We start from the raw sequence: 56,204 nt of genomic DNA, 5'->3' as shown, positions 1-56,204 counted from the left end.
GCGGGTCCCTCCGGTCCGGCCGGCAGCGGCCCCGGCAAGGGCAAGAAGAAGGCCAAGCGCAAGAAGCCGCTCTGGTTGCGCCTGCTGCTCACCTTCCTGGTCGCCACCGGGCTGATGGTCATCCTCGCGGGCGGTGCCTTCGCGTTCTTCTACACCACCGTCGAGGTCCCCGACGCGGCCAAGGCCGACGCCGTGGAGCAGGGCTCGACCTTCTTCTTCGGCGACGGGGAGACCGAGTTCGCCTACCGCGGCACCGACCGCGACCCGGTCAGCTACGACGAGATGACCGAGGGCGGCCCCCACGTCGTGGAGGCCGTCATCTCCGCTGAGGACCGCGGCTTCTGGACCGAGCCGGGCGTCTCCGTGCGGGGCACGACCCGCGCGGTGTGGTCCACGGTCACCGGCCAGCAGGTCCAGGGCGGTTCCACCATCACCCAGCAGATGGTCCGCAACTACTACGAGGGCGTGTCCTTCGAGCAGACGGTCTCGCGGAAGATCCAGGAGATCATCATCTCCATCAAGGTCGACCAGAGCGAGTCCAAAGAGTGGGTGATGGAGCAGTACCTCAACACCATCTACTTCGGCCGCCAGGCCTACGGCGTGCAGGCCGCCGCGCAGGCCTACTACGACAAGGACGTCAACGAGCTGACCGCGGAGGAGGCCGCCTTCCTGGCCGCCGCCATCCAGCAGCCGACGCCGTTCGGCGAGGCCGACGTCAACACCACGCCGGAGATGGAGCAGCGCTGGCGCTACGTCGTCGACGGCATGGTCACCACGGAGGCGATCACGCAGGCCGAGGCCGACGCGATGGAGTTCCCCGCGCCGGTCGAGTACGAGCCCGGCTCGGACAACGACCTGAGCGGCTACCGCGGGTACATGTACGAGGCCGCGATGCGCGAGCTGGAGGAGCTGGGCTACACCGAGGACCAGATCAACCGGCAGGGCTACACGGTCGTCACCACCTTCGACCGGGACATGATGGACGCCGCCTACGAGGTGGTGGAGGCGGCCGTCCCGCAGGAGGCCATCCCCGAGGGCGTCAACATCGGCCTGGCCACCGTGGACCCCGCCACCGGTGAGGTGATGGCGTTCTACGGCGGCCACGACTACACCGAGAACCAGTACGACAGCGCGCTCCTGGGCGGCGCCCAGGCCGGGTCGGCGTTCAAGCCGTACGTCCTGGCGACCGCCCTGGAGGAGGGCTACAGCCTGCGCAGCTTCGTCAACGGCAGCGGGCCGCGGGACGTCGAGGGCTCGCGGATCCAGAACGCGGGCAACGCCCCGGGCGGTCCGATGGACCTGATCCAGGCCACCCGGGTCTCCAACAACCTCGGCTTCGTCGATCTCAACATGGAGGTCGGCTACGAGAACGTGCGCGACACCGCGTACGCGATCGGCCTGCGCGAGGGCAGCATCGAGGACCACCAGCTGGTGCCCACGCTGGCGCTGGGCGTCTCCACGGTGACGCCGCTGGACCAGGCGGGCGGCTACGCCACCTTCGCCAACGGCGGCCGCCACGTGGACACGCACGTGATCAAGTCGATCCTCAACGCCGAGGGCGAGGAGGTCCGGCCCGAGGTCGAGTCCCGCCAGGCCATCGAGGAGTCGACGGCGGCGGACGTCACGTACGCGCTGGAGCAGGTCGTCCAGGGCGGCACGGGATCGGCGGCGAACTTCTGGACGCACCCGGCGGCGGGCAAGACGGGTACCACCTCGGACAGCGTCGCGGCCTGGTTCGTCGGGTACACCCCGCAGCTGTCGACGGCGGTGGGCGTCTACAACGAGAACAACCAGAGCTTCGGCATCCCCGGGTACGACATCTCCGGCGGCGGTGTGGCGGCGCCGATCTGGCGCGACTACATGCAGCGGGTGATGGAGGGGTACGAGCGCGAGGAGTTCCCCGAGCCGGCGTTCGGCGGGTCCGTCCAGTACTGGGCGCCGGACCCCTCCACGCAGGAGCCGGAGGAGCCGGTGGAGGAGGTCCCCGAGGACACCCCGCAGGACCCCGGTACGCCGGAGGTGCCCGAGAGCCCCGAGGTGCCCGAGGTTCCGGAGGTGCCCGAGGTCCCGGAGATCCCCGAGTTCCCGGGTCCGGGCGATCCCGGTGACGGCGGGGAGATCACACCGCCGGGCCGGGAGGAGGGCCGGTCCTTCCCGGGGGACTGAGCGCGCGGGTCCGTCCCGCCGACGGGGGAGTGTGAGGAGAGGGGGCCGCGGGAGCGGCCCCCTCTCCTGTCGTGCGGGGTCAGCCGTCCCAGGTGTGCAGGAACACGCGGGAGCCCGGGGTGGTCGCGGTGAGGGCGTCCACGGCCAGGATCACGGCGGCGGTCGTCCAGGTGCTGCGCTCCACGGGCCAGCGCACCTGCTCGGCGAACTGGTAGCCGGTCCAGTAGACGCCGTCGTCGCCGTCGCGCAGGTGCTGCACCTCGCGCAGGATGCGCACGCCCTCCTCGGTCCTGCCCAGGGCCGCCAGGGCCAGGACCAGCTCGGAGGTCTCGGCGGCGGTCACCCAGGGCTGGTCGTCGACGCAGCGCACGCCCAGGCCCGGGACCACGAACCTGTCCCAGCGCTCGGCAAGCCGGGCGTGGGCGGCCTCGCCGCGGACGGCGCCGCCCAGTACGGGGTAGAACCAGTCCATCGAGAACCGGGAGCGGTCGGCGAACAGGTCCTCGTCGTCGTTGACGAGGTCCGCCAGCCGGTCGGCCGCCCCGGTCCACGCCGGCCGGGGGCGGCCCAGGCGCTCGCCCAGGGCGGCGCCGCAGCGCAGCGCGTGGTGCACGCTCGCGCACACGGTGAGCAGGGCGTGGTCGCCGGGGGAGCCGTCCTCCCCGCGTGCCCACAGGATCTCGCCGCGGGGGCCGCGCAGGGCCAGGACGAACTCCAGCCCCTCCTCGACGACGGGCCACAGCTCCCCGGCGAAGGCGGTGTCCCCGGTGACGAGGAGGTGGTGGAAAAGCCCCACCGCCGGGTAGGCGGCGTGGTTGGCCTCGCGCAGCCCGGTGGCGGGGACGCCCTGGCGGAACTTGGCGGGCCAGCCGCCGTCCGGGTGGCGGGACTCCGCCAGCCACCGGTAGGCGCGGCGGGCGGCGGCGGCGTGCGCGGGCCTCCACAGCCCGGTGACGGTGAGCGCCATGGCGCACTCGACGTGGTCCCACACGTCGGTGTGGCCGCCGGGGAACCAGGGGACGGCCCCGGTGTCCTCCTGGCTGCGGGCCAGGTAGTCGGCGGACCGCAGCAGCTGCCCGGCGTCCAGGACTCCGGGCAGGCGCAGGGCGAGCTCGTCCGGTGCGCTGACGACCGGCATCAGGCGGCGTCGAGCGGCTTGCGCACGTACACGACCACGCTCTTGCCGATGACCGGGTTGAGCAGGCGCTCGGCCGCGCGGGTCACCGCGGGGGCCTGGAACATGTCCCAGACGAGCAGCTCGTGGTAGGCCTTGACGAGCGGGTGGTCGTCGTTGCCGGTGCCCACGGCGCACTTGATCCACCAGTAGGGGGCGTGCAGGGCGTGCGCGTGGTGGTGCGGGCCGATGTGGAAGCCGGTGGCCTTGAGCTTGGCCTCCAGCTCGGCGCGGGTGTAGATGCGGATGTGGCCGCCCTCGTTGGTGTGGTACTCCTCCGAGAGGGCCCAGCAGATGCGCTCGGGCAGGAACCCGGGCACGGTCACCGCGGCGATGCCGCCGGGCCGCAGGACCCGGTACAGCTCCTTCATGGCGGCGGTGTCGTGCGGGATGTGCTCGAAGATCTCCGCGGCGATGACGCGGTCGAAGCTCGCGTCGTCGAAGGGCATGTCGAGGGCGTCGCCCTTGACGGCCTCCGCGGCGGCGGAGGCGGGCGCCTCACCCTCGTCCTTCATGGCGGCGAACATGGCCTCGACGGAGGCCAGGTCCTCGACGTTCTGGTCGAAGGCGACGATGTCGGCGCCGCGGCGGTAGACCTCGAACGCGTGGCGGCCCCCGCCGCAGCCCAGGTCGAGCACGCGGTCGCCCGGACCGACGGGGAACAGGGTGAAGTCGACGGTGATCAGTGGAGGCTCCCTCGTGTTCTGCGGTAAAGGTGCTCAGGCGCCGTCGGCCCGGGCGGGGGCTCGGCGCCGGTCCGCGGCGGACGCGATGGTGGACGCGTAGCGCTGGGCGGTCAGCTCGGCCACCGCGCGCCAGGTGAAGCGCTCCTGGACGCGCTTCCAGGCGGCGGCGCCCATGCGCTCGCGCTCGGCGCCGTCGTCGAGGAGGCGGGCGAGTTCGGCGGCCAGCAGTTCGGGGTCGCCGGGGGCGATGAGGCGGCCGGCGTCGCCGTCGGTGCCGACGACCTCGGGCAGTGCCCCGGCGCGGCTGGCGACGAGGGGGGTGGCGCAGGCCATGGCCTCGACGGCGGGCAGGGAGAAGCCCTCGTAGAAGGACGGGACGACGGCGACCTGCGCGGTGCGGATCAGCCCGGCGAGGGCGGTGTCGTCGATGCCGCTGACGAACTCGACCCGGTCGCGCAGGCTGAGCTCGTCGACCAGCCGGTCGGTGGGTCCGCCGGGGCGGGGCCTGCTGACGATGGTCAGGGTGATGTCGCGTTCGGTGGCGAGCTTGGCGGCGGCGCGCAGCAGGGTGGCGACGCCCTTGAGGGGGCTGTCGGCGCTGGCGGTGCACACGATGCGGCCCGGGACGCGCGCCGTGTCCGGGCGCGGGTGGAAGTAGCGGGTGTCGACGCCCAGGGGGGTGACCTCCATGGTCCCGGGGTCGACGCCGAACTCGCGGGCGATGTCGTCGGCGGAGGAGCGGGAGGGCACCAGGATGGGGTCGAGCCGGCGGGCGACCCTGGCCTGCATTTTGACGAACCCGTACCAGCGGCGCTTGGAGAGCCGCTGCCAGCCGCGGGCCTCGCCGATCTCGATGCGGCGGTCGACGCTGATGGGGTGGTGGATGGTGGTGACCAGGGGGAGCCCGGCGGACTTGATGCGGAGCAGGCCCCAGCCCAGGGTCTGGTTGTCGTGGACGACGTCGAACTCCCCCAGGCGGCGGCGGAGTTCGCGGTCGGCGCGCAGGGAGAAGGTGAGGGGCTCGGGGAACCCGGCGGTCCACATGGTGGCGACCTCCAGGGCGTCGATCCAGTCGCGCCACTCGCGCAGGGGCGGGGCGACGAAGGGGTCGGCGTCGTTGTACAGGTCCAGGGAGGGGATCTTCTCCAGGGTGACGCCCTCGTCCAGGACGGGGTAGGGCTGGCCGGAGAAGACGGTGACCCGGTGGCCCAGCGCGGCCAGTTCCCGGGAGAGGTGGCGGACGTAGACCCCCTGGCCGCCGACGTGCTGCTTGCTCCGGTAGGAGAGCAGGGCGACGCGCAGGGGGCGCTCGGGTCTGGGTCCCGTGCTCGTGCCCGGCTGGGTCAAGGGTCCACCTCTTCGTTGGATCGCGGGGCCCGGCCGCCGCGGTGGCGGGGCGGTGCCGCCGGGACGTCGCGCGGGTCGGCGGCGCGGGCGCCCCATATGTTACTCGTCGGTTGTTCCGGGGTCGGCTCCCGGGCCTGTTGCCAGAGATCCTATGCGTGGGGCGTTCGGAGCGGTGACCGCGACCCAGCGGGGGAGGCCGCGGGTTCCGGTGCGTGCGGCCAGGCCGCGCCGCTCGGCCAGGCGCAGGTGGGCCGCGGTCTCGGCGGCGGCCATGTGGTGCGAGCGCACGCCCATGCCGGTCCAGGGGCGGCGCCAGGCCAGGCCGGAGGAGACCTCCCACAGGGTGGCGGGGCCGTGGCCGCGGAGCAGCGTGATGATTTCGCCGAGGCGGTCCTCGTGGTGCCGGGCGATCTCCGCGGCCCGGGCGGCCGGGCCGGTGAACCGGTGTTCGTGGGCGGGGAGGCAGAGCAGGGCGTCGGCGCCGGGCAGGGCTCCGACGGCGCGCTGGGAGGAGAGGTAGTCGCCCAGGGGGTCGCCCTCGCCGTCGGCCGGGGGGAACAGGCCGATGTGCGGGGTGATGCGGGGCAGGACGTGGTCGCCGGTGAAGAGGCGTCCGCCGTCGGCCAGGTGCAGGCACAGGTGGCCGGGGGTGTGCCCCGGGGTCCAGACGGCGCGCAGGTCGCGGCCGGGCAGGTCCACGCGGGCTCCGTCGGGCAGGGCCAGGTCGGGGACGACCGGGGGCGGGGCGTGGCGGGGGCCGGCCAGGAGTTCGGCGATGTCGTCCTCGGGGAATCCGGCGGCCCGTGTCCGGTCGGCCAGTTCCCGCAGGCGCGTGTCCTCGTCGCGGGCGAGGAGGTGTTCGGTGACGGCGATGTCGGCGGGGTGCATGGCCAGCCAGGCGTCGGAGGAGGCGCGCAGCCGTCCGGTGAGCCCGGTGTGGTCGGGGTGGAAGTGGGTGAGGACGGCGCCGCGGACCTCCTCCACGCGGTGGCCGATGCGGGCCAGGCCGGCGACCAGGGCGTCCCAGGAGTCGTCGTGGTCCCAGCCGGTGTCGATGAGGACGGGGCCGTCGCCGCCGGTCAGGGCGTAGACGTAGGTGAAGCCGAGGGGGTTGCCGGGGATGGGCACCGGCAGGCTCCACACGCCGTCTCCGAGGTCCTCGACGGGGGGTGTCCCGGGCATGGGCGGCCTCTCGCTGGAAACAGAACCGGATTCGATTCTAGGTCGGGGCCGGGTGCCGGGTGCGGGCCGGGTCGGCGCGCCGGAGGGGCGGTGTGCACACAGGGTGACCACCGGGGGCGGGCTGTCCGCCCAGAGTGAAATAGAACATATTCTATAAATCCCGTACCAGCGTTCCCAAAAGCCGCAGACCGATTCCGTAAGGATGCTGCCATGCCGGTCAATGAGGCGTGAATCATGGAAGGGAACCCCTGCGCGAACGGGAAGCGGTTGGATAACGTGTTCTCATGAGGTCGGTGCTCCAGGAGGACCGTCGGCCACACCTGGTAGCCCTCTCGGTGCCGCGGCCGGTGGTCGGCGCACGGAGCCGATGACGAAGGGGAGAGATCCTGTGGCGGTGCAGGCGCCGATCGGAACCATGTCACGAAGCCAGACCCAGCGCCGCAAGCGCATCGTGCAGACCGCGGCGGCCCTGGCCGTGCGCGGCGGCGTCGAGGCGATGCAGATGCGCTCGGTGGCCGAGCGGGCGGGGGTCGCCCTGGGCACCCTCTACCGCTACTTCCCCTCCAAGATGGACCTCGTGGTGGCCGTGGTCACCGAGGAGCTGGACCTGCTGGAGGGCGGCATCGTCCGCCGCCCGCCCACCGCCGACACCCCGGCCGGCCGGGCCGTGGACGTGCTGCTGCGCGCCACCCGCGGCCTGATGCGCGAGCCGGAGCTGGCCGACGCGCTGGTGCGCTCGCTCATCATGGCCGAGGTCAAGATCGAGCTGGACACCCGCATCACGGACCTGGTCTGGCGGGTGGCCTCGGGGTCGCTGGCGCCGGAGTCCTCCGGGGAGGAGGACATCGACCGCGCGGACGTCGGCTACGTACTGGCCGGATCGCTCACCAGCGTGTGGATCTTCGAGCTGGTGGAGGTCCTCAAGGGCCGCCGCGACGTCGACGGGGTCGAGCGGCGGCTGCACATCGCCGCCGAGCGCCTCCTCACCGCCTTCTAGACGGCGCCCCGCGGGCCCCGCCCGCGCCGGGGGTGTCAGCCACCGCCCAGGAGCAGCCCCAGCAGACCGCCGAGCAGACCGCCTCCGCGCCCGGACCCGCCGTCGTCGGGATCCTCGCCGGAGGCGTCGTCGTCCCCGGGGTCGGGCGAGGGCGCCTGCGGCGGCGCCTCCTCACCGGGCGCCCCGTCCTGAGGGGGCTCCGCGGGCTCGTGCGGGGCGGCCGGCGGGGTGCCCGGGTCCCCGGGGCCCTCGTCCGCCGCGCCGCCCTGCCCGCTCCGCTCCTGCCCGGTCCCTGACGGGGCCGGACCGGCGGGGGCCGTGGGGGCCGGTTCGGTGGGGCCGGCCTCGGGCCGGGTGTCGGCGGCGGTGGAGGCGGACTCCACCCCGGTGAGCGCCGATCCGGGGGGCGGCGGGTCGTCGGGTCCGGCGCCGATGACGGTGCGAGGGTCCTCGACGGTGCCCGCCCAGCCCCACAGCGCCACGGCCAGGGCGGCGGTGGCCAGCCCGGCGAGCACGGGCAGCGCCCGCCGGGAGCGGCGGGGCGCGGCCTCCTCCCCGTCCTCGGCGACGCCCCCGGGCGCGGGCAGCGGTGCCCGGTGCTCCTCGTGGACGGGGTGGTCGGCGGTGGTCAGGCGGTCGCCGGGCAGGACGCGGGCGGGGCGCGGCGCACGCGCCTCGGCGCCCGCACCGCCCCCGGGGCCGGAGCCCGCCCCGGCGCCCGCGGCGTCCTCCGCGGCGCGGGAGCGGTGCAGCGGGTAGCCCTGGGAGGTGAGCGGGTGCATCTCCCGGGCGATGCGGCGGCGCTCGCCCTCCAGGGCGGGGTCGGAGCAGGTGGCCGCCACCCGGTCGCGCAGGCCCGGGGGCGGGCCCGGCGGGCGCAGCAGGGCCAGGGCGGTGGAGACCTCCTCCGTGCGGGCGCGCCAGGCGGCCGGGGACGGCGGCCCCTCGTCGGCGGGGACGCGGACGCGGGCCCGGGCGGCGCGCTCGGGGTCGCGGGCCTCGGCCAGGGCGTCGGCGGCGCGGCGCACCGCGGAGCGGGCCAGGCCGGCGCACAGGTCGGGGTCCAGCCCCAGGACGCGGGCGATCGCCGAGGCGGGCAGCGCGTGGCGCAGGTGGAGTTCGACGAGTTCGCGGTGGCTGGCCGGGAGCCGGGAGAACATGCGCGCCACCGGCTCCTCGGCGGGCACGGTGGCCAGCCGGGCGTAGGGGCACACGGGGGCGAAGCCGCGCCGGCGGGCGGCGGCCCGGACCAGGGCGTACAGCCAGGGGGCGCGCTCGGCCGGGTCGGCGGGGCGCCCGGTCAGGGTGCGCGCGGCCACCAGCCCGTCGTGCACGGCGTCGGCGGCCCCGGGGCCCTCGCCCAGCAGGGACCAGGCGTACCGGTACAGGGCCGGGGCGAAGGCGTCGTAGAGCCCCTCGACCGTCTCCCGAACCGGTTCGTCTCTTTCGTTGCCTCTGGTCACGATTCTCCCCCCACACCGCAGACGGTAGTGGGGGGAGTCGGGTCCCGCGGGGGATTCCGGGGACTGTGGCGTGAAGGTGAGGTTTCTGTTACCTCACGCCGGGTCGCCGGAATCTCGCCGCTGGTGAAACGCCCCGGTCACTCGCCTCCGCGCGAGGGGGAGCCGATGGCGATCATCCGCTCGACGGAGCGGCGCGCGCTGGCGGCGGTGGCGGCGTCCACGGTGATCTCGGTGGTGCCGAACCGCAGCGAGTTCAGCAGCTTGTCGGCGTCGATCATCTTCATGTAGTGGCACTCGGCGCGCGAGTTGACCGCCTCGAACTCGGTCGCCGGGTTGGCGTTGCGCAGCTGGTGCAGCATGCCGGTCTCGGTGGCGATGAGGACCTTCTTGGCGGTGGTGTTCTCGGCCGCGGTGAGCATGCCGCCGGTGGACAGGACCTTGACCCGCTCCTTGGGGACGGCCCCGCTGCCGACCAGGTACAGGGCGGAGGTGGCGCAGCCGCACTCGGGGTGCACGTAGACCTCGGCGTCGGGCTCGGACTCCACGCGCTCGCGCAGGGTGTGGCCGTCGATCCCGGCGTGGACGTGGCACTCGCCCATCCAGACGTGGATGTTGTCGCGGCCGGTGACGCGCTTGACGTGGGCGCCCAGGAACTGGTCCGGCAGGAAGAGGATCTCGCGGTCCTCGGGGATGGACCGGATGACGTCGGCGGCGTTGGAGGAGGTGCAGCAGATGTCGGTCTCGGCCTTGACCGCCGCGGTGGTGTTGACGTAGGCGACGACGACCGCGCCGGGGTGCTCGGCCTTCCAGTCGCGCACCTGCTGCGCGGTGATGGTGTCGGCCAGGGAGCAGCCCGCCTCGGGGTCGGGCAGCAGGATCGTCTTCTCCGGGGCCAGGATCTTGGCGGTCTCGGCCATGAAGTGCACGCCGCAGAAGACGATGGTGCCCGCGTCGACGGTGGCGGCCAGGCGGGACAGGGCCAGGGAGTCGCCGGTGTGGTGGGCGACGTCCTGGATTTCCGGGCGCTGGTAGTTGTGCGCGAGGATGACCGCATCGCGCTCCTGCGCCAGGCGGCGGACCTCGGCGGCCCACTCCTGCCTGGTCATGGTGTCCGCCGGGGCGGTGACCGGTGCCATGTCCGTACTACTTCCTTGAGGCTGTGGGCGGGCGTGGACGCCGCGCCGTGGCTGGCCGGTGCCGGGAGACCGAGTTTTTGTCTGTCAGGCACAAACCTGTGGCAGCTTAACATGTCGGGGAACGGAAGGGACAGGGTGGATATCCCGGAAGCAAACGGACAGGTGGTGGGGGCCGTGGTCGGGGACAGCGGCCTCTCGGCGCACGAGGCGCTCGCCGTCGTCCTCCAGATCCGCGCCGGGGAGCTGTGCGTCCTGCTGTGGCGCCGCGCGCTGCCGCCCTGCGAGGGGGAGTGGGCGCTGCCCGGCGGCAGGCTGCGGGCCGACGAGAGCCTGGGCGCCTCCATCCGCCGCCAGCTGGCCCAGAAGGTCGACGTGCGCGACCTGTCGCACCTGGAACAGCTGGAGACGCGCAGCGACCCCGGCCGCACCCCCGAGCGCCGGACCCTGGCCACGGCCTACCTGGGCCTGGTCCCGGCCGACACCGACCCCGTGGTGCCCGCCGACACGCGCTGGCACCCGGCCGCGGACCTGCCGCCGATGGCCTTCGACCACGCCTCCATCGTCCGCTCGGGACGGCAGCGGCTGCGCGCCAAGCTCAGCTACACCAACGTCGGCTTCGCCCTGGCCCCGCCCGAGTTCACCATGTCGGAGCTGTCGGGCTACTACCGGGCCGCGCTGGGGCACGACGTGGCCGCCACCAACCTGCGCCGGGTGCTGCTGCGCCGGGGGCAGATCGAGGAGACCGGCCGCTCGGTGCCCTCGGGGAGGTCGGGCGGGCGGCCCGCCGCGCTCTTCCGGTTCCGGTCGCTGAGCCTGCAGATCACCGACGCCTTCGCGGTACTGCGGCCGCCCGGACAGGGGACGGGCGGCTTGTAGACTCCCTCGGCGTGACTATTCGTACTGTGGTGTTCGACGTCGGCGAGACGCTGGTCGACGAGACGCGCATCTTCGCGCGCTGGGCGGACCGCTTCGGCATCCCGCACATGGCGTTCTTCGGCACCATCGGCGGTGTCCTGGCCTCGGGGGGCACCCTCACCGACGGGTTCCGCCTGATGGTGCCCGGTTTCGACCTGGCGGCCGAGAGCGAGCGCTGGCGGGCGCAGGACCCCGGCGGCGAGCGCGAGCACTTCGGCGAGAGGGACCTGTACCCGGACGTGCGGTCGGCGTTCGCGGACATGCGCAGGGGCGGCCTGTCCCTGGTCGTGGCCGGGAACCAGCCGCCCGAGGCCGGGCCCGCGCTGGAGGCGATGGCGCTGGGCGTGGACGGGATCGGTATCTCCGACGTCTGGGGCGTGAAGAAGCCGCTGCCGGAGTTCTTCGACCGGGTGCTGGACCTGGCCGCCCTGACCCGGCCCGGGATCACCGCCGGGGAGATCCTCTACGTGGGCGACCGGGTCGACAACGACGTGCTGCCCGCCCGCGCGGCGGGCATGGCCACGGCGCTGCTGCGCCGGGGGATCTACGGGTACCGCCACGCCGCCCGGCCCGAGGCGGCGCGGGCCGACGTCGTCGCCGACGACCTGCACGCCGTCGCGGAGTGGGCCCTGGCGCACGCCTGACCGGCGGCCCCGGCGGCGCTCCCCGCCCCGGACGCGCGGACGGGCGGTGCGTCCTCCCCGCCGCCCCTCCCTGCTGTTAGGCTACGGGCCCATATCCCATCCATCTGATGGGAAAAGTAGACAAATGGCGATCCGATCACGGTGTGCGTCCCTGCCGTTTGGCGGACTCGAACAGGGGTACCGTCGAACGGTCCGCCCCGGGGTCCCCCCTCCCGCCAGGGGCCGCACCCGTACCATCAGCCCCGCCCCGGACTGGAGACCCCGATGATCACCTTCGAGGGCGCCGCCAAGCACTACCCCGACGGCACCGTCGCCGTCGCCGACCTTGACCTCACCGTGGAGACCGGGCAGACCACGGTCTTCGTCGGACCCTCGGGAAGCGGCAAGACCACGTCGCTGCGGATGATCAACCGCATGGTCGAGCCCACCCGCGGGACCGTGCGCATCGACGGCGTCGACATCCGCGACCGCGATCCCGCCCTGCTGCGCCGCGGCATCGGCTACGTGATCCAGCAGGCCGGCCTGTTCCCGCACCGCACCGTCCTGGACAACATCGCGACGGTGCCCCTGCTGCTGGGAACGCCCCGCAGGGCCGCCCGCGCCCGCGCCGCAGAGCTCATGGAGCTGGTCGGCCTCGACCCCGCCATGGGCCGCCGCTGGCCGCACCAGCTCTCCGGCGGCCAGCAGCAGCGCGTGGGCGTCGCCCGCGCCCTGGCCGCCGACCCGCCCGTCCTGCTCATGGACGAGCCCTTCAGCGCCGTCGACCCGGTGGTGCGCACCGGCCTGCAGGACGAGCTGCTGCGCCTGCAGCAGGAACTGCGCAAGACCATCGTGTTCGTCACCCACGACATCGACGAGGCCGTGCGCCTGGGCGACCGCATCGCGGTCTTCCGCCCCGGCGGCGAACTCGCCCAGTACGACAGCCCCGAGCGGCTGCTCACCGACCCCGCCGACGACTTCGTGGAGGGGTTCGTCGGCCACGACCGCGGCGTGCGCCGCCTGTCGTTCTTCCCGGCCCGGGTCCTGTCCCTGCGCGACGACGTCGTGTTCGAGGACGACCTCAAGGTGGAGGACGTGCGCCACATCGCCGCCGAGCACCCGTGGCTGCTGGTCGTCGACACCGAGCGGTCCCCCGTCGGCTGGCTCTCGGACCGCTCCCTGGTCGACGTCCCCTCCGGCATCCGGCTGAGCGAGCTGGACACCGTCCCCTTCGGTCACACCTTCACGGTCGAGACGGACTCCCTGCGCGCCGCGCTGGACTCCGCCGTGCTCTCGCCCGCCGGCCGCGCCGTCGGGGTGGACGTCGACGGCCGGGTCCTGGGCGTGGTCACCCAGGACGACCTCGGCGCCGCCCTGTGGTCGGTGACCGAGTGAGCGCCCCCGCCGCCGCCCTGGACTGGGCCCAGGGCGTCTGGGACTGGGCCGCGGCCAACTGGTACTACCCCGACGAGCCCGGGCGGGGCATCCGCCCGCGGCTCATCGAGCACATCCGCCTGTCGTACGCGTCCATCGCCATCGGACTGCTCCTGGCCGTCCCGCTGGGGCTGGCCTGCGTGCGCTGGAAGCCGCTGTACCCGCCGCTGCTCACCGGCGTGAACGTGCTCTACGCCGTGCCCTCCATCGCCCTGTTCTTCCTCCTGCTGCCCTACACCGGGTTCAGCGACTGGACGGCGATCGTCCCGCTGGCCGTGTACACCCTGGTCATCCTGCTGCCCAACGTGGTGGACGGCCTCCACCAGGTGCCCGACCACGTGCGCCAGGCGGCCGTGGCGATGGGCTTCGGCCCGCTGCGCCGCCTGGTGCGGGTGGAGACGCCGGTGGCCCTCCCGGTCATCATCGCCGGGCTGCGGGTGGCGTCGGTGGCCACCATCAGCATGGTCAGCGTGGCCTCCCTGGTGGGCCTGGGCGGCCTGGGGCGGCTCATCCTCAGCGACGGGTTCCGCCGCCAGTTCGACGCGCCCATCGTCGTGGGCGTGGTCCTCGTGGTGCTGCTGGCCTTCGCCACCGACGCCCTGCTGGTCCTGGCCCAGCGCCTGCTCACGCCGTGGGCGCGGCGCGACCGGCCGCGCACCGGGTCCGTCCGCCGCCGCCGGGCCGCGGCGACCGCGGCCGCGGACGCCCCGGCGCTCGCATCGACGGCGGTCGCACCGCCGGGGAAGGGGTGACCGTGGAGATCCTCGACGGCCTCACCGCCTGGTTCGCCGACCCCGCCCAGTGGAGCGGCAGCGCGGGAATCCCCGCCCGGCTCGGCGAGCACGTGTACTACTCGCTGCTGGCCCTGGTGCTGTCGGCGCTCATCGCCGTCCCCGTGGGCCTGTTCACCGGCCACACCGGGGTGGGCGGCTTCCTGACCGCCAGCCTGGCCAACTTCGCACGGGCGCTGCCCACCATCGGCGTGCTGTTCCTCGTCGTGATGGCCGCCGGGATCGGCCTGGTCCCGGTGATCGCCGCCCTGGTGGCGCTGGCCGTGCCGCCGATCCTGGTCAACACCCACGAGGGGGTGCGCTCGGTGGACCCGGGGCTGCGCGACGCCGCCACGGGCATGGGCATGCGCGGCCGCGAGGTCCTGCTGCGCCTGGAGCTGCCGGTGGCGCTGCCGCTGGTCCTCATCGGGCTGCGCACCGCCGCCGTCCAGGTCGTGGCGACCGCGACCATCGCGGCCTACGTGGGCGTCGGCGGCCTGGGCCGCTACATCTTCGACGGCCAGGCCCAGCAGAACCTGTCGATGATCCTGGGCGGGTCCGTCCTGGTGGTGGCGCTGGCCGTCGTCACCACCCTCCTGTTCGCCGGGGCGCGGCGCCTTCTGGTCGCCCCCGGGCTGCGCGCGCAGGCCGCGCCCGCGCGGTGAAGGGTCCGCCGCGGCGGCGGGCCGAGAGAGAGAAGGTTTGCGAGATGAAGACACGGATCGCCCTCGCCGGGCTCCCCCTGGTGCTGCTGCTGAGCGCCTGCGGCGCCAGCGACCCCTTCGAGGAGGAGAACGGCGGGGGAGGAGGCGGAGAGGGAGGCGGCTCCGGGGCCATCGTGGTGGGCTCGGCCGACTTCCCCGAGAGCGCGCTGCTCGCCGAGATCTACGGCCGCGCCCTGGCGGCCGAGGGGTTCGAGGTGGAGTACCAGCTCAACATCGGCAGCCGGGAGGTGTACTACTCCCAGGTCGAGTCCGGGCGGCTGTCGGTGTTCCCGGAGTACAACGGCGGCATCCTGGCCTACCTCGACAACCAGGCCCCGGTGGGCACGGTGGAGGAGACCAACGCGGCCATCGCCGAGGCGCTGCCCGAGGGCCTGGAGATCCTGGAGTCGTCCGAGGCGGAGAACAAGGACTCCATCACGGTCACCCCTGAGACCGCCGAGGAGTACGACCTGGCGGGCATCGCCGACCTGGCCGAGGCGGCGGGCGACCTGGCGCTGGGCGCGCCGCCGGAGTTCGAGACCCGCCCGCAGGGCGTCCCGGGCCTGGCGGACACCTACGGCGTGGAGTTCGGCGAGTTCCGCGCCCTGGACCCGGCGCTGATCCCGCAGGCGCTCCAGGACGGGGACGTGCAGGCCGCCAACCTGTTCACCACCGACCCGCAGATCGCGGCGCAGGGCTTCGTGGTCCTGGAGGACCCCGAGAACCTGTTCGGCGCCCAGAACGTCACCCCGCTCATCAACTCCGAGCAGGTGGACGAGGGTGCCCGGGCCGCGCTGAACGCGGTGTCGGCGGCGCTGACCACCGAGGAGCTGACCGCCCTCAACGAGCGCATCATCATCGACAACGAGGAGGCGGCCGACGTCGCCCAGGAGTGGCTCCAGGAGCAGGGCCTGGCCTGAGCACCCTCCGGGCGGGCGGTCACACCGCCCGGCCGGAGGAGCGGTCGTCGCACCGCCGGCTCCCACCGGCCGGGCGCGCCCTCCGGCCGGATCGTCGCGAGCCCGGCCCCGGCTTCGAAAGCGGGGGCCGGGCGTTCGTCACCGGGTGCCGGGCGGCGGTCGCGCACCGACCGTCGCGGCCGTACCCCGGCGCCCCTGCTCCGTGTCCGGCTCCCTCCGCGGTGGCCGCGGCGCGGGCCGGGGCCGTCCGGTACCGGCCCGCGCTCGGTCAGTCGACCGGGCGGTACCGCCCGGCCCGGCGGACCAGGGCCGGGCCGCCGCCCCGTACCCCGGGCAGGCCGACCACGTCGGCGAAGAACACGGTGTGGTCGCCCACCTCCACCCGGTGGCGCACCCGGCACTCGAACGCGGCCAGCGCCTCGTCCAGCACGATCGCCCCGGTGCGCTCCCCGCGGTGGTGGGCCTGCCCGGACACCAGCAGCCGGGCGCTGGGCCGCCCCTCGGCGGAGAACCGGCCCGCCAGCACCGTCTGGCCGCCGCCGAGCACGCTGACCGCGAACGCGCCGGCCTCCCCGATCACCTCGGCCATGTACCCGTCGGAGTCCACGCTGACCGAGACCACCGGCGGGTCGGCCGACACCGAGCCGAAGGCGCTCACCGTCGCCCCGACGTCGTCCCTGCCGTCGGCCACGGTCACCACCGTGACCCCGGCCGGCAGCAGCCCCATCGCGTTCAGGTACGGACCGGTCGCCACCGTGTCGCCCACCGCCTCATCCCCCGCTTCCCTCGTCGAAGACCGTCGCCCGATCATGCCCCACCCGGGCCCGCCCGCCGCCGCGGGCCTTCCCGCCGGCGCCGCGGGCGCGACGGACCGCGCCCGGCCCGCCGCCGCGGGCACGCCCCCGCGGGACGGGGTGCCCGCGCCGGTCCGGGCTCCGGCTAGCGGAGGCGGCCGAGGTCGGGCATGGTGAGCGCGCCCGCCTCCGGCAGGCCCAGGGCCGCGGCGACGCCCCGCAGCGAACCCCAGGCGTCCAGGGCGCTCTGCGGCTGGGCGGCGGCCGGGTCCTCGCTCGACTCGTGCGGGCGCAGCCGGTCCAGCGGGTGCCGGTGCGGGAACGGGCGCAGCGGCAGGGCACGGCCGCCCGCCAGCTCCCGGGCGCGGCGCACGGCCGTCTCCAGTCCGCCCAGGGCGTCGACCAGGCCGCGCTCGTGCGCGTCCCGGCCGGTCCACACCCGGCCCCGGGCCACCTCGTGCACCTCGTCGCGGGTCATCCCGCGCGCGGTCGCCACCTTGCCGGTGAAGTCCTCGTACACCTGGTCCAGCAGGGCGTTGACCCGCTCCCACTCCGACTCGCTGAAGGGCCGGTCGGTGTCGAACATCCCCGCGTGGTCGCCCACGGCCACCGCGTCGCTGGTGATCCCGTACCGCTCCAGCAGCGGCCCCAGCACCGGCTTGCCGACGATGACGCCGATGGACCCGGTCAGGGTGCCCGGCTGCGCCACGATCGCGTCCGCGCCCAGTGTCACGTAGTAGCCGCCCGACCCGGCGACGTCCCCCATGGTCGCCACCACGGGGATGCCCGCCTCGCGGGTCAGCTGCGACTCGCGGCGGATGGCGTCGGAGGCCGTGGGCGACCCGCCCCGGCTGTCCACCCGGAAGACCACCGCCTTGACGTGCGGGTCCCGGCGGGCGGCCCGGAACGCGGCCGCGACGGTGTCCGACCCCATGACCGTGCCGCCGCCCAGCGGGGAGCGGCGGGTGCGCCCCAGGCTGATGGTGCCGGTGGCCGTGATCAGCGCGATGTGGTCGGCGCCCCCGGCCACCCGCGGGCGCGGCGCCGGGGTGTGGCGGCGGTGGTAGCGGGTGACGAAGCTCAGCCGCGGCTCGGGGCCGTCCTCACCGGCGACCCGGGACAGCAGGCCGGCGTAGATCTCGTCGCGGTAGGCCAGGCGGTCCACCAGGCCCTCGTCGACCGCCTCGGCGCCCACGAAGGGCCCGCGCGAGACGAGGGAGCGCACCGCGTCGACGGTCAGGGAGCGGGCCCGGGCCACGCCCTCGGCCAGCTGGTCGCCGAGCGAGGCGGCGATCCGCCCGACGGCCTCGCGGTGGGCGTCGGTGAACCCGGTCTCGGTCACCCCGTTGAGCGCGTTCTTGTACTCGTGCCGCCGGCCGACCTCGTAGCCCAGGCCCAGCTTGTCCAGGGCGCCCTTGACGAAGGTGCTGCGGAGCTGGAGGCCGGTCAGCCCCAGCACGCCGGTGGGCGCCATGGCGATCTCGGAGAACGCGCAGGCCAGGTAGTAGGGGAGGTTGCCGTCGCCCGCCTCCCCGAAGGAGTCCGCCCAGGCCACGGCGGGCTTGCCCGCGGCGCGGAAGTCGGCGACGCACGCGCGCAGCTCCTGCACCTTGGCGAACCCCAGGGAGCGGGTGTCGACCCGGACCAGCAGCGCCGCCACCCCCGGGTCGCGGGCGCCGCGGCGGATCCCCTCCACCACGTCCAGGTACTGCTGGCGGCGCCGGTTGACGAGCTGGCCGATCGGGTCTCCGGGGGCCTCGTCGGCGACCCCCTCGGTCAGGTCCAGTTCCAGTACCAGGGGCCCGTCCCGGCGGGGCCCGAACCGGTCGAGGGACAAGGGTTGCGTGATCTTCGCGAGGTCCACCATGGCCCCAGGGTAGTCGGCGGGGGCCCGCGGGGCGGGGCGTCCGCGGCGGCCTGTGGACAACGGGGGGAAAGGGCGACTCGTACCCGTGCGGCCCGGGTTGTCGGGGCTTTCGCAACATGCCCTAAGGTCGACTGTGTTCTGACCGGCGGAACGCACGGCGTGAGAGGGACGAGGCGATGGCGGGCATCCACGGGCGAGGGGTTCGGACGCGCGGGGCGCGCGCCGCGGGGGCTGCGGCCGCCCTGCTGCTGCTCACGGCCTGTTCCGGGGGCTCCGGCGACGGGGGCGGTGAGGAGGCCGGCCTGGAGATGGGCGCCAGCGGTGTCATGCCCGCCGTCGAGCCGCCCGGCCCCGAGGGGTTCACCACGCAGACCGTCGAGGGCATCACGATCGACGTCCCCGAGGGCTGGGGGGTGCAGAACGAGGGCGGCACCATGTGCGCGAGCCCGCCCGGGCAGGACGCCTGCTCCTACGGGTCGATCCAGCTCACCCCGCGGGCCGCGCAGGGCAACCCCGACGACTGGCCCAAGAAGGGCGACGCCCACACCAAGGACGACGGCTGGGCCCACGACACGGGCAGCTGCCGCAGCCTCAACACCGCGGCCTCCGGCGGCATCGGCGTCTCGGGGGCGGAGCTGAAGGTCTCCGACTTCACCACGCACGCCAACGAACTCAAGTCCCACCACTCCGTGTGGCAGGTGACGTGCGCCAACGACGACACCTTCGAGGTGCGCATGTGGTTCCTGCCCATCAGCGACGTGCTGCTCTACGTGTGGTCGGCCGACTCCCAGTACAGCTCGGTCTACGACCAGGTCGCGGCGTCGATGAACACGGACGGCTACAGCGGCTGAACCCGGCCGGGTACGCCCGTTCGGGTGTCCACGGGGTGTCCGGAGGCCGTAGGGTCGTAGTCGTCGCCGCTTCGACGCGGCGACGGTGTGTTCAGGCGACGCGTGATTCGGGGTGCATGCACTGGTGACCGGCATCGGAGCTGCGGGACAGTTGGTTCAGTACAGGCTGGAGAACGGGATGCGCCTGGTGACCGCGCCCGCCTCCACCGGTCAGGTGGCCGCCGTGAACCTGTGGTACGGGGTCGGGTCCCGTCACGAGGTGCCCGGCCGCACCGGCTTCGCCCACCTCTTCGAGCACCTGATGTTCCAGGGCAGCGGCAACGTCACCAAGGGCGAGCACTTCGAGGAGGTCGAGCGGCTGGGCGGCGACATCAACGCCTCCACCTCGACCGACCGCACCAACTACTACGAGACGGTCCCCGCCCACGCCCTGGACCGCGTCCTGTGGCTGGAGGCCGACCGGCTGGCGACCCTGCGCGACGGGATGACCCAGGAGGTGCTGGACAACCAGCGCGACGTGGTCAAGAACGAGCGCCGCCAGCGCTACGACAACCAGCCCTACGGGACCGCGCTGGAGCGCATCCTGCGCCTGGCCTTCCCCGAGGGCCACCCCTACCACCACCCCACGATCGGCTCCATGGCCGACCTGGACGCGGCGGACCTGGACTACGTCAAGTCGTTCCACAAGGCCCACTACGGCCCGGACAACTGCGTCATCACCGTGGTCAGCGAGCTGGACCCGGAGGACGTGCGGGCCCGGGTGGAGAAGTACTTCGGCGCCGTCCCGGCCCGCGAGGAAATCCCGCAGGCACCCGACCCCGTGCTGCGCGCCCCGCTGGGCGGCCCGCTGCGCGACGAGGTCGTGGAGGGCGTCCCGGCCGCCGGCGTGTTCCTGTGCTACCGGGTGCCCGCCTACGGCGAGCGCGGGTTCGACGTCGCCCACCTGCTCTCGGCCGTGCTCGGCCAGGGACAGGGCAGCCGCCTGTACCGGTCCCTGGTCGTGGACCGCCCCATCGCCGCGGACGACGGCGGCGCCGCCGCCGACGTGCTGCCGTTCCGCTACACCGACAGCCTGCTGCTCGTGAACATGCTCGCCCGCGAGAACGTGGACGGCGACACCCTGGAGGCCGAGATCCTCGCCGAGGTCGCCAAGGCCGCGCAGGGGGTCACCGAGGAGGAGCTGGACCGGGCGCGCGCCGTCCTGGAGCGGGACCACCTGCAGTCCATCTCCGGTCCCGCGGGGCTGGCCGACTCCATCAGCTCCTGCACCCAGCTGTTCGACGACCCGGAGCTGGCGCTGACCTGGCCGACCCGGTGGCAGGACATCACGGCCGAGGAGGTGCGGGCCGCCGCCGAGCGGCTGCTCGTCGACGAGAACCTGCTCGTCGTCCGGTTCGACCCCGAGCCCGCGGCCGACGCCGCCGACGCCTGAGTCCCGCCGAGCCACCACAGAAAGAGTCGCTGAGCATGTCGCAGAACCGCCCGGACCTCGGTACTCCGGCGTCCTACACCTTTCCCCGGCCTGAGCGGACCACCGTCGGCGGCGGCACGGTCGTCGCCGTCCACGTGCCCGGCCAGTACCTGGTCTCCGTGCGCCTGGTGCACCCCTACGGCGGCGCGGTCGAGCCGCTCGACGCCATGGGCGTGGGCGCGCTGACCAGCGAGGTGCTGGAGGACGGCCCCGACGGCAACAGCTCCCTGGCCCCCGCCCTGGAGCGGCACGGGGCCGAGTGGGTGTCCCGGATCAACTGGGACGGCTTCATCACCGGTGTGGACGTGCCGGTGGGCCGCCTGGGCGAGGCCGTCCGGCTCTTCGCCGACGCGGTGCGCCGCCCCGCGCTGGACCACGACGACATCGTCCGCCGCCGCGACCAGCTGCTGGAGCGCTTCTGGCTGGAGGCCGCCACCTCCAGCACCCTGGCCATGCGCAGCCTCGGCGCGCAGCTGTTCACCGGCCGCTACGCCACCCCGCTGGCCGGGGGCCCGGTCAGGCTGGCCGACATCGCCCCCGAGACCGTCGCGTCCTACCACGCGGACACCCTGGCCTCCACGGCGGGCACCCTCGTGGTGGTCGGCGACCTGAGCGGGGTCGACCCGGTCGAGCTGGGCAAGACCGTGTTCGGGGACACCGTGCCCGCGCCCGCGCGGGTGATCGACACCCCCGCCCCGCCGCCGGGGGAGCTGCCCCGCGTCCTCATCGTCGACCGGCCCGGCTCGGTGCAGTCGGCCCTGGTCATCGCCCACCGGGCGCCCTCGCGCTCGCAGGTGGACCTGCCCCGCGCCGAGGGCGTGGGCGAGGTCCTGGGCGGCATGTTCACCTCCCGGCTCAACATGGAGCTGCGCGAGCGCTTGGGCTACACCTACGGGGCCGGCGCGCGGTTCGACCTGCGCCGCGACAGCGGGGTGTTCTTCATGTCCGCGCAGGTCGAGGCGGACACCACCGCCCACTCCATCACCTCCTCCCTGGAGCAGGTGGCCCGGCTGCGCGAGGGCGGGGTCACGGCGGAGGAGCTGTCCGCGGTCCGCGACTCCAACACGGTCGGCCTGCCGGTCGCCTACTCCACCGCCCGTTCCATGGCCGGGGCCCTGGTGGACATGGTCGTCCACGACCTGCCCGACGACCACGTGGACACGGTGCGGGCCGGGTACGAGCGGCTCACCAAGGAGGACCTGGACTCGGCCGCGGTCGAGTACCTGCACCCGGAGGAGGCCGTGGTGGTCGTCGTCGGCGACGCCGGGCGCCTGCTCTCCCCGCTCACCGACACCGGGGTCGGCCCGGTCGAGGTGCGCACCCCCGACGAGCTCTGGGCGTGAAACCCCGGGCCGGCGAGAACCGACGCGCCCGCGGGCGCGTCCCATCCGGACGTGGGCCCCTCCTGAGGAATCGGGTAAAGGACGGGGCCCGGGATGCATGTGTTCGCTTTCCCCGGACATAACGAAAGCGAACCTATGTGCCGGTGTTATGGCAACGCCCGGCAGGGCCCCGACGTCCTGCTGGTATAACGAGTGATCCGTGCACCTACGTGGTGACAGCGACCGCAATGCTCCGCAGGAGGCCACCATGGCCGGTGAATGGACCCGTGGATAACCGTGTCCTCCCTAGACAATCCCCACACACAGCGCCCCGGGTCGGCGCCCGACTCCGCGAGCCCGGAGGAGGCGCCGGTGGCCGCCGCGCCTGAGGGGCGCCTGCTGAAGGGGCGCTACCAGCTGGTCTCGGAGGTCGCCCGGGGAGGCGTGGGCACCGTCTGGCGCGCCGTCGACCTGGTGATCGACCGCGAGGTCGCCGTCAAGGAACTCCGCCTCCCGGAGTCCCTGAGCCGGTCCGAGCGCGAGTCGCTGCTGCTGCGCACCACCCGCGAGGCCCGCGTGGCGGGGCGGCTGAGCCACCCCAGCCTCATCACGGTGCTCGACGTGGTCGACGAGGACGGCCGCCCGTGGATCGTCATGGAGTTGCTGGAGGCCTCCACCCTGGAGGAGATCATCGACGTGGGCGGCCCGCTGCCCTACCAGCGGGTGGCCGAGATCGGGCTCCAGCTCATCGACGCCCTGAAGGTCGCGCACAACGAGGGCATCGTGCACCGCGACGTCAAGCCGGGCAACGTGATGATCACCCGCAGCGGACGCGTGGTGCTGACCGACTTCGGCCTGGCGGCGTGGAACGGCGAGTCGGCCCTGAGCGAGTCCGGGCGCATCGTGGGCTCCCCGGCGTACCTGTCGCCGGAGCGGGCCAAGGCGGGCCCGGTCGGGCCGGAGTCGGACCTGTGGTCGCTGGGCGCCACCCTGTACTCCGCGGTCGAGGGGCACACGCCCTACGACCGCAAGGGCTACATCAAGATCCTGCGCCAGGAGCCGCTGGAGGAGCCCGCCGCGGCGAGCCAGGCGGGTCCGCTGGCGCCGGCGCTGGCCGGGCTGCTCAAGGTGGAGCCGGGCGAGCGGCTGACCGCGGACAACGCCGCGAAGATGCTGCGCATCGCCGCCCTCGCGCCGTGGAGCGGCGAGGAGGACGAGGGTGCGGAGCGGCTCGCCGGTGCCACCGCGGAGCCGGCGGCCGCCGCCGGGCCGCAGGCCGCCGCGGAGTCCGGGGACGGGGCGGAGGAGGGCGCCGCGGTCCCCGAGCCGCGCGAGTCGGCCCGCGAGCACTTCAAGGCGGGCGGCCGGATGCTGGCGGAGAACATCAGCGACCGGCTGCGCAACAGCCCGGAGGCGATGAGCGCCTTCGTGGCCTCGCTGCGCGAGTCCACCGACACCCTGGGCCTGACCAATCCGGGGCGGCACGCGGGGAAGGCCGGTACGGGCGCGCCCGCGCGGGTCGCCGCGGTGGCGGTGGGGGTACTGCTGCTGCTGGCCGTCGTCCTGTGGGCCCTGCTGGGCCGCTGAGGCGCCCGGACGGACCCGGCCCCGTGCGGGGCTCTCCGGCGGGCGCGGTGCGGCGCCGCCCGCGGGGCCCGCAGCTGTTCGAGTGTGGGGCCGGCGGGACTCGAACCCGCACTGTACAGCACCTAAAGCTGGCGTCTCCTGCCAATTGGACTACGGCCCCCCGGGCGTTCCCGTGGGGACAACTGTACCGGGGCCGGGGCGGGTCCCGGCCGCCGGGCCGCGGGGGGCGGCCCGGGAGCCGGGGGCGGGGTCACACGCCCAGCTCCCTCTTGACGCGGTCGACGTGGCCGGTGGCCTTCACGTTGTAGAAGGCCTTGGCGACCTTGCCGTCGGCACCGACGATCACGGTCGAGCGGATGACGCCCTGGACGAGGCGGCCGTAGTTCTTCTTCTCGCCGAAGGCGCCGTAGGCCCGGAGGGTGTCCTTGCCGGGGTCGCCGACGAGGGTGAAGGTCAGGCCCTCCTTGTCGCGGAACTTCGCCAGCTTGTCCGTGGTGTCGGGGGACACACCGATGACGGTGAAGCCCGCGGCGTCGAAGTCGCGGAGGTTGTCGCGGAAGTCGCAGGCCTCGGTGGTGCAGCCGGGGGTCATCGCGGCCGGGTAGAAGTAGAGTACGACGCTCTTGCCGGTCCGGTTCAGGACCTCGCTGAGCGTCACGGGGGCGCCGTCGGCGTCCTCCAGGGTGAAGTCGGGCGCCTTGTCGCCGGTCTCCAGCCGGATGGGGTCGCTCACGTGGGTTCCTCTCTGCCACAGGGCGCCGGGGTCGGCCCCGGTCGTTCTCGCCGTCCACACTAACGACCCGGTGGCGGCGGGGGCGGGCGCGTCCCGTGGTTCGGTTGCGATTCCGGTTCGGTTCGTACGCTTTGGGATCGGGCGGCGGTTCGATCACCTATTGTTGACGCACTTCACGATTGGTCGGTTGGGAGTCTCGGCACCGATGCCTGCATTCACGCTCGACGAGGTCAGGGACCGTACGCTCAAGGAGCGCGATTCCTGGTGGACGGTGTACCTCGTGGACCCCGTCGCGGTCCGCCTGGTGCGCCCGGTCGCCAACCGCACGTCGGTGACGCCCAACCAGCTGACGGTGCTGGCGCTGTTCCTGGGCCTGGGGGCGGCGGTGTGCTTCGCCCTGGGCTACCGGCACTTCCTGCTGCTCGGCGCGCTCCTGTACTACCTGTCGTTCCTGGTGGACTGCATGGACGGCAAGCTGGCCCGGCTGACGGGCACCGAGACGGTGTTCGGCGCCTGGGTGGACTACGTGACGGACCGCTTCCGCGTCCTGGTGTGCGTGGTGGCGCTGATGGGCGGCCAGTACGTGGTGGCCGAGGAGGCCGACCCGGGCGCGGACCCGGTGTGGTTCGTGTGGCTGGCCCTGGCCGTGGTGTTCCTGGACATGCTGCGCTACCTCAACGCCCTCCAGGTGTACAAGGTGCGCAGGGAGATGCGCTCGCACCTGGCGGCCGCGCTGGAGCGGGCGCGGGCGACCCTGTCCATGCTGGGCCCGGACGAGGACGACACCTCCGCGGCGACCGGCGCGGGCGGGCGCACCATGAGCGACGGCGGCGAGCAGGCGGTGCTGCGGCACGGGATCTCCGTGCTGGAGGGCATCCTGCGCACCCAGACCGAGCGGGAGAACCGCCACCGCCGCGCGGCGGGCAAGCAGCCCGACCTGACGCTGCCCAAGGTGGACCTGCACCAGGAGTTCCGCTCGCGCTTCCCCTGGTACCAGCGGTTCTGGGCGGCGCTGAGCGCGCGGCGGGTGCGCACCCACCTGGTCGGCGGCATCGAGTTCCAGATGGCGGTGTTCGTCGTGGCCCCGGTCGTGGCCGCGCTGGCGGGCGCGCCGTCCGCCATCGGTTGGATCACCGCGGTTGCGGGTGTTTTGCTCCTCGCCTTCGAGATCGCCATCATCTATAAACTGTGGTTGTCCACGCGGGACTTCTTCCGCGTGGTCGACGGAATCGACGGCGCGCTGAGATTCTCCGGTCCGTCCGACGGCGCGGAGGACGAGGGCCGGGACACCGGCTCGGACACGGGGTCTCACCCGACTCTGCGTTAACGAGAGAGGCACCCCAGATGGCGGCAGGCGATACCGAACCGCGCCGGACCCCGGCCGAGATCGAGGCGGAGATCAACCGCGAGCAGCGGCGACTCGCCGAGACGCTCGACGAACTGGTGGTCTCGGCCAAGCCCGCGAACATCGCGCGGCGCCAGGTCGACAGGGTCAAGGAGACGGGCGGCCGGCTTCTGGACGAGGCCCGCGCCCTGGTCGTCGGCGGCGGCGCCGTGCGGGTGGAGAGCCACCTGGTCGAGCCGGAGGAGGGGAGCATCCTCCTCAAGGGCGACGACGAGGTCGTCACCACCTACCAGTCGCGCGGGCAGCTCCCCCCGGAGGCCGTGATCCTGGCGGTGGGCGTCGGCGCGGTCGTCGTGGTCGGCGTGGTCGCCCTGATCGCGCGGCGCCGGCGCAAGTAGTCCCCGGCGCGGCACCGGTCCCTCACCCGGCACCGGTCCGCGCGGCGGTCCCGGGGGCCCGCGTCCGACACGGACGCGGGCCCCCGGTGCGTCCGGCCGCTACAGGAAGGCGCGGCCCTCGCCGCGGTAGGTGGGCACGGCGCGCACGTACGCGCCCGTGTCGGAGTCGATGAGGTGCAGGGTGTCGAACCGCTCGCACAGCTCGCCCGCCTTGGTGTGGCGCATCCACACGCGGTCGCCGATCTCCAGGGTGTCGGCGGCGGCCCCCAGCAGGGGGGTCTGGACCTCGCCCGCGCCCTCGTTGGCGCTGTAGGACAGCCCGGCGGGCAGGTGGGGAACGGGCAGGCGCAGGGCGTCGGCGGGCCCGGAGGCGAGGTAGCCGCCGCCCAGGACGGTGACCGCGCCGCGGGCGGGGCGGCGCACGACGGGCAGCGCGAACAGGGCGGCCGGGCGGCCCCGGAAGGACCGGTAGTGGTCGAACAGGTGCGGGTGGTACAGGCCGGACCCGGCGCCCAGCTCGGTGACGGCCCGCTCCCTGCCGGTGGTGTGCAGGCTGCCGGTGCCGCCGCCGTTGACGAACCGGAGCGGTGCGACCTCGCGGACGGCGCCCACGATGGCGGCCCGGCGCCTGGCCAGTTCCACGGCGGACCTGCGCTGGACGGCGCGCAGCACGCGGCCGTAGAGGGGGCGGCCGGGCGGGGCGTCGCCCAGGCCCGCGATCTGGGCCTCGTAGGCCATGATCCCGTCGAGGCGCAGCTCGGGGCGGCGCAGGACGGCGCGGGCCAGGGCGGTCGCCTGGGCGGGGGTGCGCACGGGGGAGCGCAGGCTGCCGATGCGGACCCGCGGGCCGAGCGGCTGCCAGCTGGTGTCGATGTCCAGGCAGACGCGGACGGGGGGAGCGTCGCCGGGGCGGGTGCCGGCGCGCTCGGCGGCGGCCACCGCCCGGGAGACCAGGTCCAGGTGGGCGGTGTCGTCGACCATGAGGGTGACGGCGCCCAGGGCCGCGGTGTCGGCCGCCAGGGCTTCCAGGGCGTCGGTGTCGGCGGTGGGGTAGGCGACCAGGATGTCGCGGCCGACGGGTCCGCCGGGGTCGCCCTGGGCGAGCCAGAGCGCCTCGGGCAGGGTGAAGGCCATGACGCCCTCGTATCCGGGGTCCTCCAGCACGGTCCCCAGCAGTGCGCGGCAGCGCACCGACTTGCTGGCGACCCGGATGGGCCTGCCGTGCGCGCGGCGGGTGAGGTCGGCCGCGTTGGCGCGGAAGGCGGCCAGGTCGACCACGGCGAAGGGGGCCTGGAGTTCGCGCGTCGCGGCCTCGTACTTCTCACGCAGGCTTGTCATGCCTCCGAGGATGCCAGAACATGAATCCTTTTCATATTCATCGAGCGTAAATCGGACGATCCTCCGGAAACGCCCGCGGGGCCGGGCGGCGGGCCCGACGCCCGGCCCCGCGGCGGGTGTGAACCGCGCCCCGTCCCGGCCGCGCGCCCCCGCGGTCGCCGCACCGCGGATATCCTGGTACGTCACGGCCGGTCCGACCCCAGAAACGGTTCTGTTCCCATGAGCGAGCGCGAGTACATCCTGACCCTGTCGTGCCCCGACAGCCGCGGCATCGTCGCCGCGGTGGCCAACCTGCTGTCCGACCACGGTTGCAACATCACCGAGAGCCAGCAGTACGGCGACCACTACACCGGCCGCTTCTTCCTGCGCATGCAGTTCGTGGCGGAGGAGGGCGGGCGGGGCGCCGTCGGCGAGGACGTGCTGCGCGGTGCCTTCGCGGCGCTGGCCGGTGACTTCGGCGGCGCGGGCGCCGCCTCCGTGGAGTGGGCGCTCAGCCCCCGCGACGTGCGCCCCCGCATGATCGTGATGGTGTCCAAGTTCGGGCACTGCCTCAACGACCTGCTCTACCGCCACCGCAGCGGATTGCTGGACGTCGACATCGCCGCGGTCGTCTCCAACCACCCCGACCTGGAGTTCCTGGCCGACTCCTACGGAGTGGACTTCCACCACCTGCCGGTGACCCCGCAGACCAAGGGCGAGCAGGAGGCGCGGCTGCTGGAGCTGGTCGGCTCCTACGACGTCGACCTGGTGGTGCTGGCCCGCTACATGCAGGTGCTGTCCGAGAAGCTGTGCACCAAGATGTCGGGCCGGATCATCAACATCCACCACTCGTTCCTGCCGAGCTTCAAGGGCGCCCGGCCCTACCACCAGGCGCACGCCCGCGGCGTCAAGCTCATCGGCGCCACCGCCCACTACGTCACCGCCGACCTGGACGAGGGGCCGATCATCGAGCAGGAGGCGGCGCGGGTCGACCACACCCACAGCCCCGAGAAGCTGACCGAGATCGGCCGCGACCTGGAGTCGCTGGCGCTGGCCCGCGCCGTCAACCGGCACGCCCAGCGGCGGATCATCCTCAACGGGGACAAGACCGTCGTCTTCGGGTGATCCACCCGAAGCCGTTTTCGGACGTTCCAGGGGCGCCTTCGGGCGCCCCTTCGTTTTCCGGGGCGGGGCAGGGTTCCCGAGCGGTTTTTGGGGCAGGGTTGGGGATGGCGTTACCTCTTCTGTGCTGCAAAACGTTACTCCAAGTGTCTTGTTGGCTACGCAGAGTGTGTATATGGTGTGATCTAGTTCGAAACTCGTTCGGTCCCTCGGGGGCCGTGGAACACGGGTTTCGGTCCGAGCCCCGGGACGCACGTCCCGGGCGAGGGGGCGTGGACACACATGGACAAGCACTTCGACGACCTGGGCGGCAAGGCCAAGGAGGCCTACGGCAAGGCCGCCGGCGACCGGTCCACGGAGGCCGAGGGCAAGGTCGACCAGGCCAAGGCGAGCGCCAAGGACACCGCCGACAAGGCCAAGGACAAGGCCGAAGAGGCCGTCGAGAACATCGGCGAGAAGATCAAGAACGTCTTCAAGCGCTGACACCGCCGTTCACACGACCGGAGCCCGCGAGGGCTCGTCTGCACACTGCGTAGGGGGACCAGTGTCGGATACCAGGACCGAGGCCGCGGTGCCGGGCGCCCGCGAGGCGGACCGCCGCGGCGGAGCCCAGAGCACCGGAGCCCAGAGCGCCAGCACCCGCGGCGACGGCGACCAGGGCGCCACCGGGGGCGGCAGCACCCACATCGCCGACGGGGTCGTCGCCAAGATCGCGGGCATGGCCGCCCGTGAGATCGGCGGCGTGCACACCATGGGCGGCGGGGCCGCACGCGCCATGGGCGCCGTGAAGGACGCCGTCACCGGCGGCGGCGACAGGGGATCGGTGGCGCGCGGCGTCTCCGTGGAGGTCGGGGAGCGGCAGGCCGCCGTCGACATCGACCTCGTCGTCGAGTACGGCACCGCCATCCAAGACCTCGCCGCGGCCGTGCGCCGCAACGTCGCCGGTGCCATCGAGAAGATGACCGGCCTGGAGGTCACCGAGATCAACGTCCGGGTGGACGACATCCACCTGCCGGACGAGGACGACGGCGACGACGGCGACGCGGACGCCGCACCCCGGGTCCGGTGACGGTGGACGGCGTCGACGAGCCGGGGGACATCGCCCGGCGGGTGGCCGGGGCGGCACTGCGCTCCCGGGACGTGGCCGACCTGTCCGCGGGGGCGTTCGGGACACTGTCCACCCCCGTTCCGGGCGGCCGGGTCCGGGGGGTGGCGGTGCGGGCGGACTCCGTCGAGGTCGGCGTCGTGGTCCACTTCGGGCGACCGCTGCCCGAGATCGCGGGCGGGCTCCGCAGGGAGCTCGCCCCGCTCGCCGGCGGCCGCGCCGTCCACATCTCCGTGGAGGACGTGGTCGCCGGGGCGGCGGGCACCGGAACAGGACCGCGATCGTGATGAGCGCTGGACAGAAGGGGGAGGCCATGTGGCCCATAGTCGGACTGTCCTACGGGACGGTGCTGGGGTTGGCGGGTGCGTTCGGCGGCTTCACGGCCTTCGCGCTCGTGCTGGTCCTCGGCCTGGTCGGATTCGTCGCGGGCCGGGCCATGGAGGGCGACATCGACCTGAGCGAGATGTTCTCGCGGCGTTCGGCCTGACGGGCGCGGCCGTGACCGGAACACGTACCCACGACGTCCCCCGGCAGCGGGAGAGCACCTCCGCTCCGGGGGAACGGACCGGACCCGGGCACCCGCGCGATCCCGGCGGGCGCACGGACATCGACAGCGGGGTCATCGAGAAGACCGCCGTCCGCGCCGCGGGCGAGGTCGCCGGCGCGCGGGTGCCGGGCCGGGGCCGGGCGGCACGCGCCCGGATCAGCGGGGAGGTCGTCCTGCTGAGTCTGCGGATCTGCGTGGACTACCCCGAGCCCGTGCGGCGGATCGCCGGGCTCGTCCGCTCCCGGGTCCGGGAGCGGGTGGAGCACACCACCGGCAAGCAGGTCCACCACATCGACATCGAGATCGCCGAAACGGTGCGCTGAACGCACCGTTCCACCGCTCCGCGACGGCGGGCCGGGGAGGTCCGCCTCCCCGGCCCGGTCGGGGGCCGCCGTGCTAGGAGTTGTGATGACCACCGTGGAAGAGGTGCTCGGCCGTCCCGACCAGGGGGTCGACCGGGAGGCCAGGAGAGTGGCCGTCCACACGTTCCGCCCGCGCCGGTCATGGCCCGCGGTGATCACCGGGTTCGTGATCCTCATCGTCGCGGTCGTCGCCGCGGCCGAGGTCATCGCCGCGCTGGCGGGCAGTCCGCTGGGGCTGTTCCCCGTGGGCTCCGCCGCGGAGTACGCCCAGGCCACCACCTGGTCGCAGCCGTCCGTGCAGATCGCCTCGGCGCTGCTGGCCCTGATCGGGCTCGTCCTGATCGCGGCCGCGCTGGCGCCCGGGCGCGGGCACTGGACCGCGCTGCGCACCGACGACCCGGCGCTGGTCGTGGGCATGACCCGCAGCGCCCTGCGCCGCGCGGTGGCCGCCGCGGCCCAGGACGTCGACGGCGTCGACCACGTCGGTGTGCACGTGCGGGGCAGCCGCATCAGGGTGCAGGTGCGCACCGGGATGCGCGAGGCGCCGGAGCTGCCGTCGGAGGTGACCGCCGCCGTGGAGCGGCGGCTGGAGGAGTTGGCGCCGCTGCGCAGTCTGCGGATCGCCACCCACGTCCGTTACGCGGAGGGGTGACCATGGCAAGGAACAGGGCCCGCAGGTCGGCGCGGGGCAACCGGCAGGGACTGCTGCTGGTGGGGATCCTCCTGCTGGCGGCGGGAGCCGCGGCGTTCGCGGCCGGGCGGGGGCTGTTCGGCCCGCGCGTGGCGGGGGGCGCCCTGATGAACGGTGCCGTCCGCGACCTCCTGGCGGCGCCCTGGGTACCGTACGCGGTGGTCGCCCTGGCGTTCGTCGCCGCGTTCCTGGCGCTGCGCTGGCTGCTGGCCCAGGGGCTCAACGACACCGTGGGGCGCCTGGTGCTGGAGCGCGGGCCCGAGGGCCGGGTCGAGATGTCCGAGAACGCCGCGCGCGGCGCCCTGGAGCAGGAGGTCTCCGACTACCCGGGCGTGCGCCGGGCGCGGGCCCGGCTCACGGAGTCCGCCGAGGAGCCGCACCTGCGGCTGGCGCTGACGCTGGAGGACGACGCCGACGTCGCCGGGGTGTGGCGGCGGGTGCGCTCGGAGGCCCTGGCCAACCTGCGCCGCTCGCTGGAGCTGGAGAGCGTGCCCGCCGTGGTGCGCATGTCCATGACCGCCCCGGCCAAGAACCCCCGCCGCAGCCTCGCCTGACGGACACGGGAGCGCCCCGCCCTCCGAGGGGCGGGGCGCTCCCGCGTCCGCCACGCCGGGCGGGTCGGGGTCCGAAGGTCGTAGCCGGTTGTTACCTTCGCCACATGACCAAACAGCTGATCGTGAACCTGCCCGTGGCCTCCATCGAGGCCTCCCGAGCGTTCTTCGGCGGACTGGGCTTCGAGTTCGACCCGGACTTCTCCGACGAGAACGGCACCTCGATGCTCGTCAACGAGAACGCGTTCGTCCTGCTGCTGGCCCGCCCCTTCTTCGAGGGCTTCTCGCCCCGGGGGGTGGCCGACCCCGCCCAGGGCGCGGAGGCGATCGTGAGCGTGGGCGTGGAGTCCCGCGAGGAGGTCGACCGGCTGGTGGACGGGGCGCTGGCCGCGGGCGCCCGGGCCCATGACAAGGGGTCGGTCGACGACGGCTTCATGTATTCGCGCAGCTTCGCCGACCTCGACGACCACCTCTGGGAGGTCATCCACATGAGCGCGCCCCCGGCCTGATGCGGACGGGGCGCCCGGCACCGCACCGGGCGCCCGGGGAGACCGCTGACATCTCCAGGGCGCTGGTCGCTCCCATCGGTTCGGCGATGGGCGGCACCGCTTTCGGGTACTAGGGCGCTTCGGCGGATACGGACACTCGACCGGAGAACAGCACGGGAGCGAGAGCGTCGTGCAGTTCGCTCGCGGTCCGGCTGATCTCGGCGTGCAGTCCGGCCTTGTCGTCCAGGGCCCGCAGCGAGCTTCCGATCGCTCGCTGGTCTTCGAGGGGCGGCACCACAGTGGGGAGCGACCGCAGCGTGTTCACCGTGATCGAACGGACCGTGCTTCCGGAGGAGTGTCTGTCGATCCAATCCCCGACCACCGGTAGTCCCAGGTAATGCACCAGGTATTCGGCATCGATGCGAGAGGACGGGCGCAGGCGAAAGAGCTGGGTGCTGTACAGCCAGTGGTGCTGCTCCCGGTCGATGCGGGCGAACTTACCGAGTGTTCCGGTCCTCGTGCCTACGATGTCGCCCTCGCGGAGCCGGTAGCGATGCAACCGCTCGGCCACGGTGTCGGTGACGCGGACCAGGTCGGTGTCCGACACCCGGCGGTCGGCGATATCCCCCGGTCTGACCAGCGGTGTCCCCTGTGTGCTGAACTCCCGGGAGGGTGCACTCGCACCGGAGGGACCCGGCTGGATCTGGCACACCTCATCCAACCGGAGCTCACTCCAGCCGGCGGCCAGGTGTCCGGTCAGGGAATCCATCTCTGTGCCTCCCTGATCACCTGGTCGGTCCTGGCCTCGACCAGAGGGATCTGCCCGCACAGCGAGTCCAGGCGCTGGATGAGCGATGTGATGTGAGCCTTCTGCTCAGCCATGTCGGTGTGCGGCTTGCTGCCGGACACGTACATCGACGGGCGGAGTGAATACCGCTTGTCGCGGATCTCATGGATCGTCGCGACGCGACTGATGTTCGCCGCCTTCTTCGCGAAGTCGTGTCGCTTTCCGGTACGCCATCCGTCGTAGGTGCTCCGGATGAGCTCTGTGTCCTCCTTCCGAAGGGTGCGGGTCGTTCGAGAGGTCATGCTCCCGAGCCCATGGGCGTCAATGAAAAGGATCTCCCCGCATCTGCCCGTCGGAGCCTTGAGTATCCACAGGGTCACGGGGATGGCGGTGTGCTGGAAGAGGCGATCGGGCAGGGTTATGAGACACTCCACAGCGCCGTCCTCGACCATGTTCGCCCTGATCGCGGCCTCCTTGGCGTTGGCCGAGCTCGATGCACCGTTGGCCATCACCACCCCCGCCCTGCCGTTCGGGGACAGTCGGTCGATCACATATTGGAGCCAGCGGAAGTTCGCGTTCTCTTTGGGCGGTTCGCCGTAGCGAAAACTCTCCCGGGTGGGATTCCCCGCAGGGAGGTGGCTCATGTTGAACGGCGGATTGGCAAGGATGAGATCTGCGGCTCCGTCCGCACGGCCGTCGTCCCAGGGGAGTCCAGGGCCGCGCCCGAGGTCGGCCTCGATGCCGTGCATCTGCATGTTCATAGAGGCGACGGCGAACACCCGCTCGTTGAGAACGGCACCGCTGACCCTGGGATCCTTTTTCGGATCGGTTCCCCGCCGCGCTTGCACGGCCTCGCTGAGGAAGCCGCCCGTCCGACAGAAAGGGTCGTACACGCTCTCGAAGGAGCGGTCGGATGCGAGAAGGTTCACCAGCGTGCGCACCACTGGTTCCGGGGTACTCAGATCCGTATGACGCGATACCGCGTCTTTCTCGAGGAAGGCGAGGGCACGGTTGAAAGCAGTCAGCAGTGTCTCTTGTCCCCGGTGCTGAACGTCGATCTCATCGACTCCGTGAACAACCCTGCGGAGTGTGCCGGCTCCCAGCCCGCGAAAAGCCTCGGAGGTGAAGGGCGGAAGGATGTCGGCGAAGTCCGTGGCGAACACGGATCCGTCTGCGGTGCCGTGATGGATCCGTTCGCGCAGGACATCCCAGTGGTCGGGGTGCGCAGAGCGAAGGAAGACCATTATCGAGAGAAGAAACGCGGCCTCGCCGGGCGCGGATACTCCCCGGAGGTCGTCCAGCAGGCGGAGGAGGGCACTGTCGATGGCAGCCACGTCGCTTCGGGACGAGTGTGGTGGCTTTTCCGCCGCACGATCTCCTGCGTGGGCGCGCACGCGGTCGGCGTATGTGGTGCCTGCGGGCTCGTGGGGCCGGCGGGCATTGGCGGGGACGGCGCGTGAGGACAGCCAGGCGGTGACCTGGTCGAGGTCGAACAGCTCCCGTTCGGTGTCCGCCGGTTCGGGGAAGTCGGGACCTCGCTTGTGCCAGTTGGTGACCGCGGCGCGGCTGACCCCGGCGTACCTGGCGAGCTGCGCGCGTGACACGAGGCTCGGAGCGTTTCCGGCCACGGTGCTCCTTTCTCAGAAGCTCGGTGGAAGGTCTCCCCGGCACATCTGGTCCTTGACCAGGAGCACTTCGGGGACACGGTCAAAGGGCTTGATGCCCGAGGCGATCTCGGGGCTGATGTACGAGAGTACGAGGTAGAGCTTGGCGTGGTCCGCCTCCAGGTGGCGGTGGTGGATCGGCTCGTGGTGCATGATGCGGTTGCGCAGCAACCGCAGGGAGTAGAGCCGGTCCTGGAGGACCCGGCGCGGTCCTCGGTAACCGGGGAACGCCCGGTGGAGGACGGGAACCCAGAGGTCGCGGTCGTACCTGCGAGCGACCAGGGAGGACCAGAAGCCCAAAGACAGCTCGGTGACGATGTCGTCCGTCCCGGCAGAACGGTGGCAGCGGGCCTTCGCCTGGCGCACGAGGCGTTGGCCCTCGCTGTCCAGCGGTGCCCGGTCCCACCAGTCCCCCTGCTCGAAGTGCGTGCTCAAGTGACTGTGGAGAGAGTTGCGCAAGGCCAGTTCGAACGTGTGGAGCGGGCCGTAGAAGGCGGCCGAGACCATGACATTCCAGTGGTACAGATTGACCGCCCGAACCGCGTCGCCGCCGCTGTGCCGGAGATAGGGCGCGAGGCGGGGGGAGGAGTAGGCGGAGACCATCCACGCCGGGATGCCGGTGCTCACGATGACCTTCGTTCTATCTCGGCCGGGGGCGCGAGAGGACATGGGACGGAGACGTTTGATATCGTTGCCTGTGTAAGCCCCGGGTTCGCCTCTGCTCAGCACGCCACCCGGGGCACGGCTTTGCCCGGGGTGGTACCGCCAGGACCCCGACGACCGGCTCATCGCGAACGCGGCCGGATGCACCGTCTTTCAAGAACAACGGTACACACGGCTCTCGTATCCCGCAAGCGCACTCCAGTGCGCGCTTTTGTTAACGCCTTCTCTCCCGGGCCGTCAGCACTCGATGACGTTGACGGCCAGGCCGCCGCGCGAGGTCTCCTTGTACTTGTCGTGCATGTCGCGGCCGGTGTCGCGCATGGTCTTGATGACCTTGTCCAGCGACACGAAGTGGCTGCCGTCGCCGCGCAGCGCGATCCGGGCCGCGCTGATGGCCTTGACCGACGCCAGCGCGTTGCGCTCGATGCAGGGGACCTGGACCAGGCCGCCGATCGGGTCGCAGGTCAGGCCCAGGTTGTGCTCCATGGCGATCTCCGCGGCGTTCTCCACCTGCGCCGGGGTGCCGCCCAGGACCTCGGCCAGCCCCGCGGCGGCCATGGACGACGCCGAGCCGACCTCGCCCTGGCAGCCCACCTCCGCGCCGGAGATCGACGCGTTCTGCTTGAACAGGATGCCGATCGCCGCCGCGGTCAGCAGGAACCGGACCACGCCCTCGTCGCCCGCGCCCGGGCTGAAGTGCGCGTAGTAGTGCAGCACCGCCGGGACGATCCCCGCCGCGCCGTTGGTGGGGGCGGTCACCACCCGCCCGCCGGCCGCGTTCTCCTCGTTGACCGCCAGCGCGTACAGGGTGATCCAGTCGCTGCCGCGCATCGGGTCGGGGTCCGCGGCGGTGGGGGCGAGCAGCCCCGAGTCGTCGCAGTTGCCGCCGAGCTGGCGGTACAGGCGGTGTGCCCGGCGCGGCACCCGCAGGCCCCCGGGCAGGGTGCCCTCGGTGGTCACCCCGCGCCGTACGCACTGGCGCATCACCGCCCACAGCTCCAGGAGCCCGGCGGTGATCTGCGCGTCCGTGCGGCCGAAGGCGCGCTCGTTGGCGCGCATGACCGCGCTGATCGACATGCCCGTCTCCGCGCACAGAGCCAGCAGCTCCTCCGCGGTGGAGAACGGGTGGGGCAGCACCGTGTCGTCGGCCTTGATGCGGTCGGCGCCCGCCGCCCGCTCGTCCACGACGAACCCGCCGCCCACGGAGTAGTACACCTTGGCGGCCAGCTCGGCGCCGGTGGCGTCCCGGGCGACGAACCTCATCCCGTTGGGGTGGTCGGGCAGGGTCTCCTTGCGGCGGAAGTCCACGTCCACGGCCGGGTCGAACCCCACCGCCGGCCCCTCCGGGCCGCCCAGCGCCAGCGAGCGCTCCTCGCGCACCCGCTCCACCAGGGCGGGCACCGCGTCCACGTCCACCCCCTCGGGGGTGTGGCCCAGCAGGCCCAGGACGACGGCGGTGTCGCTGCCGTGCCCCCTGCCGGTGAGGGCGAGCGACCCGTACAGCTCGGCGCGCACGTGCGCCACACCGTCCAGCAGCCCGTCCTCGCGCAGCCGCGCGACGAACGTGCGCGCGGCCTTCATCGGCCCCACGGTATGCGAACTGGACGGTCCGATACCGGTCTTGAACAGGTCGAACACGCTGATGGCCAAGGGTCTGTCCTCCTCGTCGAGCACAGGGCCGCCACTGCCGGACGGACGCCGTGCGGGGCGCGGCGGCCCCGCACGGCGGGGTCCTACAGGTTGGGGTAGAGCGGGTACTTCTCGGTCAGCGTCCGCACCCGGGTGCTCAGCGCCTGCGCGTCGAACTCGGGCTTGAGCGCCTCGGCGATGACGTCCGCGACCTCGGCGAAGTCCTCGTCGCCGAACCCGCGGGTGGCCAGCGCCGGGGTGCCGATCCGCAGGCCCGAGGTGACCATGGGCGGCCGCGGGTCGTTGGGCACCGCGTTGCGGTTGACCGTGATGCCGATGGAGTGCAGCCGGTCCTCGGCCTCCTGGCCGTTGAGCGCGGAGTCCACCAGGTCGACCAGCACCAGGTGCACGTCCGTCCCCCCGGTGGCGACCTTGACGCCGGCCTCGGCGGCGTCCGGACGGGTCAGCCGCTCGGCGAGCAGCCGCGCGCCGGAGACGGTGCGCCGCTGGCGGTCGGCGAACTCCTCGCCCGCCGCGACCTTGAGCGCCACGGCCTTGGCCGCGATCACGTGCTCCAGCGGGCCGCCCTGCATGCCCGGGAACACCGCGGAGTTGATCTTCTTGGCCAGCTCGGCCCGGGTGAGGATCAGACCGCCGCGCGGGCCGCCCAGGGTCTTGTGCGTGGTGGTGGTGACCACGTCGGCGAACGGCACCGGGTTGGGGTGCAGGCCCGCCGCGACCAGGCCGGCGAAGTGCGCCATGTCGACCATGAGCAGGGCGTCCACGGAGTCCGCGATCTCCCGGAACCGGGCGAAGTCCAGCCGGCGCGGGTAGGCGGACCAGCCCGCGACGATCATCTTGGGCCGGTGCTCCTTGGCCAGGGCGGCGACCTCGTCGTAGTCGACGGTGCCGTCCTCGTCGCGCACGTGGTAGGCCACGGCGTTGAGGACCTTGCCGGAGTAGTTGATCCGCATCCCGTGGGTCAGGTGGCCGCCGTGGGCCAGGTCCAGGCCGAGGATGGTGTCGCCCGGCTTGAGCAGGGCGAAGTACACGGCCGTGTTGGCCTGGGCGCCCGAGTGCGGCTGCACGTTGGCATGGTCGGCGCCGAACAGGGCCTTGGCCCGGTCGATGGCGAGCTGCTCGACGACGTCGACGTGCTCGCAGCCGCCGTAGTAGCGGCGGCCGGGGTAGCCCTCCGCGTACTTGTTGGTCAGGACGGTGCCCTGCGCCTCGATGACGGCCTGCGGGGCGAAGTTCTCCGAGGCGATCATCTCCAGGGTGTCGCGCTGGCGGGCCAGCTCCGCGTCTACCGCGGCCGACACCTCCGGGTCGAGCTCGCTCAGGCTCTGGTTGAGCGTGTTGTCGGTGGCCATCGGGGGTCAGTCCTCGCCTTCGGTCAGCTTGGTGTACTCCTGCGCGGAGAGCAGTTCGCCGGGTTCCCCGGACAGGCGCACCCGGAACAGCCAGGCGCCGTAGGGGTCGGAGTTGACGGACTCCGGCTCCCCTTCGAGGTCCGCGTTGACCTCGACGACCTCGCCGTCGACGGGGGAGTAGATGTCGCTGACGGACTTGGTGGACTCCACCTCGCCGCAGGTCTGCCCCGCGGTCACCGCGGTCCCCACGGCGGGGGCCTCGACGTAGACGATGTCGCCCAGCGACTCGGCGGCGAACGCCGTGATGCCGACCGTGGCCACCCCGTCCCGGACCGAGACCCACTCGTGTTCGGCGGTGTAACCCAGCTCCTTGGGAACGCTCACTTCAACTCTCCTTGGAGGTGCTCTTCATTCCTGCCGCGCCGCCGGGTGACGGCCGCCCGGCCCGGCCCGTGTCCGGACGCGCCCCGTCCGTGCCGATCCCGGTCCTGGGTTCAGCCGCGCGGGGCGCGTGGGGTCCCGAGGGTGCGGGACCCACGTTCTCAGGCCTGCCGCTTGTAGAACGGCAGCTCGACCACGTCGACGTCCTCGCCCCGGCCGCGCACGTCCACGGTGAACGCGCCGGTCGCGGTGTCGAGTTCGCCGTCCACGTAGGCCATGGCGATGGGGCGGCCCAGGGTGGGGGAGGGCGCGCCGCTGGTGATGGTGCCGACGACCGCGCCGTCGCGCAGGACGTCCTGGCCGCGGCGCAGCGGACGGCGTCCGCGCGCGGCGAGGCCGATGAGGCGCCGGGGGCGGGAGGTGCGGGAGGCCCGCTCCAGCGCGGCCCGGCCGACGAAGTCGCCCTCCTTGTCGAACTTGACCACGCGGCCCAGCCCGGCGTCGAAGGGGGTGAGGTCGGTGCTCAGCTCCTGGCCGTACAGCGGCATGCCCGCCTCCAGGCGCAGGGTGTCGCGGGCCGAGAGCCCGGCGGGGACCAGGCCCCGGCCGGCACCGGCGGAGACGAGGGCCTCCCACACCCCGACGGCGCGCTCGGCGGGCCGGATGAAGATCTCGAAGCCGTCCTCGCCGGTGTAGCCGGTGCGGGCCAGTAGGGCGGGGACCCCGGCGACGGTGTGCGCGTGGCCGGCGTAGTAGCCGAGGGAGCCGAGGTCGGCGTCGGTGAGCGGTGCCAGGATCTCCACGGCGCGGGGGCCCTGGATCGCGATGAGCGAGTACTCGGCGGACTCGTCGGCGACCTGCGCGTCGAACCCGGCGGCGCGTTCGGCCAGGGCGGCGGCGACGGTGTCGGAGTTGGCGGCGTTGGCCACGACGAGGTACTCCTCCTCGCCGAGCCGGTAGACGATGAGGTCGTCCAGGACGCCGCCGTCGGCGTCGGTGATCATCGTGTAGCGGGCCCGGCCGACCTTGACCCGGGACAGGTGTCCGACCAGCGCGTGGTCCAGTGCCCGTGCGGCGTCCGGTCCGGTGAGGCGGATCTCGCCCATGTGGGAGAGGTCGAACAGGCCGGCGGCCTCGCGGACCGCCCGGTGCTCGGCGGTCTCGCTGCCGTAGCGCAGCGGCATGAGCCATCCGGCGAAGTCGACGAGCGAGGCGCCGGCCTTCTCGTGGACCGCGCGCAGGGCGGTGGGGCGCGGCGCGGACGCGGGCTCTGACATGGGCACTCCCGAGAGGATGGGCGTCGTGTCGTGATAGGCGTTGCCATCCTCCCCCTCTGTCATCTGTGCCTGAGAGCTTCACCGCGCGCTCGGCGCGGCTTGCACCTTCGGCGAGGGACGGCGGTCCCTGCTTTCCAGAGTGGTCTCGCCCGTACGGTCCACTGTGCCTGAGAGGTTGTTTCGGGGAGGGATTGCTCCTTCGGCGGCCCGCGCCGGCTGCGCGGGCACTCTCCCGTACGGGGTCAGCAACACGTTCACCCTAGCAGCGGACGTGGCCGCCTCCGAGAGCGGCACCGGGCGCGCGACGTGCGCGCACCGGGCGCGCGTGAATACCGGACGGAGGGGGTGCCCCCGGGCTACCGTGTCCCGTGGACGGGACGTGGCGGTTCGTGTACCGAGGGAGACCGAGTGCTGGTGGACACGCGGGGGATGAGACGGATCGGATGCGCGTCGGTGGCCGGCGCGACGGTGGCGGCGCTGCTGGGCTGCGCCGCGCCGCGGGAGGAGGCCGCCCCGGTGCAGGGGGCGGGGAACGCCGCCGCGGTGGGCGGCGACGTGGCCGCCGTGGAGCGGGCGGACCTGGCCGGGGTGTTCGCGCGGGCCGGGGCGGCGGGCACGTTCGTGCTCTACGACTCCCGGGACCGCACCTCGGTGCTGGTGGACCCGGAACGGGCGCGCGAGCGCGCGGTGCCGGGGGAGACCTTCGAGCTGGTGACGGCGCTGGCCGCGCTCCAGACGGGGGCGGTGTCCGACGCCGGCGCGGTGGTGGGCGCGGGCCGGGACGCCCACCGCGGGGCGGTGGAGCGGGTGGGCCGGGAGCGGCTGGCCGCGTGGGTGGACCGGTTCGACTACGGCGACCGCGACCTCGGCACCGGCGGGGACGACTTCTGGGCGCGGGGGCCGCTGGGGGTCTCCGCGGTGGAGCAGACGGAGTTCCTGGCCGGGCTCGCCCGCGGCGAGCTGCCGGTCGAGGCCGCCCACCAGGAGGCGCTGCACGCGGCCACCCTGGTGGAGGAGACCGCGGAGTACGGGCTGCACGCCCGGTCCGCCTGCGAGGGCGGCGGGGCGCCGGGCTGGTGGGTGGGCTGGGTGGCCGGCGGGGAGGGCGCGCACACGTTCGCCCTGCGCCTGGAGGCCGGGCCGGGGGAGGACGCGTACGGCACCGGGGACTGCGAGGCGCTGGGGCGCGAGCTGCTGGCCGCCCTGGACGTCCTGCCCGAGGACGCCGGCACCCGCTGAGGCGCACGGCCGACGGCGGCGCCCCGCCCCCGGGGCCGGGGACGGGGCGCGGATGAGTGCGCTCAGGCGGCCTTGCGGCGCGACCGGACGGCCTCGGCCAGGGTGGACAGCACCTCGCCGGTGGTGTCCCAGCCCATGCACTTGTCGGTGATCGACTGGCCGTACACCAGGTCCTGCGGGTCGCCCAGCTTCTGGGCGCCGGGGACCAGGAAGCTCTCCAGCATGACGCCGATGATGCCGTGCTGGCCCTCGGCTACCTGGGCGGCGATCTCCGCGGCCACGCCCGGCTGGCGCTCGTGGTCCTTGCCGCTGTTGGCGTGGCTGGCGTCGATCATCAGGCGGCGGGGCAGCCCGGCCGCCTCGATGACGTCCAGGGCCGCGTTCACCGGGGCGGCGCCGTGGTTGGGCCCGGTGCGGCCGCCGCGCAGGATGACGTGGCAGTCGGGGTTGCCCTCGGTGGCGACCACCGAGCCGGCCCCGGCCGGGTCCACGCCGAAGAACGTGTGGGAGGCCGCCGCGGCGCCCACCGCGTCCACGGCCACCTGCACGTCGCCGTCGGTGCCGTTCTTGAAGCCCACCGGGGTGCTCAGGCCGCTGCTCAGCTGGCGGTGCACCTGGCTCTCGGTGGTGCGGGCGCCGATCGCGCCCCAGGACACGGCGTCGGCGATGTACTGCGGGGTGATCGGGTCGAGGAACTCGGTGCCCGCGGGCAGCCCCAGCGAGTTGATGTCCAGCAGGATCTCGCGCGCCAGGCGCAGACCGCTCTGGACGTCGTAGGTGTCGTCCAGGCCCGGGTCGTTGATGAGGCCCTTCCACCCGACGGTGGTGCGCGGCTTCTCGAAGTACACGCGCATGACCAGGCACAGCTCCTCGCTCAGCGAGGGCGCCAGCGCGGCCAGCCGGTGGGCGTAGTCCATGGCCGACGCGCGGTCGTGCACCGAGCAGGGGCCGACCACGACCAGCAGCCGGTCGTCCCCGCCGTCCAGGACCCGCTTGACCTCGGCGCGGGAGCGCTCGACCAGGGCGCTGCGCTCGGACCCCAGGGGAAGCTCGGCGAGCAGGTCCCGGGGGGCGATGAGCGGCTTGTAGTCGACCACCCGTGTGTCGTTGGTGCTGGTCATGCTGCTGGTCCCCTGTCCTTGCTCTCGCGGTGCCGCCACCCTGCACACTAGCGCGGACGCGGAGCCCGAACGCGGTCGCACCGGTATTTCGGACGAGGGTCACAGGGGAGGTGCTGCAAATCGCGACAAGGGGGAAATATTCGTCTCACGGGTCGAGACGAATTTCCCCGGTCCTTTTTCCGCGGGGTCAGGAGCCGGGGTCGGCCAGGTCCTCCTCCCAGAACTCGGCGGGGCGGCGCGCGCCGTCCGTGACGGGGCCGCGCTCCGCCTCTTCCCGGCGCAGCTGCACCCGGCGGATCTTGCCCGAGGCGGTCTTGGGAAGTTCGGCGAACTCCAGGCGGCGGACCCTTTTGTACGGCGAGAGGCGGTCGCGGACGTGCTCCAGGATCGCCCGCGCCGCCTCCGCGGTGGGCTCCACCCCCGGGGCCGGCGCCACGAACGCCTTGGCGACCGCGAGCCGCAGCGGATCGGGGGAGGGGACCACCGCGGCCTCGGCCACGTATTCGTGTTCGACGAGGACGCTTTCGAGTTCGAAGGGTGAGATGCGGTAATCCGAGGCCTTGAACACATCGTCGCGGCGGCCGATATAGGTAATGCGCCCGTCGGCCTCCCGGGCGGCCAGGTCCCCGGTGCGGAACAGCCCCCGCAGGGCGGTGGACCGGGCCGGGTAGGGGCCGTCGGCGTACCCCTTCATGATCCCCACCGGGGCGTCGGACAGGTCCACGCAGATCTCGCCCGCGTCGGCGGGCTCGCCGGTGGCCGGGTCCGCCAGCACGATCCGGTAGCCCGGCATCTCGTACCCCATCGACCCCGGCACGACGCGCCCGCCGGGGGGGTTGCCCACGAGCAGGGTGGTCTCCGTCTGGCCGAACCCGTCGCGCACCGTGAGGCCCCACGCCCGGCGCACGTGCTCCACCACCTCCGCGTTCAGCGGCTCCCCCGCCGCGGTCGCCTCGCGCAGGGGGACCTCCCGCGACGCCAGGTCCGTCTGCACCAGCATCCGCCACACCGTCGGCGGCGCGCAGAAGGTGTGGACCCCGCAGCGCACGATCTCGTCGAGCAGCCGCTCGGCGGAGAAGCGGTCCTGGCGCACCACCAGCACCGTCGCCTCGGCGTTCCACGGGCCGAACACGCTGCCGTAGGCGTGCTTGCCCCAGCCCGGGACCGACACGTTGAGGTGGACGTCCCCCGGACGCACGCCCAGCCAGTACATGGTGGACAGGTGCCCGACCGGGTAGGAGCGCTGGGTGTGCACCACCAGCTTGGGCCGGGCGGTGGTGCCCGAGGTGAAGTACACGAGCAGGGGGTCGTCGGGGCCGGGCCGGTGCGGCGGGTGGAACTCCAGGCCGGCGTGCTCGGAGTCGGGGTAGCAGACCCAGCCGTCCATGTACCCGACGCAGATCCGGGTCCAGTGCCCGTGCAGCCCCTCGAACTTCCCGGTGTCCTCCGGGGAGCAGACCACGTGCCGGATCTCGCCGCGGTCCAGCCGGTCCACCAGGTCCCCCTCGGTGAGGTTGGTGGCGGTGGGCACCACGGCGGCGCCGAGCTTGGCGGCGGCCAGGGTGATCTCCCACAGCTCCACCTGCGGGCCGAGCATCACCAGGATGCGGTCGCCCGCGTGCACGCCCTGGGCGTGCAGCCAGTTGGCGACCTGGGAGGAGCGCTCCGACATGCGCCGGTAGGTGTGCTTCTCCTCCGTGCCGTCCTCGGCCACGATCCACAGCGCCGTGCGGTCGGGCCGCCGCCCGGCCACCTCGTCGAAGTGGTCCAGTGCCCAGTTGAACACCTCGGGCCGGGGCCAGGCGAACTCCCGGTGCGCGGCCTCGCGGTCCTCCCGCAGCCGCAGGAGCAGATCGCGCGCCGCACGGAACTCCGCGGCCCCCTCGGCCGCCGCCTCTTCGGACATCGCTTCGACCTTTCGGATCTCCGCCCGCCTCGGTCCAGGGCCGGTGTGCTGCCGTTACTACCCCGGATGCGGTCCGGCGACCCCTCGCCGGGCGCCGCACCCTCCGACGGCCGCCCGCGTCCGCCCTAGGATGGTGACCCATGGAGGAACTGCGCGGGCACCACGCCCTGTGGAAGATCGACGACGAGACGGTGCGGATCCGCTTCGACTCCGGGCGCAAGGTGCCGACGCTGTTCAAGGCGCTGGGAGCGGTCGAGGTCCCGCTGGCCGCGGTGCACGAGGCGGAATTCGACCAGGGCGACCGCAAGCGCGGGTGGCGGCTGCGGCTGGTCCTGGCCCCGGGCCTGGACCCCTACGCCGTGCCGGCCGCGTCCGCGCGGGACGCGCACACCCCGCTGCTCCTCACCGGCCCCCACGACACCGAGCTGGTCGCCGAGTACGTCGCCGACAAGGTCCGGGCCCTGGCCCGCTACGCACGCGAGACCCTCGCCGGGGAACTCGACCCCGGGGAGGTGGCCCGCGCCCTGGTGGCCCGGCCGCCGGTGCAGGCGCGCACCGCCGAGGGGTCGGTCTCCTTCGACGGCGAGAAGGTGCGCCTGCTGTGGGACGGGTGGCTGGCCAGCACCGCCAAGGAGAAGGAGAAGTCCCGCGAGTACCGGCTCCAGGAGATCGAGTCCGCGGTCTGGCACCCGCAGCTCGACATCACCGAGGGGTACCTGCGCGTCGTGCTGCGCGGTGTCACGCTGCCCGAGGCCACGTCCCTGGAGAACGACTTCTTCACCCTCGCCTCGCACGGGTCCAAGGGCGCCGAGGAGACCTTCCTGATGGCGGCCACCCTCAACGCGTACATCGGGCGGGCCCCCGCCGCGCCGGCCCTGGAGGGCGGCGACGCCCCCGGCTCGCCCGAAGAGGTCTACGGAAAGATCCGCGAGCTGGGACGCCTGCACACCGAGGGCCTGCTGACCGACGAGGAGTTCGCCGCCAAGAAGGCCGAGCTGCTCGACCGCCTCTAGGGCCGCGGGCCGCGCCGGGGCGGCGGGCACCGCCCCCGCCCGCCCGGGAGGCGCCCCGGGGCCGCCGTCCGAACGCCGGACCGGCCGCGGGCGTCCGCGCGGCCGGCCACGCCCGACGACCCCCGCCGGAGGGACCCGGCCACCCCCCGTCCGGCCCGCCCCGAAGTCCCTTTCGGGGCACACGACGAACACCAGGAAAGGCCACTCTGTGCGCACCCTGTACCCGCCCATCGAACCGTACGACTCGGGCATGCTCGACGTCGGCGACGGACACCGCGTCTACTGGGAGCTGTGCGGCAACCCCGCCGGCAAGCCCGCGGTGTTCCTGCACGGCGGTCCCGGCGGCGGCTGCACGCCCGACCACCGGCGGCTGTTCGACCCGGAGCGGTACCGGATCCTGCTGTTCGACCAGCGCAACTGCGGCCGCTCCACCCCGCACGCCGGGCGGATGGACACCGACCTGTCCACCAACACCACCTGGACGCTGGTGGAGGACATGGAGCGGCTGCGCGAGATGATCGGCGTCGACGCCTGGCAGGTCTTCGGCGGGTCGTGGGGGAGCTGCCTGGCCCTGGCCTACGCCCAGACCCACCCCGACCGGGTCACCGAGCTGGTCGTCCGGGGCATCTTCACGCTGCGCGACGAGGAGCTGCGCTGGTTCTACCAGGAGGGGGCGTCGATGATGTTCCCCGACCTGTGGGAGTCCTACCTGGCGCCCGTCCCGGAGGAGGAGCGCGACGACCTCATCGCCGCCTACGCCCGGCGGCTGGAGTCGCCCGACCGGCAGACGCGGGTGGAGGCGGCGCGTGCCTGGAGCGTCTGGGAGGGCTCCACGGTGACCCTGCTGCCCAACGAGGAACTGCGCGAGCACCACGCCGAGGACGAGTACGCGATGGCGTTCGCGCGGATCGAGAACCACTACTTCACCAACCGGGGGTTCTTCACGCCGGGGCAGCTCATCGAGGGCGCCGGGCTGATCCGGCACATCCCCGGGGTGATCGTGCAGGGCCGCTACGACGTGTGCACCCCGGCGCGCACCGCCTACGACCTGCACCGGGCCTGGCCGGAGGCGGAGTTCCACATCGTCGACGACGCCGGGCACGCGTTCAGCGAGCCCGGCATCCTGGACCGCCTCATCGAGGCGACGGACCGCTTCGCCCGGTGACGCCGGCGGCGGGCGCGGCGCCGGCTCCCGCCCGCCGCGCTCCGCGACGGGGTCCGCGGGGCCGCCCTCAGGGCGCGGCCGCCGCCAGGGCCTCCTCCCAGGTGGTGGGCCGCTCCAGCAGTCCCCGGTACCGCATGGTGCGCGGGGTGGAGCGCAGCCCCAGGACGCCCGTCAGCATCCCGCCCCGGCCGAGGAAGGCCACGAATTTACGGTCCTCCGCGGACCCGTGCACGATGGCGACCTCATCGGCCGGGGCACCCTGTCCCAGCAGCTGGATCTTCATTTTGTATTGGTCCGACCAGAAGTAGGGCACCGGCGTGAAGGGCCGCCGGTCCCGCGGGTCGGCGAGGAGGTTGTGCGCTGCCGCCGCGGCCTGCTCCCCGGCGTTGGTCCAGTGCTCCAGCCGCACGCGCCCGCCGTAGCGCGGGTGCGGCCAGTTCGCCAGGTCCCCGACCGCGTAGACGCCGGGGGCGGAGGCCGCCGAGTACTCGTCGCAGCGCACCGACCCGTCGGGCATGAGGTCGAGCGACCCGCGGAGCCACTCGGTGTTGAGGTCCACGCCGATGCCCGCCACGACGAGAGGGGTCTCGACCGCCCCGCCGTCGGCGAGGCGCACGCGCTCGACGCGTCCGGAGCCCTCGTAGGCCCGCACCCCCGTGCCCAGGCGCACGTCCACGCCGTTCTCGCGGTGCAGCTCGGTCAGCACCGAGCCCAGCCGCGGGTGGACCACGCGGGTCAGGGGGGTGGGGGCGGCCTCCACCAGCGTGACCTCGGCGCCCAGGGCGCGGGCGCTGGCGGCCACCTCGGCGCCGACGAACCCCGCGCCCACGACCACCAGCCGACCGTGCTCGGCGATCCGCGCGCGCACGGCCTCGGCGTCCTCCAGGGTGCGCAGCACGTGCACCCCGGCCAGCGCGGTGTCCGGGCGGCGGGCGCGGGCGCCGGTGGCGACCACCAGGCCGTCATAGGGGATGCCGCCGCCGTCGTCGAGCCGCACGGTCCGCGAGGCGGTGTCCAGGCCGACCGCCCGGGTCCCCGGGAGGAAGTCCAGGTCCAGGGCGTCGATCTCGGCGTCCTCCAGGAGCCGCAGCGCCCGGTTGCCCGCCAGGGGGCCCTCGCCCAGGCCCACCCCGGTCAGCGCCTCCTTGGACAGCGGCGGCCGGGAGTAGGGCCGGTGCGCCTCCTCGCCGACGAGCGTGAGGCGCCCCCCGAAGCCGCGTTCGCGCAGGGCCGCGGCGGTGCGCAGCCCCGCCGTCCCGGCGCCGGCGATGACGATGTTCCGCACTGTGCCTCCGTTCAGAGCGGCCGGACCTCGCCGACCGGTGCCCCGCCGCCGTAGACGTCCACCCGCAGCCGGTCCCCGACGGGGGACACGTCCACGCCCAGGGCGCGCAGGGCGTCGAGCGCGACCAGCGTACGCGCCCGCTCGGCGGCGTCCCCGTCGCTGATCTTGACGGCGACGGCCTCCCCGGAGGGCGCGGACAGGACCAGCACCCCGTCGGCGCCGATCTTGGACACCAGGCCCGGCATGCGGGTCATGAGGTCGGTGTCCACCCGGCCGGTGCCGGACACGTACTCGGGGTGGGCGCTCATGGCCGCCAGCACCGCGCGCTCGGGCGACCCCTCGGGCGCGGTGCGCATCCGCCACAGGCCGCGGGCCAGGCCCGCCAGGGACACGGCCAGCTGGGGGGCGCCGCAGCCGTCGACGGCGGTGTGGGCGACCGGTTCGCCGCACAGGTCCTCGGTGGTCTCGCGGACGAGGACCTGGAACGGGTGCCCCGGGTCGAGGTAGTCCCCGGTGCTCCACCCGCGGGCGACGCAGGCGGCGAGCATGCCGGCGTGCTTGCCCGAGCAGTTCATGAGGAGCCGCTCGGGCTCGCGCCCGGAGCGGACGAACTCCCGCCGGGCCGCCGACCCGCCGGGGATGTCGGGCGGGCAGCGCAGCGCGTCGGGGGTGAGCCCGGACGCGGAGAGGACGAGCCGGGCCCGCTCCTCGTGGATCGGCTCGCCGCCGTGGCTGCCGGCGGCGATCGCCAGGGAGGGACCGGACAGCGGTGCGCCGGCGCGCAGCATCGCCACGGCCTGCAGGGGCTTGGCGGAGGAGCGCGGGAACATCGGCTGGTGGACCGGGCCGCGCGCGTGGGCGATGCGCCCGTCGGCGGCCAGCCCGACGACCGCTCCGTAGTGCACGCTCTCGCGCATCCCGGAACGCGTCACCTCGGCGAGCGGCACGTACTCGGGCAGGGGCGGTCGGGACATACGGGTCTCCTCAGCGTCGAGGGGGCGTGGAGTGTCGGCCGATGGGCTGACATGCGTCAGAACGTTACCCCGTGACTCTTTCTTCCGATTCCGCGGGAGTACCGCGGGCGGGGGCGTCAGTGCCGGGGAGTAGGGTCGTGGCGGTGGAACCGGCGGTCATCGACGAGGGGACGGGAATGGGAACGCTGCGGATGGGGACGCTGACCCGGCGCAGGGGCGGTGTCCGTGCGGCGGACCTGGAGTACGCGGTGCTCGACACCGAGACCACCGGACTGGACCCGCGCTCGGGTGCCCGCATCGTGGAGATCGCGGTGGTGCGGCTGCGCGGCGACGGCACCCTGCTGGAGGAGTTCACCACCCTGGTCGACCCGCGTACCGACGTGGCCGGCCGCGAGTTCCACGGGATCGGTGACGGCGACGTCATCGGCGCCCCGACCGCCGAGGAGGTGGTGCCCGAGCTGGCCCGCCTGCTGTCGGGGGCCGTGGTGGTGGGCCACAACCTCGACTTCGAACAGCGCTTCCTGGCCTCGGAGCTGATCCCCGTCGGCCTGCCCGGGGGGGCGCCCGGGCTGTGCACGCTGCGCGCCCTGCGCGCGCAGGTCGGGCTGGACCGCTACTCCCTGCCCAAGGCGTCGTACGCGCTGAGCGGGACGTGGCCGACCGGGCAGCACACCGCCCTGGGCGACGCCCGCGCCTGTGCGCGGCTGCTGGTGGAGCTGATCGCCAACGCCCCGGGGGAGCTGCGTTACCAGGGCGCGGAGCCCGAGCCGGCCGCGGCACCGGTGCGCGGCCGGGTCCCGGTGCCCTCCGGCGCGCCCGCGCGGGGCGTGCGCTGGAAGCCGCGCACCTCGACGCCGTCGGACCTGTTCGCCCCGCGCCCGTGGCCGGACGTGCGCTGGCGCCCCCTGGAGCTGGACCCGCTGCTGTGCGGCGGGGCGTTCGGGCCCACCGACCGGGCGATCGCCGAGATGGCCGCGCACCGGGACGACCGGACCCGCCGCAGGATCGCGACGGCCGCCGCCGTGGCCGGGGGGCTGGCGGCCGGCGGGCTGCTGGCCGACCTGGGCCGCCGCCTGCGCCGCTAGGCGCACCGGCCGGTGGCACCCGCCCCGCCCGGCGCACGGGAGAGGGGTCTTCGGCCCCGGTGCGGGCTCCGCGCCGACCGCCGGAGGGTTCCGGTGCCTCGTGCCCGCGCCCGTTCCGCACCCGTGGGCCGACGCGCCGCGGACGGCGGGGGCCGCTGGGCCGTGCCGCCGCGTGCTTCCCGACCGGCCGCCACCGCCGAACGGCGGCGTCCGGGGCTCCGCGGCCCGGGAGGCGCGGAAGGGTGTCCGAAGACCGGTGCCCCGCGCCCCGGTGGCCGCGGGGCATCCGGTCAGTAGCCGGACAGGGCGAGGAAGAACGCGATGATCATCGCGCTGCCGCCCAGGGTGGTGAGCAGGGCGCGGCCCTGCTCGGTGAGGTGGGCGGAGGCCAGGCGCAGCCCCGGGGGCGCGGGGGCCGTCCGGGTTGCGGTACCGCCGCCCCTGGGGGAGACGCGCCCGGGGCGCGGCGGGACGTAGCGGGGCACTTTGTTGAACATCGCGACCAGCACCGGCACGGCGCCGATCGCCAGCAGTACGAGCGACACGACGGTGGAGCACCTTCCCGACTCGGGTCCGGGGCATTGATTCCTACCGGATCCGGGGTGCGGTTCTCGACTCGGTACCGTCCGATCGCTGCGCGGACGCCCGTTACGGGCTGCCCGTTATCACGCGGCGCTCATGCATCGTCGCCGAGCGTCTTCTTCTTGTTCCGGTTGGGGACGATGGTGTCCACGGTTTCGGTCTCGACACCGAGGGCGCGCAGCACGAACCGGGTGACCAGGGCGTGGGTCTCCTCCGGGTCGATCTCCCCGCTCACCAGCGGGATGCGCTGGGAGCCGACCATCGACAGGGTCAGCCGGGCGACCGCCTCGGCGGGCATCGCGTCGAACTCGCCGTCGGCGATGCCCTCGTCCAGGATCTCCGTGAGCAGGCTCTGCATCGGGGCCACGTGGGCGGCCAGCGCCTGGTAGGCCTGCGGCCCCAGGCTGGCGCCGAGTTCGGCGGCGGGCGGGTGCGGGTGCGCCACGATGCCTTCGAGCTGCAGGCGCACGAAGGCCGACAGCCGCCGGGCGGCGGAGACCCCCGAGGGCAGCTCGCGCCGGTAGTCCTCCACGAAGCGGTTGTTCACCTCCTCGGTGAACGCCAGCAGCAGCGTGGGCTTGTCCGGGAAGTAGTTGTAGAGCGCGGTGCGCGTGATGCCGGCCGCGTTGGCGACGTCGGTCATGGAGACCCGGTCGATCCCCTGCGAGCGGATGAGCCCGTCCACGGCCTCCATGATGCGCTCCCGTGTGCGGGCACGGTGCGCGGCGATGGTGGGCGCTGTGATCTTGGGCATTCCCCTATGGTGGCACGCCGAAGGGGCCGGACCGCACGGTCCGGCCGCCTCCGCGGTTCCCGCCCAGGTGGCACCGGGTGTCCACACCCGGTCACCCGGTGTCAGGGGGAGGTGTGGAGCCGGCCCAGGTCGGCGAACACCTCCGTGTTGAGCTGGTAGGCCAGGCGGGTCTCGGCGATGAGCCGGTCCGCGGTGGCCGCGCCCATCTCCAGGGAGTCCAGGCGCTCGCGGTATCCGGTGCGGAACCGGGGCAGGCTGCCCAGGGTGTCGAAGACGTAGAAGGACACCCCGGCATCGTCGGTGAGCCCGTAGGCCTTGGCGGCGGTGCGGCGGATGAACTGGCCGCCGGAGACGTCGCCCATGTACCGGGTGTAGTGGTGGGCGATGAAGCCCTCGGGGCGGTCGGCCATCTGCTCGATGCGCGCGACGTAGGTGCGGGTGGCGGGGGTCGGCTCGACGCGCTCGCGCCAGTCGGTGCCGAGCAGGTGCTCCAGGTCCCGCACCAGGGCGGGCACCCGCTCCAGCTCGGGGTAGTGGAACCGGCCGGCGAGGCGGTCGCCGGCCAGTGCGCGGCCGACCTCCTCCAGCGCGACGTAGGCGAAGTAGTGCTGGGCGACCATGGCGGTGTACCCGGACAGGGGGAGGGTGCCGTCCATGAGGGCCCGGGTGAACCCGTGGTCCTCGGCGGCCTGGTGGTCGCTCCAGGTGGCCGCCTTGAGGCGCTCGGAGAACAGCTCCGGGCCGGGGGCCGTGGTGGGGGCTTCGGCCGTGACGCTCATCCGCGTTCTCCGTCTTCCGTGGTCGTACCTTTGATGACATCATGTCATTTAGGTGACCCTTCCTTCAAGAAGGATACGACAACCTGTCGCAAAAAACCCGGGCGGCATCGCCTGTCGTGTGACCGGCCTCACATTCGAGGGGTCGCGACCGTGCGCGCACGCCCCCGTGCGCATCCGGTGCCCCGTCCCCGGAGGTACCCGCGCAACCCCCTTGCCGACGCGGGTTGCGGCGCTCCGCCGCCCTACGGCGAACCGGTTCCCCGGGGGGTCGTCGGATGTGTCTCTCCCCCGCCTGCTGGTCAACAGGTCCCCGGGGCGTTTATCTTTTGGGGAGCCATGCGGTCCGAAACCGCCCCGGGGTGACCGCCCCGGGCCCACGCGGTGCGATGGCGAGCGCCCGCGGACCGTCAGACCGAAGGCGATGAGTGGATACCAGGAGAACAGGGCACGATCCCGCCAAGGTGATCGGTGCGGGGACGGCGCACGCCGACCCCGCCGACGGTGCGTCCGCCGACGGCCGTGCCGCCCTGGGCGACGCCGTCCTGAACGAACGGGTGGAGGCTGCCGTCGAATCGGTTGACGTCCTGCTGATCGAAGACGACCCGGGTGACGCCTTCCTCGCCGAGGAACTGCTCGCCGAGACGGCGCTGACCACCCGCATCACCTGGGTCGCCACCCTGCAGGAGGCCCGCGACCACCTCAAGGGCTTCCGCGGCTGCGTCCTGCTCGACCTCAACCTGCCCGACGGGCACGGCCTCGACCTGCTCCGCGAAGTACTGCAGAGCGCGCCCGCCGCCGCCGTCGTCGTCTTCACCGGGCTGGACGACGAGCACGAGGGGGTCGCCGCGGTCGCGGCCGGGGCCCAGGACTACCTCGTCAAGGGCCAGGTCGACGGCTCCCTGCTGGGCCGCAGCCTGCGCTACTCCCTGGAGCGCCGCCGCGCCGACGAGAACGCCCACCAGCTCCGCGAGGCCCGCCTGCGCGCCCGCGAGAACATGCGCCTGGAACGCGGCCTGCTGCCCCAGGTGCTGCTCCAGCGCTCGCCGCTCAGCCACCGCGCCTACTACCGGCCCGGCCGCAAGCGCGCGATCGTCGGCGGCGACTTCTACGACGCGGTCGAGAAGGACGGCACCACGCACATCATCATCGGCGACGTCAGCGGCCACGGCCCCGACGAGGCCGCGCTGGGGGTCAGCCTGCGCATCGCCTGGCGCACGCTCATCATGGCCGGGGTCGCCGAGTCCACGGTGCTGCCCAACCTGGAGGCCATCCTCGTCAGCGAGCGGGCCCAGGAGGAGATGTACGCGACCCTGTGCATGGCCAGCATGGACACCGGCGAGGACCGGGTCCGGCTGCGCGTGCTGGGGCACCCGCCGCCCATGATCGTCCGGGGCACCTCCGTGGAGGAGACCCCGGTCACCCCCCAGCCCCCGCTCGGCGTCTTCCCGGTGGAGGACTCCGACGTCGACGGGGTCCTCCTGCCGCGCGGCTCCAGCCTGCTGATGTACACGGACGGACTCGTGGACGCCTACGACGGGGAACCGCCCGCGCGCCTGGAGGTCGCGGGCCTGCGCCGGCTCGTCACCGGCATCCTGGAACAGGGCGTCTCCCTGGCCCGGCTGGCCGAACACGTCGTGGACGAGGCCGAGCGCAGCAACGGGGGACCGCTCCAGGACGACGTGGCGATGCTCCTCATCAGCCACGACGACGACCACGGGGAGAACGGACAACGGGAGTGACCCCTCCCGGGGAGGGGACGGCCATGGCGACCGACACCGATGGAGCCGGGGCGCCTCCGGGCGCCGACGCGCCCCCGACGCCCTCCGTCGGCGGTGTCCACTTCGTCAACGGCGACCGGGGCCGCCCGGCCGTGCCGCACGAGTCGTGGAGCCTGCGCCGCCGGGTGACCAGCCTGCTGACCGTGGTCGCCGTCGTCCTCGTGGTCGCCGTCTCCATCATCACCCTGGCCGCCTTCAGCGCCCGCGACTCCCTGGCGCTCCAGGTCGACGAGCTCACCCCCGCGGTCGGCTCCGTGGAGCAGACCCGCTCCGCCTACCTGACCCAGGACCACGCGCTGCGCGGCTACATCCTCACCGAGGAGCGCGAGTTCCTCCAGCCCTACATCGACGCCCGCCTCAAGATCACCGAGGAGCGGGCGCTGCTGCGCGAGCTGGCCGACGGCCGCCGGGAGGAGGACCCCGCCCTGGCGGCGAACATCGACGCCCTGCTGCGGGCCGGGGAGATCTGGACCGAGGAGTTCGCCGAGCCCACCCTGGAGCAGGTCGGCAACGGGCAGGAGCCCGGCCAGGACGACCTGCGCCGCGGCCGGGTCCTGTACCTGGAGCTCACCCGCGCCAGCGAGGCCGCGGTCCAGAACCTCCAGAACGAGATCGAGGAGGCCCGCAGCGGCCTCACCCTGGCGACCCAGCAGGTCGTCGCCCTGCTGGTGCTGGTCGGCCTGGTCGTGGTGTTCCTGTCGGTGTTCCTGTGGGTGATGCTCCAGCAGTGGGTGCTGCGCCCCCTGGACGAGCTGGCCGGGCACATGCGCCAGGTGTCGGAGGGCTACTACGCGCACCGCATCTCCCTGCACGGGCCGCCCGAGATCGTCCGCCTGGGACGGGACGTCGACGCCATGCGCGAGCGCATCGTCCAGGACCTGGACGAGGTGGCCTCCGCCCGGCGCAAGCTCCAGGAGCAGTCCGCCCTGCTGGAGCACCAGGCCGAGGAGCTGCGCCGCTCCAACCTGGAGCTGGAGCAGTTCGCCTACGTCGCCTCCCACGACCTCCAGGAGCCGCTGCGCAAGGTCGCCAGCTTCTGCCAGCTGCTCCAGCGCCGCTACCAGGGGCAGCTCGACGAGCGCGCCGACTCCTACATCGACTTCGCGGTCGAGGGGGCCAAGCGCATGCAGACCCTCATCAACGACCTGCTCGCCTTCTCCCGCGTCGGCCGAACCAAGAACTTCGCCTCGGTCGACCTGGAGCGCGCCCTCGACGACGCCCTGAGCAGCCTGTCCACCCGCCTGGAGGAGACCGGCGCCGAGGTCGCGTGGGACGAGATGCCCACCGTCCAGGGCGACCGCACCCTGCTCACCCAGGTGTTCTTCAACCTGGTGGGCAACGCCGTCAAGTTCCGCGGCGAGGAGGACCCGCGCGTACGCATCTCCGTCGAGCGCGAGGGCGACGAGTGGGTCTTCTGCTGCCAGGACAACGGAATCGGGATCGAACCGCAGTACGCCGAGCGCATCTTCGTGATCTTCCAGAGGTTGCATACAAGGGAGAAGTACACGGGAACCGGCATCGGCCTGGCGATGTGCAAGAAGATCGTCGAATTCCACGGTGGGCGGATCTGGCTGGACACCTCGCACGAACCGGAAACCTCCGGTGAGGGGGAGACCCCCCGTACCGGAACGCGCATATGCTGGTCTCTGCCCGTCGACCCCGGGCAGGAGGAGACCGCGGACGCGGACGGCGCACCCGCCGTCCGGGAGGCGCTCTCCGACGACGGGGTTCAGGAGGCCGAGACCGCCCCCGCGGAACCGGCACCGACGGCCGCACGGTGGTCCACGGGTCGGGACGGTCGGCAGGCGGACGCATCCGGGGGCGAGGCCTCCGGGGCGACCTCCGCGGCGCCCGGGTCCGATGGCGGTACGGTTCCCCCCGACGGCGGGGCGGACCCTGACAAGGGGTTCTGAGGCTTGAGCGAGGTCATGTTGGTGCATCCGATCGAGGTGCTGCTGGTCGAGGACGACCCGGGCGACGTACTCATGACCAAGGAGGCGTTCGAGGAACACAAGCTGGGCAACCGGCTGCACGTGGTCTCGGACGGCGTCGAGGCACTGCGCTTCCTGCGCAGGGAGGGCGAGTACGCCGACGCCCCGCGGCCGCACCTGATCCTGCTCGACCTCAACCTGCCCCGCAAGGACGGGCGGGAGGTCCTCCAGGAGGTCAAGAACGACGACGACCTGGCGCACATCCCCGTCGTCGTGCTCACCACCTCCGAGGCGGAGGAGGACGTGCTGCGCAGCTACCGCCTGCACGCCAACGCCTACGTGCCCAAGCCGGTGGACTTCGACCAGTTCATCAAGGTCGTCCGGCAGATCGACGACTTCTTCGTCACCGTGGTACGCCTGCCCAAGGGCTAGCTTGGCGTTTAACCTGGTTGCTTGTCTCCGGAGCGGCCTTTAATGCTCGTTTCGTGCTTCTTCGGGACCCCGTAGCGGGGAGCTGGACGCTTGTTCCGACTCCCCGCCGGGCGCCCCGGACCCGGCCCCGAGGGTTTCGGTGCACCCACACACCCAGGCAGGTCCGCGCGGATGTACCGAAACCCCCGACGGACCCGGGACGGACTCATCCGGACCGGCTCCACCGGCCGGTGCCAGGGCAGACACACCTGGACGACAAGCCCTCGGGCCAACCGCAACTGGGTGTAGGCCACGAGCACCACCCAGGACCACCGGTCC

General features: G+C 73.3%; 54 protein-coding genes, 1 tRNA gene and 1 riboswitch (1 of these 56 running past the window's edge). Of the genes, 30 read left to right on the top strand and 25 right to left on the bottom strand.

The window, feature by feature from the left end; translation table 11 throughout:
* Positions 1-2,166 carry the 3' portion of a transglycosylase domain-containing protein gene (locus tag BUE45_RS27760; RefSeq protein ID WP_073383836.1) on the top strand. The gene continues 993 nt to the left of window position 1, outside the view, so only the last 2,166 of its 3,159 coding nucleotides appear in the window; its start codon lies off the left edge, out of view; the stop codon is at positions 2,164-2,166.
* 79 nt (positions 2,167-2,245) lie between these two features.
* On the opposite strand, the gene BUE45_RS27755 is transcribed toward BUE45_RS27760, so the two are convergent.
* The 4 genes from BUE45_RS27755 to BUE45_RS27740 all read right to left on the bottom strand — a co-directional run bounded on the left by BUE45_RS27755 (position 2,246) and on the right by BUE45_RS27740 (position 6,555).
* Entirely contained in the window at positions 2,246-3,304 is a 1,059-nt protein-coding gene (locus BUE45_RS27755; protein ID WP_073383822.1) for a glucosidase family protein, read from the bottom strand.
* Positions 3,304-4,026, bottom strand: a complete 723-nt coding sequence (locus BUE45_RS27750; RefSeq protein WP_073383821.1) for a class I SAM-dependent methyltransferase — start codon at positions 4,024-4,026, stop codon at positions 3,304-3,306. Before BUE45_RS27750 ends, BUE45_RS27755 begins: the two co-directional genes overlap by 1 nt.
* Positions 4,027-4,059: 33 nt before the next feature.
* A complete protein-coding gene (locus BUE45_RS27745; RefSeq protein WP_073383819.1) occupies positions 4,060-5,373 on the bottom strand; it encodes a glycosyltransferase family 4 protein in 1,314 nt (437 codons plus the stop codon).
* Positions 5,374-5,472: 99 nt separating this feature from the next.
* A complete protein-coding gene (locus BUE45_RS27740) occupies positions 5,473-6,555 on the bottom strand; it encodes an MBL fold metallo-hydrolase (protein ID WP_073383818.1) in 1,083 nt (360 codons plus the stop codon).
* A 388-nt stretch (positions 6,556-6,943) separates the two neighbouring features.
* On the opposite strand from BUE45_RS27740, the gene BUE45_RS27735 reads away from it, so the two are divergent.
* Complete coding sequence (locus BUE45_RS27735; RefSeq protein ID WP_073383816.1) at positions 6,944-7,552, top strand: TetR family transcriptional regulator; 609 nt, start codon at positions 6,944-6,946, stop codon at positions 7,550-7,552.
* Between the two features lie 35 nt (positions 7,553-7,587).
* On the opposite strand, the gene BUE45_RS27730 is transcribed toward BUE45_RS27735, so the two are convergent.
* On the bottom strand, positions 7,588-9,015 hold the full coding sequence (locus BUE45_RS27730) for a hypothetical protein (protein ID WP_073383815.1): 1,428 nt from the start codon (positions 9,013-9,015) through the stop codon (positions 7,588-7,590).
* 137 nt (positions 9,016-9,152) lie between these two features.
* Positions 9,153-10,151 (bottom strand): quinolinate synthase NadA, encoded by a 999-nt coding sequence (gene nadA / locus BUE45_RS27725; protein ID WP_073383813.1) that lies wholly within the window; start codon positions 10,149-10,151, stop codon positions 9,153-9,155.
* Positions 10,152-10,286: 135 nt separating this feature from the next.
* On the opposite strand from nadA, the gene BUE45_RS27720 reads away from it, so the two are divergent.
* From BUE45_RS27720 to BUE45_RS27695, 6 genes are all read left to right on the top strand, one after another.
* Complete coding sequence (locus tag BUE45_RS27720) at positions 10,287-11,027, top strand: NUDIX hydrolase (protein ID WP_073383812.1); 741 nt, start codon at positions 10,287-10,289, stop codon at positions 11,025-11,027.
* An 11-nt stretch (positions 11,028-11,038) separates the two neighbouring features.
* Complete coding sequence (locus tag BUE45_RS27715; RefSeq protein ID WP_245833498.1) at positions 11,039-11,710, top strand: HAD family hydrolase; 672 nt, start codon at positions 11,039-11,041, stop codon at positions 11,708-11,710.
* A 264-nt stretch (positions 11,711-11,974) separates the two neighbouring features.
* Complete coding sequence (locus BUE45_RS27710; RefSeq protein WP_073383809.1) at positions 11,975-13,084, top strand: ABC transporter ATP-binding protein; 1,110 nt, start codon at positions 11,975-11,977, stop codon at positions 13,082-13,084.
* Positions 13,081-13,875, top strand: coding sequence for an ABC transporter permease (locus BUE45_RS27705; protein ID WP_245833497.1), 795 nt, complete (start codon positions 13,081-13,083; stop codon positions 13,873-13,875). Before BUE45_RS27710 ends, BUE45_RS27705 begins: the two co-directional genes overlap by 4 nt.
* Positions 13,876-13,877: 2 nt before the next feature.
* On the top strand, positions 13,878-14,558 hold the full coding sequence (locus tag BUE45_RS27700) for an ABC transporter permease (protein WP_073383835.1): 681 nt from the start codon (positions 13,878-13,880) through the stop codon (positions 14,556-14,558).
* A 44-nt stretch (positions 14,559-14,602) separates the two neighbouring features.
* Positions 14,603-15,517 (top strand): ABC transporter substrate-binding protein, encoded by a 915-nt coding sequence (locus BUE45_RS27695; protein WP_073383806.1) that lies wholly within the window; start codon positions 14,603-14,605, stop codon positions 15,515-15,517.
* A gap of 268 nt (positions 15,518-15,785) precedes the next feature.
* On the opposite strand, the gene BUE45_RS27690 is transcribed toward BUE45_RS27695, so the two are convergent.
* Positions 15,786-16,244, bottom strand: a complete 459-nt coding sequence (locus BUE45_RS27690; RefSeq protein ID WP_073383833.1) for a flavin reductase family protein — start codon at positions 16,242-16,244, stop codon at positions 15,786-15,788.
* A gap of 212 nt (positions 16,245-16,456) precedes the next feature.
* Positions 16,457-18,178 (bottom strand): signal peptide peptidase SppA, encoded by a 1,722-nt coding sequence (gene sppA, locus BUE45_RS27685; RefSeq protein WP_073383804.1) that lies wholly within the window; start codon positions 18,176-18,178, stop codon positions 16,457-16,459.
* Positions 18,179-18,354: 176 nt separating this feature from the next.
* On the opposite strand from sppA, the gene BUE45_RS27680 reads away from it, so the two are divergent.
* The 4 genes from BUE45_RS27680 to BUE45_RS27665 all read left to right on the top strand — a co-directional run bounded on the left by BUE45_RS27680 (position 18,355) and on the right by BUE45_RS27665 (position 23,409).
* Complete coding sequence (locus BUE45_RS27680) at positions 18,355-19,029, top strand: hypothetical protein (protein WP_073383803.1); 675 nt, start codon at positions 18,355-18,357, stop codon at positions 19,027-19,029.
* 124 nt (positions 19,030-19,153) lie between these two features.
* A complete protein-coding gene (locus tag BUE45_RS27675) occupies positions 19,154-20,461 on the top strand; it encodes a M16 family metallopeptidase (protein ID WP_073383801.1) in 1,308 nt (435 codons plus the stop codon).
* A gap of 35 nt (positions 20,462-20,496) precedes the next feature.
* Entirely contained in the window at positions 20,497-21,843 is a 1,347-nt protein-coding gene (locus BUE45_RS27670; protein ID WP_073383800.1) for a M16 family metallopeptidase, read from the top strand.
* A 258-nt stretch (positions 21,844-22,101) separates the two neighbouring features.
* Positions 22,102-23,409 (top strand): serine/threonine-protein kinase, encoded by a 1,308-nt coding sequence (locus BUE45_RS27665; RefSeq protein ID WP_084737984.1) that lies wholly within the window; start codon positions 22,102-22,104, stop codon positions 23,407-23,409.
* Positions 23,410-23,494: 85 nt separating this feature from the next.
* Here the strand turns inward: BUE45_RS27665 and BUE45_RS27660 are convergent.
* Together BUE45_RS27660 and bcp are read right to left on the bottom strand one after the other, a co-directional pair.
* Positions 23,495-23,569, bottom strand: a tRNA-Leu gene (locus tag BUE45_RS27660).
* Positions 23,570-23,659: 90 nt separating this feature from the next.
* Positions 23,660-24,142 (bottom strand): thioredoxin-dependent thiol peroxidase, encoded by a 483-nt coding sequence (bcp, locus tag BUE45_RS27655; RefSeq protein WP_073383797.1) that lies wholly within the window; start codon positions 24,140-24,142, stop codon positions 23,660-23,662.
* Between the two features lie 205 nt (positions 24,143-24,347).
* On the opposite strand from bcp, the gene BUE45_RS27650 reads away from it, so the two are divergent.
* Together BUE45_RS27650 and BUE45_RS27645 are read left to right on the top strand one after the other, a co-directional pair.
* Positions 24,348-25,469 (top strand): CDP-alcohol phosphatidyltransferase family protein, encoded by a 1,122-nt coding sequence (locus BUE45_RS27650; RefSeq protein WP_073383796.1) that lies wholly within the window; start codon positions 24,348-24,350, stop codon positions 25,467-25,469.
* A gap of 17 nt (positions 25,470-25,486) precedes the next feature.
* Positions 25,487-25,885 carry a DUF3618 domain-containing protein gene (locus tag BUE45_RS27645; RefSeq protein ID WP_073383794.1) on the top strand — a complete coding sequence of 133 codons (399 nt, stop codon included), beginning with the start codon at positions 25,487-25,489 and terminating at the stop codon, positions 25,883-25,885.
* Positions 25,886-25,984: 99 nt separating this feature from the next.
* Here BUE45_RS27645 and BUE45_RS27640 read toward each other — a convergent pair whose 3' ends face one another.
* Complete coding sequence (locus BUE45_RS27640; protein WP_073383793.1) at positions 25,985-27,223, bottom strand: amino acid deaminase/aldolase; 1,239 nt, start codon at positions 27,221-27,223, stop codon at positions 25,985-25,987.
* 219 nt (positions 27,224-27,442) lie between these two features.
* Between BUE45_RS27640 and purU the strand changes: the two genes are divergently transcribed.
* The 9 genes from purU to BUE45_RS27595 all read left to right on the top strand — a co-directional run bounded on the left by purU (position 27,443) and on the right by BUE45_RS27595 (position 32,089).
* A complete protein-coding gene (gene purU / locus BUE45_RS27635) occupies positions 27,443-28,327 on the top strand; it encodes a formyltetrahydrofolate deformylase (RefSeq protein WP_073383791.1) in 885 nt (294 codons plus the stop codon).
* A 279-nt stretch (positions 28,328-28,606) separates the two neighbouring features.
* On the top strand, positions 28,607-28,807 hold the full coding sequence (locus tag BUE45_RS27630; protein ID WP_073383790.1) for a CsbD family protein: 201 nt from the start codon (positions 28,607-28,609) through the stop codon (positions 28,805-28,807).
* Positions 28,808-28,868: 61 nt separating this feature from the next.
* The gene (locus BUE45_RS27625) at positions 28,869-29,393 is read left to right on the top strand and encodes an Asp23/Gls24 family envelope stress response protein (RefSeq protein ID WP_073383788.1); all 525 of its coding nucleotides are present in this window, start codon (positions 28,869-28,871) and stop codon (positions 29,391-29,393) included.
* 2 nt (positions 29,394-29,395) lie between these two features.
* Entirely contained in the window at positions 29,396-29,716 is a 321-nt protein-coding gene (locus BUE45_RS27620; RefSeq protein WP_073383832.1) for a hypothetical protein, read from the top strand.
* Positions 29,716-29,916 carry a hypothetical protein gene (locus BUE45_RS27615; protein WP_143173505.1) on the top strand — a complete coding sequence of 67 codons (201 nt, stop codon included), beginning with the start codon at positions 29,716-29,718 and terminating at the stop codon, positions 29,914-29,916. Before BUE45_RS27620 ends, BUE45_RS27615 begins: the two co-directional genes overlap by 1 nt.
* A gap of 11 nt (positions 29,917-29,927) precedes the next feature.
* Positions 29,928-30,299 carry an Asp23/Gls24 family envelope stress response protein gene (locus BUE45_RS27610; protein ID WP_073383785.1) on the top strand — a complete coding sequence of 124 codons (372 nt, stop codon included), beginning with the start codon at positions 29,928-29,930 and terminating at the stop codon, positions 30,297-30,299.
* A gap of 85 nt (positions 30,300-30,384) precedes the next feature.
* Complete coding sequence (locus tag BUE45_RS27605) at positions 30,385-30,990, top strand: DUF6286 domain-containing protein (protein ID WP_073383784.1); 606 nt, start codon at positions 30,385-30,387, stop codon at positions 30,988-30,990.
* A gap of 2 nt (positions 30,991-30,992) precedes the next feature.
* Positions 30,993-31,583, top strand: a complete 591-nt coding sequence (gene amaP, locus BUE45_RS27600; protein ID WP_073383782.1) for an alkaline shock response membrane anchor protein AmaP — start codon at positions 30,993-30,995, stop codon at positions 31,581-31,583.
* A 104-nt stretch (positions 31,584-31,687) separates the two neighbouring features.
* The gene (locus BUE45_RS27595; RefSeq protein WP_073383781.1) at positions 31,688-32,089 is read left to right on the top strand and encodes a VOC family protein; all 402 of its coding nucleotides are present in this window, start codon (positions 31,688-31,690) and stop codon (positions 32,087-32,089) included.
* 109 nt (positions 32,090-32,198) lie between these two features.
* Here BUE45_RS27595 and BUE45_RS27590 read toward each other — a convergent pair whose 3' ends face one another.
* The 7 genes from BUE45_RS27590 to gcvT all read right to left on the bottom strand — a co-directional run bounded on the left by BUE45_RS27590 (position 32,199) and on the right by gcvT (position 39,842).
* Positions 32,199-32,837, bottom strand: a complete 639-nt coding sequence (locus BUE45_RS27590) for a restriction endonuclease subunit S (protein WP_073383779.1) — start codon at positions 32,835-32,837, stop codon at positions 32,199-32,201.
* Entirely contained in the window at positions 32,825-34,483 is a 1,659-nt protein-coding gene (locus BUE45_RS27585; protein ID WP_143173504.1) for an N-6 DNA methylase, read from the bottom strand. Before BUE45_RS27585 ends, BUE45_RS27590 begins: the two co-directional genes overlap by 13 nt.
* Before the next feature lie 12 nt (positions 34,484-34,495).
* Positions 34,496-35,188 carry a hypothetical protein gene (locus BUE45_RS27580; protein ID WP_084737975.1) on the bottom strand — a complete coding sequence of 231 codons (693 nt, stop codon included), beginning with the start codon at positions 35,186-35,188 and terminating at the stop codon, positions 34,496-34,498.
* Between the two features lie 231 nt (positions 35,189-35,419).
* Positions 35,420-36,832: an L-serine ammonia-lyase gene (locus BUE45_RS27575; protein WP_073383775.1), complete on the bottom strand. Its 1,413-nt coding sequence runs from the start codon at positions 36,830-36,832 to the stop codon at positions 35,420-35,422.
* Between the two features lie 83 nt (positions 36,833-36,915).
* Positions 36,916-38,184, bottom strand: a complete 1,269-nt coding sequence (locus BUE45_RS27570) for a serine hydroxymethyltransferase (protein ID WP_073383773.1) — start codon at positions 38,182-38,184, stop codon at positions 36,916-36,918.
* A 6-nt stretch (positions 38,185-38,190) separates the two neighbouring features.
* Entirely contained in the window at positions 38,191-38,568 is a 378-nt protein-coding gene (gene gcvH, locus BUE45_RS27565; protein WP_073383770.1) for a glycine cleavage system protein GcvH, read from the bottom strand.
* 158 nt (positions 38,569-38,726) lie between these two features.
* Entirely contained in the window at positions 38,727-39,842 is a 1,116-nt protein-coding gene (gene gcvT / locus BUE45_RS27560; RefSeq protein ID WP_073383767.1) for a glycine cleavage system aminomethyltransferase GcvT, read from the bottom strand.
* A 144-nt stretch (positions 39,843-39,986) separates the two neighbouring features.
* Positions 39,987-40,087: riboswitch (glycine riboswitch) on the bottom strand.
* Positions 40,088-40,271: 184 nt separating this feature from the next.
* On the opposite strand from gcvT, the gene BUE45_RS27555 reads away from it, so the two are divergent.
* Positions 40,272-41,081 carry a hypothetical protein gene (locus BUE45_RS27555; protein ID WP_073383830.1) on the top strand — a complete coding sequence of 270 codons (810 nt, stop codon included), beginning with the start codon at positions 40,272-40,274 and terminating at the stop codon, positions 41,079-41,081.
* Positions 41,082-41,143: 62 nt separating this feature from the next.
* Here the strand turns inward: BUE45_RS27555 and BUE45_RS27550 are convergent, their stop codons facing one another.
* Positions 41,144-42,202 carry a 3-deoxy-7-phosphoheptulonate synthase gene (locus BUE45_RS27550; RefSeq protein WP_073383764.1) on the bottom strand — a complete coding sequence of 353 codons (1,059 nt, stop codon included), beginning with the start codon at positions 42,200-42,202 and terminating at the stop codon, positions 41,144-41,146.
* A 187-nt stretch (positions 42,203-42,389) separates the two neighbouring features.
* Entirely contained in the window at positions 42,390-44,108 is a 1,719-nt protein-coding gene (locus BUE45_RS27545) for an AMP-binding protein (protein WP_073383762.1), read from the bottom strand.
* Positions 44,109-44,248: 140 nt separating this feature from the next.
* Between BUE45_RS27545 and BUE45_RS27540 the strand changes: the two genes are divergently transcribed.
* Both BUE45_RS27540 and pip read left to right on the top strand, forming a co-directional pair.
* Positions 44,249-45,121 (top strand): DUF4429 domain-containing protein, encoded by an 873-nt coding sequence (locus tag BUE45_RS27540; protein ID WP_073383758.1) that lies wholly within the window; start codon positions 44,249-44,251, stop codon positions 45,119-45,121.
* A 208-nt stretch (positions 45,122-45,329) separates the two neighbouring features.
* Positions 45,330-46,286: a prolyl aminopeptidase gene (gene pip, locus BUE45_RS27535; protein ID WP_073383754.1), complete on the top strand. Its 957-nt coding sequence runs from the start codon at positions 45,330-45,332 to the stop codon at positions 46,284-46,286.
* A 67-nt stretch (positions 46,287-46,353) separates the two neighbouring features.
* On the opposite strand, the gene BUE45_RS27530 is transcribed toward pip, so the two are convergent.
* Positions 46,354-47,571 carry an NAD(P)/FAD-dependent oxidoreductase gene (locus tag BUE45_RS27530; RefSeq protein WP_245833496.1) on the bottom strand — a complete coding sequence of 406 codons (1,218 nt, stop codon included), beginning with the start codon at positions 47,569-47,571 and terminating at the stop codon, positions 46,354-46,356.
* Positions 47,572-47,582: 11 nt separating this feature from the next.
* Positions 47,583-48,545, bottom strand: coding sequence for an asparaginase (locus tag BUE45_RS27525; RefSeq protein ID WP_073383751.1), 963 nt, complete (start codon positions 48,543-48,545; stop codon positions 47,583-47,585).
* Between the two features lie 176 nt (positions 48,546-48,721).
* Here BUE45_RS27525 and BUE45_RS27520 point away from each other — a divergent pair, with 176 nt between their 5' ends.
* The gene (locus BUE45_RS27520) at positions 48,722-49,630 is read left to right on the top strand and encodes a 3'-5' exonuclease (RefSeq protein WP_073383827.1); all 909 of its coding nucleotides are present in this window, start codon (positions 48,722-48,724) and stop codon (positions 49,628-49,630) included.
* A gap of 290 nt (positions 49,631-49,920) precedes the next feature.
* Here the strand turns inward: BUE45_RS27520 and BUE45_RS27515 are convergent, their stop codons facing one another.
* From BUE45_RS27515 to BUE45_RS27505, 3 genes are all read right to left on the bottom strand, one after another.
* Complete coding sequence (locus BUE45_RS27515; protein WP_073383749.1) at positions 49,921-50,175, bottom strand: hypothetical protein; 255 nt, start codon at positions 50,173-50,175, stop codon at positions 49,921-49,923.
* Between the two features lie 131 nt (positions 50,176-50,306).
* The gene (locus tag BUE45_RS27510; protein ID WP_073383746.1) at positions 50,307-50,966 is read right to left on the bottom strand and encodes a TetR/AcrR family transcriptional regulator; all 660 of its coding nucleotides are present in this window, start codon (positions 50,964-50,966) and stop codon (positions 50,307-50,309) included.
* A 101-nt stretch (positions 50,967-51,067) separates the two neighbouring features.
* Positions 51,068-51,745: a biliverdin-producing heme oxygenase gene (locus BUE45_RS27505; RefSeq protein WP_073383743.1), complete on the bottom strand. Its 678-nt coding sequence runs from the start codon at positions 51,743-51,745 to the stop codon at positions 51,068-51,070.
* A 425-nt stretch (positions 51,746-52,170) separates the two neighbouring features.
* Between BUE45_RS27505 and BUE45_RS27500 the strand changes: the two genes are divergently transcribed.
* From BUE45_RS27500 to BUE45_RS27490, 3 genes are read left to right on the top strand one after another with little or no spacing between them, the layout of a single operon-like run.
* Complete coding sequence (locus BUE45_RS27500; RefSeq protein WP_378656946.1) at positions 52,171-53,484, top strand: PP2C family protein-serine/threonine phosphatase; 1,314 nt, start codon at positions 52,171-52,173, stop codon at positions 53,482-53,484.
* A 23-nt stretch (positions 53,485-53,507) separates the two neighbouring features.
* Positions 53,508-55,436, top strand: a complete 1,929-nt coding sequence (locus BUE45_RS27495) for a sensor histidine kinase (RefSeq protein WP_073383737.1) — start codon at positions 53,508-53,510, stop codon at positions 55,434-55,436.
* A gap of 15 nt (positions 55,437-55,451) precedes the next feature.
* Positions 55,452-55,886: a response regulator gene (locus tag BUE45_RS27490; RefSeq protein ID WP_073383825.1), complete on the top strand. Its 435-nt coding sequence runs from the start codon at positions 55,452-55,454 to the stop codon at positions 55,884-55,886.
* Positions 55,887-56,204 lie beyond the last annotated feature (318 nt).

This window comes from Nocardiopsis flavescens, from assembly GCF_900141985.1.
GTDB classification, from domain to species: domain Bacteria; phylum Actinomycetota; class Actinomycetes; order Streptosporangiales; family Streptosporangiaceae; genus Nocardiopsis; species Nocardiopsis flavescens.
This window is presented reverse-complemented; position numbering and strand designations above follow the sequence as displayed.

Coding starts and splice junctions, on each gene's coding strand:
- BUE45_RS27545 (WP_073383762.1), bottom strand. CDS start 44,108: ATGTCCGAAGAGGCGGCGGCCGAGGGGGCCGCGGAGTTCCGTGCGGCG.
- nadA (WP_073383813.1), bottom strand. CDS start 10,151: ATGGCACCGGTCACCGCCCCGGCGGACACCATGACCAGGCAGGAGTGG.
- BUE45_RS27665 (WP_084737984.1), top strand. CDS start 22,102: ATGGACCCGTGGATAACCGTGTCCTCCCTAGACAATCCCCACACACAG.
- sppA (WP_073383804.1), bottom strand. CDS start 18,178: ATGGTGGACCTCGCGAAGATCACGCAACCCTTGTCCCTCGACCGGTTC.
- BUE45_RS27520 (WP_073383827.1), top strand. CDS start 48,722: ATGGGAACGCTGCGGATGGGGACGCTGACCCGGCGCAGGGGCGGTGTC.
- BUE45_RS27755 (WP_073383822.1), bottom strand. CDS start 3,304: ATGCCGGTCGTCAGCGCACCGGACGAGCTCGCCCTGCGCCTGCCCGGA.
- amaP (WP_073383782.1), top strand. CDS start 30,993: ATGGCAAGGAACAGGGCCCGCAGGTCGGCGCGGGGCAACCGGCAGGGA.
- BUE45_RS27495 (WP_073383737.1), top strand. CDS start 53,508: ATGGCGACCGACACCGATGGAGCCGGGGCGCCTCCGGGCGCCGACGCG.
- BUE45_RS27590 (WP_073383779.1), bottom strand. CDS start 32,837: ATGGATTCCCTGACCGGACACCTGGCCGCCGGCTGGAGTGAGCTCCGG.
- BUE45_RS27695 (WP_073383806.1), top strand. CDS start 14,603: ATGAAGACACGGATCGCCCTCGCCGGGCTCCCCCTGGTGCTGCTGCTG.
- BUE45_RS27525 (WP_073383751.1), bottom strand. CDS start 48,545: ATGTCCCGACCGCCCCTGCCCGAGTACGTGCCGCTCGCCGAGGTGACG.
- BUE45_RS27540 (WP_073383758.1), top strand. CDS start 44,249: ATGGAGGAACTGCGCGGGCACCACGCCCTGTGGAAGATCGACGACGAG.
- BUE45_RS27570 (WP_073383773.1), bottom strand. CDS start 38,184: ATGGCCACCGACAACACGCTCAACCAGAGCCTGAGCGAGCTCGACCCG.
- BUE45_RS27555 (WP_073383830.1), top strand. CDS start 40,272: ATGAGACGGATCGGATGCGCGTCGGTGGCCGGCGCGACGGTGGCGGCG.
- BUE45_RS27605 (WP_073383784.1), top strand. CDS start 30,385: ATGACCACCGTGGAAGAGGTGCTCGGCCGTCCCGACCAGGGGGTCGAC.
- BUE45_RS27580 (WP_084737975.1), bottom strand. CDS start 35,188: ATGTCCTCTCGCGCCCCCGGCCGAGATAGAACGAAGGTCATCGTGAGC.
- BUE45_RS27710 (WP_073383809.1), top strand. CDS start 11,975: ATGATCACCTTCGAGGGCGCCGCCAAGCACTACCCCGACGGCACCGTC.
- purU (WP_073383791.1), top strand. CDS start 27,443: ATGAGCGAGCGCGAGTACATCCTGACCCTGTCGTGCCCCGACAGCCGC.
- BUE45_RS27690 (WP_073383833.1), bottom strand. CDS start 16,244: ATGGGGCTGCTGCCGGCCGGGGTCACGGTGGTGACCGTGGCCGACGGC.
- BUE45_RS27490 (WP_073383825.1), top strand. CDS start 55,452: ATGTTGGTGCATCCGATCGAGGTGCTGCTGGTCGAGGACGACCCGGGC.
- BUE45_RS27505 (WP_073383743.1), bottom strand. CDS start 51,745: ATGAGCGTCACGGCCGAAGCCCCCACCACGGCCCCCGGCCCGGAGCTG.
- BUE45_RS27510 (WP_073383746.1), bottom strand. CDS start 50,966: ATGCCCAAGATCACAGCGCCCACCATCGCCGCGCACCGTGCCCGCACA.
- BUE45_RS27670 (WP_073383800.1), top strand. CDS start 20,497: ATGTCGCAGAACCGCCCGGACCTCGGTACTCCGGCGTCCTACACCTTT.
- BUE45_RS27650 (WP_073383796.1), top strand. CDS start 24,348: ATGCCTGCATTCACGCTCGACGAGGTCAGGGACCGTACGCTCAAGGAG.
- BUE45_RS27740 (WP_073383818.1), bottom strand. CDS start 6,555: ATGCCCGGGACACCCCCCGTCGAGGACCTCGGAGACGGCGTGTGGAGC.
- BUE45_RS27550 (WP_073383764.1), bottom strand. CDS start 42,202: ATGACCAGCACCAACGACACACGGGTGGTCGACTACAAGCCGCTCATC.
- gcvT (WP_073383767.1), bottom strand. CDS start 39,842: ATGTCAGAGCCCGCGTCCGCGCCGCGCCCCACCGCCCTGCGCGCGGTC.
- BUE45_RS27615 (WP_143173505.1), top strand. CDS start 29,716: ATGAGCGCTGGACAGAAGGGGGAGGCCATGTGGCCCATAGTCGGACTG.
- BUE45_RS27645 (WP_073383794.1), top strand. CDS start 25,487: ATGGCGGCAGGCGATACCGAACCGCGCCGGACCCCGGCCGAGATCGAG.
- BUE45_RS27640 (WP_073383793.1), bottom strand. CDS start 27,223: ATGACAAGCCTGCGTGAGAAGTACGAGGCCGCGACGCGCGAACTCCAG.
- BUE45_RS27630 (WP_073383790.1), top strand. CDS start 28,607: ATGGACAAGCACTTCGACGACCTGGGCGGCAAGGCCAAGGAGGCCTAC.
- BUE45_RS27595 (WP_073383781.1), top strand. CDS start 31,688: ATGACCAAACAGCTGATCGTGAACCTGCCCGTGGCCTCCATCGAGGCC.
- BUE45_RS27680 (WP_073383803.1), top strand. CDS start 18,355: ATGGCGGGCATCCACGGGCGAGGGGTTCGGACGCGCGGGGCGCGCGCC.